The following is a 57444-nucleotide window of genomic DNA, read 5'->3' on the forward strand; positions in this document are numbered from 1 at the left end:
GGATGCGGAGCAGATCAGCGACATCATGGCGGGTCAGCCCCCGCGTGCCCCGAAGCCCACTTCGCAGGCGATCCGGCGCTCGCGGGACGACGACGCACCCGGTGCCGCACCGACGGCGGCAGCGCCCGTCGCCTGACCCGGCCAAGCCTTGACGCACCCCGAATTGGGCCGACGAGAGTCGGCCCGATTCTTTTTCAGGAGAATAGGAAATGGCGGTTCTCAAGTGCGGCCGGTTCGATATCGATCTCGAACGGCCGCGCATCATGGCCATCATCAACACCACGCCGGACTCGTTCAGCGGCGATGGCCTCGGGCACGACATCGATGGCGCCCTGCGGCGCTGCGAGAACGCAGTCGCTGCCGGCGCGCATATCCTCGATATCGGCGGCGAATCGAGTCGTCCCGGGTCCGACTCCGTTTCGGAGCAGGAGGAGCTCGATCGGGTTGTGCCGCTTGTCGAGCGGCTGGCCGACTGGCCGGTTCCTGTGTCCATCGACACGGTAAAACCCGCGGTGATGCGCGCGTCTCTGGCTGCTGGAGCGTCCCTGATCAACGATATCAACGGATTTCGCGCGCCCGGGGCAATCGAGGTGGTGAGCGGATCGGATGCTGCGCTGTGCGTCATGCACATGCAGGGCGAACCCCGCAGCATGCAGGCCGCTCCGCACTACGACGACGTGGTGGGCGACGTGATCGATTTTCTCGATCGGCAGGTGCGCGCGCTCGAGGGTCGGGGGGTCGCAAGGGAACGAATCCTGCTCGATCCCGGCTTTGGTTTCGGAAAGACGCTGGAGCACAATCTCGCGCTGATGCGCGCGCTCGACCGCTTCCTCGAGACGGGATATCCGCTGCTCATCGGGGTGTCACGCAAGTCGATGTTGGGCGCCATCACCGGACGTGCCGTTGGCGACCGGACCACTGCGAGTGTCGCCGCCGCCCTGATTGCCATCGATCGCGGGGCGCGCATTGTCCGCGTTCATGATGTGGCGCAGACACGCGATGCGGTGGCCGTCTGGGAGGCGGTACGGTTCGAAACGTCCTGATCCGCAGTTGTCGCCGTGACCGTTTCGAATGCGATAATTCGCGTTTTGTAATTGGAAGCAGTCATGGCGCGCAAATATTTCGGTACCGACGGGGTCCGCGGCAAGGTGGGGGACTCCGTGATCACGCCCGACTTCGTGATGCGGCTCGGCTATGCTGCGGGCGTGACCATCGTCGGGCGGGAGAGTCTGCCGCGCGGTGAGCGGCCGGCGGTGCTGATCGGCAAGGACACCCGTATTTCCGGCTACATGCTCGAGGCCGCTCTGGAGGCGGGCTTTGCTGCTGCCGGAGTCGACGTGTTGCTCGCTGGGCCAGTTCCGACCCCCGCCGTGGCGTACCTCACGCGCGCCTTGCGTTTGCAGGCCGGGGTCGTGATCTCCGCTTCGCACAACCCGTATTTCGATAACGGCATCAAATTCTTTTCGGCTGACGGAAGCAAGTTGCCCGATGCGGTCGAGATGGAGATCGAAGCGCGCGTGGACCTGCCGATGGGCTGCGCGGAGTCGGCGAGGCTCGGGAAGGCCAGACGCATCGATGATGCCGCAGGCCGGTACGTGGAATTCTGCAAGAGCACTTTTCCGAACGAGCTCGACCTGCGCGAACTGAGGATCGTGCTCGATTGCGCCAACGGTGCGGCCTATCACATCGCGCCGAGCGTGTTCCACGAACTCGGGGCCGAAGTGGTTTCCGTCGGCGTCGAGCCCAACGGACTCAACATCAACGAGCGCTGTGGCGCTACCTCGCCCGAGCATCTGCGTTCCGCGGTTCTCGCCAACAAGGCGGATCTGGGTATCGCGCTCGACGGCGATGGGGACCGTGTGATGATGGCGGACGCGCGCGGTGAACTCTACGACGGCGACAAGTTGCTGTACGTGATCGCATCTGCACAGAAGGGGCGGGGACGTCTCGATGGAGTCGTGGGTACCCTGATGAGCAATCTCGGCTTCGAACACGCGGTCGGGAGGCTTGGGGTACCCTTCGCCCGAGCAAAGGTGGGTGACCGCTACGTACTCGAGACGCTTCAGGAGAAGGGCTGGAAGCTCGGCGGAGAGAACTCGGGCCACATCATCTGTCTCGACCGCCACACCACTGGCGACGGCATCATCTCCGCTCTCCAGGTACTCGCCGCCCTGCAGCAGACGGGAAAGAGCCTTGCTGAAGCTTGCGCGGATCTCGTTTTCTACCCGCAGAAACTGATCAACGTGAAGCTTCCTGCCGGATTCGACTGGCAGGCGCATAAGGGTATCGCCTCGGTGGCCAGGGACGCCGAGGCACGGCTGGGAAGCCGTGGTCGCGTGCTGCTTCGTCCGTCAGGCACTGAACCGCTGCTTCGGGTCATGGTGGAAGGGCAGGACGGCGATGAGGTCGAGCGCCTTGCGCGAGAGATCGCGGATTGCATCGAGAGGGCAACTACCGGCGACTGTTAATCCCTGTATATGAACTGTCACATTCCTGAAATGTGCCGCAACTAAAGTGTGCGCACTTCGGAATGCATCCGCGTGGCAGATGCGATTTACCGGGCTTGCAGGCTTCGGTTGGTGCATCCGGTTCGGACAATGACAGAGTTCATTCAGTGGAGATTCACTATGTCGGGTTTCAAGCAGACTGCTCTCGCTGCCGCCGTCCTTCTTCTGGGGGCGCAGGCAGCGCATGCCCAGTCCCTGGTCAAGATCGACGGTTCGAGCACGGTGTTCCCGGTCACCGAGGCAGTCGCCGAGGACTTCCAGTCCTCAAAGAAAGGTGAAGTGAAGGTTACGGTCGGTATCTCCGGTACCGGCGGCGGTTTCAAGAAGTTCTGCCGCGGCGAAATCGACATTGCCGACGCCTCGCGCCCCATCCTGAAGAAGGAAATGGAAGCCTGCACGCAAGCCGGCATCAAGTACATCGAACTGCCGGTCGCATTCGATGCCCTGACCGTCGTCGCGAACCCCAAGAATGCCTTCATCAAGCAACTGTCGGTCGAGCAGCTGAAGAAGATGTGGGAGCCGGGTGCGCAGGGCACCATCACCCGCTGGAAGCAGGTCGACCCGTCCTTCCCCGATGCGCCGCTCAAACTGTTCGGTGCAGGGTCGGATTCGGGAACCTTCGATTACTTCACGGAAGCGATCGTCGGGAAGGCGAAGGCCTCGCGCGGCGACTATACGGCCTCGGAGGACGACAACGTGCTGGTGCAGGGCGTGTCCCGCGACGTCAATGCCATCGGCTACTTTGGCTATGCCTATTACGCCGAAAACCAGGGCAAGCTGAAGGCCGTGCCGATCGTGAATAAGGAAGGCAAGCCAGTTCAGCCCGGTGCGGCAGCGGTGCTCGACGGTTCGTACAATCCGCTGTCGCGCCCGATCTTCATCTACGTCGCGGAAAAGTCCCTGGAAAAGGCCGAAGTCCGCGATTTCGTGACCTACTATCTGAAAAATGCGAGCAAGCTCGCGACCGAGGTGAAGTACGTTCCGCTCCCCGCCAAGGCGTATGAAATCGCTCTGGACCATGTCAACAAGAAGAAGCTCGGTACGGTCTTTGGTGGCGAGGCTGAAGTTGGTGTGACGATCGATGCGCTGCTGGCTCGCGAAGCCAAGCTCTGATCGTATCTGAAGGTTGTGGTGCTCGGGCGTTACGCCCGGGCACCCTTTTGTCGTTTGTAGGCGTCCAATGCAAGAAAACAATTCCAGCGGTGCCGCCACGCTCGTGCCCTACGGTCCGCTTTCCGTCAGCGACCGGCTTGCGAAGAAGGCGCTGCGCAACTTCAAGGAGCGGGTAATCGAGCTCCTGCTTCTGGGGGCTGCGTTCGTCTCGGTTCTTACGACGGTCGGCATCATCTGGGTGCTGGTAAGCGAATCGGTGAATTTTTTCCGTAACGTGTCGATCTGGTCCTTCCTTACGGACACGATGTGGACGCCGCTGTTCGCCGAGCCGCGCTACGGGATCCTGCCATTGCTGGCGGGTACGCTGACTACCTCCGCCGTGGCTCTTGTCGTGGCAATCCCGTTGGGAACCACCATCGCGATCTATCTTTCCGAATTCGCCCGCCCGTCGGTTCGCGAGGTGGTAAAGCCTTTCCTTGAACTGCTCGGCGGCATTCCCACCATCGTGTACGGGTACTTTGCCCTGATGGTCGTTATTCCGATGCTCCAACTGCTCATGCCGGAACTGTCCGGATTCAACATGCTTGGCGCCGGCATCGTCATGGGTATCGCCATCATCCCGTACGTGAGCTCCCTTGCGGAAGACGCCATGCGCGCGGTCCCCATGAGCATGCGCGAAGGATCGTATGCGATGGGCGCGACCCGACTGCAGACGGCCTTTCGTGTTGTTTTCCCGGCGGCCTTGTCGGGAATCCTGTCTGCATACATCCTGGGCATTTCGCGAGCCGTGGGCGAAACCATGATCGTGGCCGTCGCGGCAGGCATGCAGCCCAATTTCACCGTGAATCCGCTCGAGCCGGCACAGACGATCTCCGCCTACATCGTGCAGGTCGCGTTGGGCGATCTCCCGCATGGCTCCATCGGCTACCAGTCGATTTTCGCGGCCGGCTTGAGCCTGATGCTGATGACGCTTGCACTGAACCTTGTCGGGCATGTCGTGCGGCGTCGATACCGCGAGGCATATTGAGAAGATCCGCATGAAAGCAGAAGACATCCCCCTGATCAGAAGGATCATCCGGCGCAACAAGCGCATCGAGCTGCTGTTTGTGGTTGCCGGCTTCGTTGCGCTGCTGATGGGCGTACTGACCTTCGTGGCCCTGTTTGCGCAGATGGCCTGGGCGGGCTGGGAGCGCATCACGCCCGACTTTTTCACCAACTTCCCGTCGCGCCGCGCCGCACAGGCGGGGATCCTGTCGGCGTGGGTGGGGTCGCTGCTGGTCATGCTCGTCACCGCAATTTCAGCCGTCCCGCTGGGCGTGGCCGCGGGCGTCTACCTCGAAGAGTACGCACCGAAGAACCTGCTCACGGACATCATTGAGATCAACGTGACCAATCTCGCCGGTGTGCCGTCGATCGTGTATGGCCTGCTTGCGCTCGGGGTGTTCGTGTACACCTTCGGTTTCGGACAGAGCATCCTCTCGGCCGGCCTGACCCTCGGGCTCCTCATTCTCCCTGTTGTCATTGTCGCGACGCGCGAATCGATCCGCTCCATTCCGCTGCACATTCGTGAGGCGGCGTACGGGTTGGGGGCGACGCGCTGGCAGGTGACCCGCGACCACATCGTGCCCTATTCGCTGCCGGGTATCATGACTGGCGTGATCATCGGTATGTCGCGGGCGATCGGCGAGACGGCTCCCATCATCACGATCGGAGCGCTGACCTTCATCGCATTCCTCCCCGATGCGCCCGTCGGTCCGGAGTTCCCCTGGGTGAACTTCGAGTGGTTGAAGTCAGGCTTTACCGTGATGCCGATCCAGATGTTCAATTGGACTTCGCGTCCCGAAGAGGCTTTCCAGCAGAATGCTGCGGCAGCCGGTTTTATTCTCGTCCTGATGACATTGGCGATGAATGCGGTATCTATCTGGATTCGTTACCACGTGCGCAAGGACATCAAATGGTAAGCGTTGCTACGATGCAAATGAGCGAACAACCCGTCGCAGGGACCGCGGTGCAGGCCGGCACTGCCTCTGGCGAGGCGCGGAACCCGAACTCCTCCGAGACAACGGCACGGACCGGCGCCGGTGTGCCCGTGAAGGCTTCCGTGGAGAATTTCAGTTTCTACTACGGCGATTTCAAGGCGCTCAAGTCGATCTCCATGCCCGTGCATGAGAAGCGCGTAACTGCCTTGATCGGTCCGTCCGGCTGCGGCAAATCCACGCTCTTGCGGACGTTCAACCGCATGCACGATCTCTATCCGGGCAATCGATACGACGGGACGATCCGCTTGCATCCGGACAATACCAATCTGCTGGATCCGGCCGTCGATCCCATCGAAGTGCGCATGCGCATCGGCATGGTTTTCCAGAAGCCCAATCCGTTCCCGAAGTCGATCTACGAGAACGTTGCCTACGGTCTGCGTATCCGGGGTGAGCGCAATCGTTCGGTGATCGACGACCGGGTGCGGGAAGCGCTGCGCGGTGCGGCCCTGTGGTCCGAAGTCGAACACCGCTTGCACGACCCGGCTACTGCCTTGTCGGGTGGCCAGCAGCAGCGACTGTGCATCGCGCGTTGTCTCGCCACCCAACCCGAAGTGCTGCTCTTCGACGAGCCGACCTCGGCGCTTGATCCGATCGCGACGGCCAGCATCGAAGAGTTGATACACGAATTGCGGGACAAGGTCACTATCCTCATCGTCACCCATAACATGCAGCAGGCTGCCCGTGTATCCGATTACACGGCCTACATGTATCTCGGCGAACTGATGGAGTTCGGCGAAACAAACCAGATTTTCGTCAATCCGAAGCGCAAGGAAACCGAAGATTACATCACCGGCCGGTTCGGCTGAGTCCGCGGGCCGGACTTCGTCCTGCTTTCACCGCTCTGCCGAGCCGGCAGGTGCGGGCGGCATGGAGATCGTCGGACGCATGCCAGCAACGGGCGCCGCCGTTTCAGCTGCGCCCGTTGTTCAATAGTCTCCTGTCGCCTCAGCCTTCCTTTACCAAGCGATGGCCTGAAGATACAATCCGAAAATTTCGCTGAGGCGCGGTGCATGGAACGAAAGCTAGTCGTCGGTAACTGGAAGATGAACGGCGATCGTGCGCGCAACAGTGCTCTGCTGGACCAACTTGTGGGGGCCGTGCCTGCGGCCGTCGACTGCGCCGTCTGCGTGCCGTTCCCATACCTCCCTCAGGTCGGGGAAAGCCTGGTTGGCAGTGACGTTGCGCTCGGCGCCCAGGACGTGAGCGAGTTTCCCGAAGGCGCCTACACGGGCGATGTCAGCGTCGCGATGCTCGCTGACTGGGGGGTTCGTTTTGTTATCGTCGGCCATTCCGAGCGGCGGGCGCTGCATGGCGAGTCGGATTCGACGGTTGCTCGCAAGGCTGCCGCGGCGCTCGACGGGGGGCTCGTGCCCATCGCCTGCTTCGGTGAGACGCTCGTCGAGCGTGAGTCCGGGGTAACCGAACAGGTGCTCTTGCGCCAACTTGATGCGCTTGCTGCTAACCTGTCGCCCGAGGCACTGCAAGGTATCGTACTGGCCTATGAGCCTGTGTGGGCGATCGGCACCGGCCGCGCTGCGACTGAAGAGCAGGTTCAGACGGTGCTGGCACTCGTCAGGCGATGGCTGGCAGACCATGTTCCCGCTCCCGAGCGGGTCCGCATCCTTTACGGTGGCAGTGTCAAGCCGGAGACTGCGGGCGGGCTGTTCAGCTTGCCGGATGCTGATGGAGGCTTGATCGGTGGGGCTTCGCTCGATGCGCAGTCCTTTCTGGAAATCTGCCAAGCGGCGGGAAGTGCCGCGCAGGGCAACTGAGATTCAAAACAGGGTCATATTATGAGTAATTACTTATTTTCGATCGTCCTGACGATTCATGTTCTGGTGGGGCTTGGCATCATCGCGCTCGTACTGATGCAGCATGGAAAAGGGGCTGACGCGGGGGCCGCATTCGGCAGTGGCGCGTCGGGCAGCGTGTTCGGATCTTCCGGCTCGGCGAATTTTCTTAGCCGCACCACGGGAATACTCGCCGCTGTGTTTTTTCTCACCAGCCTCGGGCTTAGCTATCTCGGTAACGGCAAGGCTGTGAAGCCCTTCAGTGTTATGCAGGATGCTGCCGTGATCGTTCCTGCGCCTGCTGGGGATGCTGCGCCGGCTGGTGCCGCGGGCGACTCGAAGGCACAGTCGATCCCGAAATAAGTTCCCCTTGGGGCTATGCGGGATACGGGAAAGGTCGTATAATTTTTGCGCTGTAACAAACGTGCCGACGTGGTGAAATTGGTAGACACGCCATCTTGAGGGGGTGGTGGCGAAAGCCGTGTGAGTTCGAGTCTCACCGTCGGCACCAGAATACTGAATCGCCCGCGAAAGCGGGCGTTTTCATGCAATAGGTTAATTAAAAAAACTAAAACAATCTGTATTTAAAACGGGGTGTCACGCAATGCTGGAAAACTACTTTCCTGTTCTGATGTTCATCCTCGTGGGGCTTGGTTTTGGCCTGGTTCCTGTCATTCTTGGGCGGCTCGTTGCCCCCTATCGCCCCGGCAGCGAGAAGCTGTCCCCTTATGAGTGTGGCTTCGAGGCATTCGAAGATGCGCGCATGAAGTTCGATGTGCGCTACTACCTCATTGCGATCCTTTTCATTCTTTTCGATCTCGAAATCGCCTTCCTGTTTCCGTGGGCGACGGTGTTCCAGGAATTCATTGCGGCTGGTCAGGTCGCGTGGTTCGTATTCGGTTCGGTTATGATTTTCATTGCCGTGCTGGTCATCGGTTATGTCGTCGAGTGGAAAAACGGTGCGCTCGACTGGGAGTGATGCATGAGTATTGAGGGCGTCTTTCGCGAGGGGTTTGTAACCACTTCGCTCGATGCGGTAATCAACTGGACTCGCACGGGGTCTCTCTGGCCGATGACCTTTGGCCTTGCCTGTTGTGCGGTCGAAATGATTCATGCAGGTTGTTCTCGTTACGACCTTGACCGCTTCGGTGTGGTGTTCCGGCCTAGTCCGCGGCAATCGGACTTGATGATCGTTGCGGGGACTCTCTGCAACAAGATGGCGCCGGCTCTGCGCAAGGTGTACGAGCAAATGGCTGAGCCTCGCTGGGTTATTTCGATGGGGTCGTGCGCCAATGGTGGTGGTTATTACCACTATTCCTACTCGGTCGTGCGTGGTTGTGATCGCATCGTGCCGGTGGATGTGTACGTTCCCGGTTGTCCGCCGACGGCTGAAGCGCTGCTCTACGGCATCATTCAGCTCCAAAACAAGATCAAGCGCACGAATACCATCGCGCGCTGATGGATGGTTCATCTATGAGTCCCAAGCTTGAGCGTCTGAGTCAGGCCTTGCAAGAGGTCCTGGGTGACAGGGTGCGGTCCCTCGTGGTCGATCGTGGTGAGGTGACCATCGAAGTTGCGCCGGAAGATTATCTCGGTGTGGCTCAGAGTCTGCGTGATCACGCAGACCTGTGCTTCGAGGAACTGGTCGATGTGTCCGGTCTCGATTATTCGGCCTACGGGAACGGTGTATGGAGCGGCAAGCGTTTCGCGGCTGCCGTTCATCTTCTTTCGGTTGAGAAGAACTGGCGTCTGCGCGTGAAAGTCTTCGCCGATAGCGACGACTTTCCGGTGCTCGATTCGGTTGTGGATATCTGGCCGAGCGCCAACTGGTACGAGCGCGAGACCTTCGACCTGTTCGGAATCATGTTCTCGGGTCATCCAGACCTGCGCCGGATCCTGACGGACTACGGTTTTGTCGGTCATCCGTTCCGCAAGGACTTTCCTGTCACCGGGTACGTCGAAATGCGCTACGACGCCGAGCAGGGGCGGGTGGTGTATCAACCCGTCTCGATCGAGCCGCGCGAAAACACGCCGCGCATTGTGCGCGAAGAGAATTACGGGGATGTCGGCCATGGCTGAGATTCGCAATTACACGATCAACTTTGGCCCTCAGCATCCGTCCGCGCACGGTGTGCTGCGTCTGGTTCTTGAGCTGGACGGTGAAGTGGTCGAGCGCGCCGATCCGCATATCGGGCTGCTGCACCGGGGAACGGAGAAGCTCGCCGAGACCCGGACGTGGATCCAGTCGGTGCCCTACATGGATCGCCTGGACTACGTGTCCATGATGTGCAACGAGCATGCATACTGCATGGCGATCGAGCGCTTGCTCGGAATCGAGGTGCCGATTCGAGCGCAATACATCCGTGTGATGTTCGACGAGGTCACGCGCATCCTGAATCATCTGCTCGGCATCGGTACGCACGCGCTCGATATCGGCGCGATGACGATGGTGCTGTACACCTTCCGTGAGCGTGAAGACCTCATGGACGTGTACGAGGCGGTGTCCGGTGCGCGGATGCATGCTGCGTATTACCGTCCCGGCGGCGTCTATCGTGATCTGCCCGACCGCATGCCCCAGTATGAGGTCAACAAGTTCAAGAACGCCAACACGGTTCGCCAGTTGAACGAGAGCCGTCAGGGGTCCTTGCTCGACTTCCTCGAAGACTTCACCAATCGGTTCGGGGGGTACTGCGACGATTACGAGACGCTGCTAACCGATAATCGGATCTGGAAACAGCGGACTGTCGGCATCGGCGTGGTGACGCCCGAACAGGCCAAGGCTTGGGGCTTCACCGGTGCGATGCTGCGCGGCTCGGGCGTGCCCTGGGATTTGCGCAAGAAGCAACCGTACGAAGTCTACGATCGGGTCGAATTCGATATCCCCGTCGGGAAGACAGGCGACTGTTACGACCGCTACCTCGTCCGGATGGAGGAGATGCGGCAGTCCAATCGCATCGTCAAACAGTGCATCGACTGGTTGCGCAAGAACCCCGGCCCCGTGATTGCCGATAACCACAAGGTCGCACCGCCTTCGCGTGAGCGCATGAAGGCGAACATGGAAGAGCTGATCCACCATTTCAAGCTCTTCACCGAGGGTATGCACGTTCCCGCGGGTGAGGTTTACGCCGCGGTCGAGCATCCGAAGGGCGAGTTCGGCGTGTACGCGGTGTCCGACGGCGCGAACAAGCCCTACCGCCTGAAGATGCGTGCGCCTGGCTTTGCGCACCTCGCTGCGATGGATGAAATAGCGCGTGGTCACATGATTGCCGACGTCGTCGCGATCATCGGCACCATGGATGTCGTGTTCGGCGAAATCGACCGCTGAACGCTTGGTCTTGAAACGTCGGCTGGCAACCCGGGAAGACGAGTACGAAATGCTGAGTCAGGAATCGCTACAACAGATCGATCGCGAGATCGCGAAATATCCACCGGATCAGAAGCAGTCCGCCGTGATGGCGGCGCTGCGCATCGCGCAGGTAGAAAAGGGCTGGCTGCCGAAGGAACTCATCGAGTTCGTCGCCAGCTACCTTGGCATGCCCGCGATTGCGGCCTACGAGGTGGCGAGCTTCTACAACATGTACGACCTCGAGCCGGTGGGGCGCCACAAGATCACCGTATGTACGAACCTCCCCTGTGCGCTGTCGGGAGGCGTTCATGCGGCTGATTACCTCAAGAAAAAACTCGGAATCGACTTCAACGAGACGACCCCGGACGGGAAGTTCACGCTGAAGGAAGGCGAGTGCATGGGCGCTTGCGGGGATGCCCCCGTGCTGCTGGTGAATAATCATCACATGTGCAGCTGGATGACGACGGAAAAGATCGATCAGATCCTCGCGGAGCTGGAGGACAAATGAGCGGAAGCGGACTGATTCTCGCCGGCGTCGACGGCGATCGTACCTGGGCGCTGCAGGACTACGTTGCACGCGGTGGCTATTCCGCTCTGCGCAAGGTCATCAGCGAAAAAATCGCGCCCGAAACGATCATCGCGGAACTCAAGGCCTCCTCGCTGCGCGGTCGCGGCGGCGCAGGCTTCCCGACCGGGTTGAAGTGGAGCTTCATGCCGCGCTCCTTCCCGGGCGCCAAGTATCTCGCGTGCAACTCGGACGAAGGTGAGCCCGGCACGTTCAAGGACAGGGACATCCTGCGCTACAACCCGCATACGGTTATCGAAGGGATGACCATCGCTGCGTATGCGATGGGTTGCGAGCGTGGGTACAACTACATTCACGGTGAAATCTTCGAAGTCTACGAACGCTTCGAAGCCGCGCTCGCCGAGGCCCGTTCGGCCGGCCTGCTCGGACAGAACATTCTCGGTTCGGATTTCTCGTTCGAGCTGTTTGCCCATCACGGCTATGGCGCCTACATCTGTGGCGAGGAAACGGCGCTGCTGGAGTCTATCGAAGGCAAGAAGGGGCAGCCGCGCTTCAAGCCGCCTTTCCCGGCAAGCTACGGTCTGTACGGGAAGCCGACGACGATCAACAACACGGAGACCTTCGCCTCCGTGCCGTTCATCCTCAACATGGGCGGTGAGGGCTTCCTCAACCTGGGCAAGCCGAACAACGGCGGAACCAAGCTGTTCTCGGTATCCGGGCATGTGAATCGTCCCGGAAATTACGAAGTTGCGATGGGTACGCCGTTCGCAGAACTGCTCGAGATGGCAGGCGGGATGCGCGCCGGGCGCAAGCTCAAGGCGGTGATCCCCGGTGGTTCGTCCGCGCCCGTCCTTCCGGGTAGCGTGATGATGGACTGCACGATGGACTATGACTCGATCTCCAAAGCGGGGTCGATGCTCGGTTCCGGCGCCGTCATCGTGATGGACGAGACGACGTGCATGGTCAAGGCGCTCGAGCGTCTGTCCTACTTCTATTTCGAGGAATCCTGCGGGCAGTGCACCCCCTGCCGTGAAGGTACGGGCTGGCTCTACCGCGTGGTCCATCGCATCGAAAACGGACTCGGCCGGAAGGAGGATCTCGATCTTCTCAATTCGGTGACCGGCAACATCATGGGCCGCACGATCTGCGCCCTCGGTGACGCCGCATCGATGCCGGTGCAGAGCTTCGTCAAGCACTTCGGTTCCGAATTCGAGTACCACATCGAAAACAAGAAATGTCTAGTGCCGCCTGAAGTCCAGTATGAAGGCAGCCAAATCTACGTGAGACCGTGATGCTAGAGATTGAAATCGACGGCAAGCAGGTGACGGTCGAGGATGGCAGCACCATCATGGATGCTGCCACCAAGATCGGTGCTTTCGTTCCGCACTTCTGTTACCACAAGAAGCTCTCGATCGCCGCGAGCTGCCGCATGTGCCTCGTGCAGGTCGAGAAGGCGCCCAAGCCGCTTCCCGCGTGTGCCACTCCCGTGACAAACGGGATGAAAGTGTGGACTCGCTCCGAGCAGGCGGTGAAGGCCCAGAAGGGCGTGATGGAGTTCCTGCTGATCAACCACCCGCTGGATTGCCCGATTTGCGACCAGGGCGGCGAGTGCCAGCTGCAGGATCTGGCGGTCGGCTACGGCGGCAGCCAATCGCGTTACGAGGAAGAGAAGCGCGTCGTTCTGAACAAGAACCTCGGTCCGCTCGTTTCGACCGACATGACGCGTTGCATCAACTGCACGCGCTGCGTACGGTTCACGACGGAAATCGCCGGGCAGATGGAACTGGGCCAGGCCTTCCGCGGCGAACACGCCGAGATCATGCCTTTCGTCGAAAAGACGGTGGACTCCGAGCTATCCGGCAACATCATCGATCTCTGTCCCGTCGGTGCGCTGACCTCGAAGCCGTTCCGCTTCTCGGCCCGTACTTGGGAGCTCGCGCGCCGCCGTTCGGTGAGCCCCCACGATTCGCTCGGCTCCAACCTGATCGTTCAGGTGAAGCACGATGTCGTCAAGCGCGTGCTGCCCTTCGAAAACGAGGACATCAACGAATGCTGGCTGTCCGACAAGGACCGCTTCTCGTACGAAGGCCTTAACGGCGAAGATCGTCTGACCGTCCCGATGCTCAAGCAGGACGGCGTGTGGAAGGACGCGGACTGGCAGACGGCGCTCGAGTTCGCGGCAAATGGCCTGCGCAAGACCGCCAAGCAGAACGGCCCGGATTCCATCGGTGCGCTGGCTTCGCCGCATGCGACGGTTGAAGAGCTGTATCTCCTGCAGAAATTCACCCGTGCCATCGGTTCCGACAGCGTCGATTTCCGCCTGCGTCAGAGCGATTTTCGCGCAGACGGCTTCCGCGAAGGTGCTCCGTGGCTGGGCATGCCCATCAACGAGGTCGCGGACCTCAATCGCCTGCTCGTGATCGGCAGCTTCCTGCGCAAGGACACGCCGCTGCTCGCCCAGCGCGTACGGCAGGCGGCCAAGCGCGGCCTGCATGTCAGCGCCGTCAACGCGAGTGCTGAGGAGTGGCAGCTGCCGGTCAAGAACCGTGTGCTGGCGGCTCCTTCCTCCATCGTCCCCGTGCTCCTGCAGGTCGTTGCTGCCCTTGCGGCCGAGAAGGGTGCAACGGTTGCGGAACATCTTTCCGCGGCGATGCCGTCGTCGGTGTCCGATGATGCGCGTTCGATCGCCCAGAGTCTGGCATCCGGCCGCAAGGTCGCCGTCTGGCTCGGCAACCTTGCCGTGCAGAGTGAATACGCATCGGAGATTCAGCAGCTCGCGGAAGAAATCGCGCGCCTGACCGACGGCGTCTTCGGGGTGATCGGAGAGGCGGCAAACAGCGTAGGCGGCTATCTTGCCAAGGCAATTCCGCTGGTCGGTGGCCTTAACGCCCGGCAGATGCTCGAGCAGCCCCGCAAGGCCTATCTCCTGCTGAACGCCGAACCGGATCTCGATTTCGCGAATCCGGCGCTGGCGCAGAGCGTGCTGGAGGCCGCGCCGCTCGTGATCGCCTTGTCGGCATTCAAGTCTGCATCCTTGCTTGCTGCAGCGGACGTGCTGCTGCCGATTGCTCCGTTCACCGAGACGTCGGGAACCTTCGTCAACTGCGAAGGGCGTGCGCAGAACTTCAATGCCGTCGCTCGTCCGGTGGGTGATACGCGTCCGGGCTGGAAGGTTCTCCGGGTTCTTGGAAATCTCTTCGACTTCGAGGGGTTCGACCAGAACGACTCGGAGGCGGTCGCAGCCGAGGCTCTTGCGGAGGGCAATCGTCCGGATCTCGGCAATCGTCTGTACGGTCTCGAATTCAAGTTCGCCGGACAGGCTGTCGCGGGATTCGAGCGAGTCAGCGATGTGCCCATCTACGCGGCCGATACGCTGGTACGACGCGCAACGTCGTTGCAGAAGACGCGTGATGCGAAAGCTCCGCTGGCGCGGGCGAGTGCGGCGACCCTTGCCGCAGTCGGCGTCGAGTCGGGTGCGCGCGTGCGCTTGAGGCAAGGGCAGGGCTTGGCTGAGGTCCAGATCGTCGCGGACGATTCGGTCGCAGCGAACTGCGTGCGTGTTGCCGCAGCCAACGCGGCAACTGCCGCTCTCGGCGCCATGTGCGGCGAGATCAGCGTGGAGCGTGTCTGATGGAAGCGTTGCTGGAACCCGTGTCGCAGTTTTTCGGGCCTGCGTGGCCTGTCGTCTGGACGCTGGCGAAGATCGTTGCGATCATCGCGCCGCTCATGCTAGGCGTCGCGTACCTGACGCTTGCCGAACGCAAGGTCATCGGCTACATGCAGGTCCGCATCGGTCCGAACCGCGTCGGCCCGAAGGGGCTGCTGCAGCCGATCGCCGATGGCATGAAGCTCCTGTTCAAGGAGATCATCGTTCCGTCTGGAGCGAGCAAGGGTCTTTTCATCCTGGGTCCGATTCTCGCAATCGCGCCGTCGCTGGCGGCTTGGTCAGTAGTGCCCTTCAATGACGGCATGGTGCTCGCAAACGTCAACGCGGGTCTGTTACTGCTCCTGGCGATCACTTCGATGGAAGTCTACGGCGTCATCATTGCCGGCTGGGCGTCGAACTCGAAGTACCCGTTCCTCGGTTCCATGCGCGCTGCGGCGCAGATGGTGTCGTACGAGGTCGCGATGGGTTTCGCGCTGATCTGTGTGCTGCTGATTTCCTCGAGCCTCAATCTGAGCGACATCGTCCATTCGCAAGGGCAAGGCAAGTTCCATGAGATGGGGCTGTCGTTCTTGTCGTGGAACTGGCTCCCGCTTCTGCCGATGTTCATCGTCTTCCTGATTTCCGGTATCGCGGAAACCAACCGCGCGCCGTTCGACGTGGTCGAGGGCGAGTCCGAGGTGGTTGCGGGGCACATGGTCGAGTACTCCGGGATGGCCTTCGCTCTGTTCTTCCTGGCCGAATACGCGAACATGTTCCTCGTGTCGGTGATGACGGCGCTGCTCTTCATGGGCGGCTGGCTGTCGCCGATCGGCGGGATTCCCGACGGTTTCCACTGGCTCGCCCTGAAGACCGCGTTCTTCCTGTTCGTGTTCCTGTGGGTACGTGCGACATTCCCGCGCTTCCGCTACGACCACATCATGCGGTTGGGTTGGAAGGTGTTTATTCCGATCACCCTGGTTTGGGTGATCGTAGTGGCGGTGTGGATGATGTCGCCGCTGTCTATCTGGAAGTGAGAGGCTGAAGATGGGTGCGAAGGATTACATCGGTAGCCTGTTCCTAACGGAACTGATCAAGGGATTGGCGCTTACTGGGCGTCACCTGTTCGCGCGCAAGATCACGGTGCAATTTCCGGAGGAGAAAACTCCGCAAAGCCCGCGTTTCCGTGGCCTGCATGCCCTGCGTCGCTATCCCAACGGTGAGGAGCGCTGCATTGCGTGCAAGCTGTGTGAGGCGATCTGCCCCGCAATGGCGATCACCATCGAGTCCGATCAGCGCGATGACGGTTCTCGTCGCACGACGCGATACGACATCGATCTGACGAAGTGCATCTTCTGCGGCTTCTGCGAAGAGGCCTGTCCGGTGGATGCGATCGTCGAGACGCGCGTGCTCGAGTACCACGGCGAGCAGAGGGGCGACCTGTATTACACGAAGCAGATGCTGCTCGCCGTCGGCGACCGGCACGAAGCCCAGATCGCCGCCGACCGGGAAGCCGACTCGAAGTACCGCTAAGGGAGGGCGCCCGCGGGCGCCGCAAAGGACATGGATTTCAAGACCCTCGTTTTCTACATCCTGTCGGCGATCATGGTGTTCGCCGCGCTTCGGGTGATCACGTCACGGAACCCTGTGCATGCCGCACTGTTCCTCGTGCTCTCCTTCGTGACCGCTGGTGGCATCTGGCTGCTGCTGGCCGCGGAGTTCCTCGCAATCGTCCTGGTGATGGTGTACGTCGGGGCGGTCATGGTGCTTTTCCTGTTCGTGGTCATGATGCTCGACATCAACCTCGATCGGTTGCGGGAGGGCTTCTGGAGCTACCTGCCGGTTGGCGCGCTGATCGGAATTCTGCTGGCCGTCGAAATGGCGCTGGTGCTTGGTGGCAGGTACTTCGGTCTCGAGGCGATGCCCGAGCCGCCTGCGGTGCAGGCCGGCTACAGCAATACGCGCGAACTGGGGCGGCTCCTGTATACCGATTACGTGTATCCGTTCGAGCTTGCCTCGCTGCTGTTGCTCGTGGCGATGGTCGTTGCCGTGTCGCTTACCCTGCGTAAGCGCAAGGGGCTGCGTCGGGTGAATCCGTCGGATCAGGTGGCCGTCAAGCGTGGCGATCGCGTCGAACTCGTTTCGATGTCCGCCGAGAAAGAATAAGAACTGCGGCAGTTTCGCGGGAACTGGTGCAATCAAGGGGTTATAGATGCTTTCGCTTTCCCACTATCTGATTCTGGGCGCGATCCTGTTCGCGATCAGCGTGGTCGGGATCTTCCTGAACCGGAAGAACCTGATCGTGCTGCTGATGGCGATCGAGCTGATGCTGCTCGCGGTGAATCTGAACTTCGTCGCCTTCTCGCACTATCTGGGCGATCTGGCCGGACAGATTTTTGTTTTCTTCATCCTCACCGTGGCGGCGGCGGAGTCTGCGATCGGTCTCGCGATTCTGGTCGTGCTGTTCCGCAACCTGCGGACGATCCACGTTGATGATCTGGACAGCCTCAAGGGTTAAGGAAGCGGCTCGATGACGGACATGCAAAAGCTCTATCTCCTGGTACCGCTAGCCCCTCTCGTGGGGGCGATTCTGGCGGGTCTGTTCGGCAAGGCCATCGGCCGTGCCGGTGCGCATATCGTGACGATCCTCGGTGTTGCGGTAGCGTTGGCCGCCTCGGTGGTGATCTTCCAGGATGTTCAGGCCGGCAATACGTTCAATGGCACGGTCTACACGTGGATGAAGAGCGGGAACCTGACCTTCGAAGTCGGTTTCCTGATCGACTCCCTCACGGTCATGATGATGCTCGTGGTCACCTTCGTGTCGCTCATGGTGCACATCTACACCATCGGCTACATGCACGATGATCCCGGCTACCAGCGCTTCTTCAGCTACATCTCGCTGTTCACCTTCTCGATGCTGATGCTGGTGATGTCGAACAACTTCCTCCAGCTGTTCTTCGGCTGGGAAGCTGTGGGCCTGGTGTCCTACCTCCTGATCGGATTTTGGTACGAGCGGCCGACGGCGATCTACGCGAACCTGAAGGCCTTCCTCGTCAACCGTGTCGGTGACTTCGGCTTCCTTCTGGGCATCGGCCTGATTGCTGCGTACGCCGGCAGTCTCGATTACGCTGAAGTGTTCGCGAAGGGGAGCGAGCTCGCGGCGCAGGACATGGCCGCTACGGGCTGGCCGCTGATCACAGCGATCTGCATCTGCCTGTTCATCGGCGCGATGGGCAAGTCGGCACAGGTCCCGCTGCATGTCTGGCTGCCTGACTCGATGGAAGGTCCGACGCCGATCTCGGCGCTGATTCATGCGGCCACGATGGTGACGGCCGGTATTTTCATGGTGGCGCGTATGTCGCCGCTGTTCGAACTGTCCGATGTGGCGTTGTCCTTTGTTCTCGTCATCGGTGCAACGACGGCCCTCTTCATGGGCTTCCTCGGCATCGTGCAGAATGACGTCAAGCGGGTGGTTGCGTACTCGACCCTTTCGCAGCTCGGTTACATGACTGTCGCGCTGGGTGTCTCGGCCTACTCGGCGGCCGTGTTCCACCTGATGACGCACGCGTTCTTCAAGGCGCTCCTGTTCCTCGGGGCCGGTTCGGTGATCATCGGCATGCATCACGATCAGGACATGCGCAACATGGGCGGCCTGTGGAAGTACATGCCGATCACGTGGATCACCTCGCTCCTCGGTTCTCTGGCACTGATCGGTTTCCCGTTTTTCGCGGGCTTCTACTCCAAGGACTCGATCATCGAAGCGGTGCATGCGTCGCACATCCCGGGGGCGGGCTATGCGCTGTTCTGCGTGCTGGCGGGTGTCTTCGTGACCGCGTTCTACTCCTTCCGCATGTATTTCCTGGTCTTCCACGGCAAGGAGCGGTTCGGCAAGAACCATGCTCACCACGACCACCAGGGTGACCACGACGACGAAGAGGTGTCGGCGGATCACCATCACGGTCTCGCCCCCGGCCAGAAGCCGCATGAGTCGCCGTGGGTGGTGACGCTGCCGCTGGTACTGCTCGCGGTGCCGTCCGTGATTATCGGTTTCTTCACGATTGAACCGATGCTCTTCGGTGACTGGTTCAAGGGCGTGATCCACGTCGGCAGCAACCACGTCGGTCTTTCCGAGCTGGCGGAGCACTTCCACGGTCCGGTCGCGATGGCTCTGCACGGACTGCAGACCGCTCCGTTCTGGCTGGCGATGGGTGGCGTCGTGCTCGCGTGGTTCTTCTACATGGTTCGTCCCGACATCCCGGCCGCTATCCAGCGTACGTTCCGCCCGGTGCATGCGTTGCTCGAGAACAAGTATTTCTTCGATCGTTTCAACGAGATCGTGTTTGCGGGAGGTTCGCGACTGATCGGTAAGGGGCTCTGGAAGGTCGGCGATCAGGCGATCATCGATGGCGTGGCGGTCAATGGCACGGCGAGACTGGTGGGCTGGGTCGCACAGATCAGCCGTCTGTTCCAGACGGGCCACCTGTACCAGTACGCCTTCGCAATGATCATCGGGGTCTTCATTCTCCTCACCTTCTGGTTCAACCTGGTTTGAGCCAAAAGGCCGGTCTGTGAATAACGATAAACACGCGTCAGTTTTCGGCGCATTGAACGGAAAGTAACGATGACGGGTATGCCATTCCTCAGCCTAGCGATCTGGATACCGATCCTGGGTGGGTTGCTCGTGCTAGCAACCGGTTCGGACCGTAATGCGCCGCTGGCGCGGTCCCTTTCCATGCTGGTTGCATTGGTCGGATGCGCGGTGACGATCCCGCTGTTCACTCAGTTCGATGCAGGCAGCAGTTCGATGCAGTTCGGTGAGTTCCTGCCGTGGATTCCGCGCTTCAACATCAACTACCACCTCGGGGTGGACGGCATTTCGGTGCTGTTCGTGCTGCTGAACTCGTTCATCACGATCATCGTCGTGATGGCGGGCTGGCAGGTGATCCAGGAGAAAGTCGCCCAGTACATGGCCGCGTTCCTGATCATGTCGGGGCTGATGAACGGGATCTTCTCCGCGCTCGACGGCATCCTGTTCTACGTGTTTTTCGAGGCCTCGCTGATTCCCCTTTACCTGGTCATCGGCATCTGGGGCGGAGCGAACCGCGTCTATGCCGCGATCAAGTTCTTCCTCTACACGCTGCTCGGTTCGCTGCTGATGCTGATCGCCCTGCTGTACCTCTTCATGGAGGCCGGCGGCAGTTTCAGCATTCTCGACTGGCACAAGCTGCCGCTGGCGATGCCCGCGCAGACGCTGATCTTCTGGGCCTTCCTGATCGCGTTCGCGGTCAAGGTGCCGATGTGGCCGGTGCATACTTGGCTGCCCGACGCCCACGTCGAGGCGCCGACCGGAGGCTCGGTGGTGCTGGCGGCGATCGCGCTGAAGCTGGGTGCCTACGGTTTCCTGCGGTTCTCGCTGCCGATCGTGCCTGACGCTTCGCAGGCCATGGCGCCAATGATGATCGCGCTCTCGCTGATCGCCGTGATCTATATCGGTTTCGTCGCGCTGGTCCAGACGGACATGAAGAAGCTGGTTGCGTATTCGTCGATTTCGCACATGGGTTTCGTGACCCTCGGTTTCTTCATGTTCAATGTCGTGGGGCTTGAAGGGGCACTGGTGCAGATGATTTCGCACGGCTTCGTTTCGGGCGCCATGTTCCTTTGCATCGGGGTGCTCTACGACCGCATGCATACGCGCAATATCGCCGACTATGGCGGTGTCGTGAAGACGATGCCCAAGTTTGCCGCGTTCTTCATGTTGTTTGCGATGGCGAACGCCGGTCTTCCCGGCACCAGTGGTTTCATCGGCGAGTTCATGGTTGTGCTGGGCGCGGTCCAGTTCAACTTCTGGGTTGCCTTCGCTGCTGCCACGACCCTGATCCTTGGTGCGGCCTATACGCTCTGGATGTACAAGCGCGTCGTCTTTGGCGTTGTCGGCAACAGCCATGTCGCCGAACTCGAGGACATCGGCGGGCGCGAGTTCGCGTTCCTCGGCATCCTTGCGCTGTGTGTGCTGGCGATGGGCTTGTATCCCTTCCCCTTCACGGAAGTGATGCATGCGTCGGTTAATGAACTCCTGCGGCATGTTGCCGTGAGCAAGCTCTGAGCGAGCGGGCGAGACACTTTTTCGGACTGGTCAGAAGATGAATTTCGTCGTTCCCGACTTCTACCCCGCAGCGGCAGAGATTCTCGTTGCCGTGATGGCGCTGGTGATCATGTTGGCTTCCACGTTTGCACGACGCGTGGCCAGCGATCTCGCATACGGGCTCACACAACTCACGCTGGTGTTTGCTGCGCTGGTCAGCGTGCTCGTGAGTCCCAACCTCCTCGCAGCCGTTGCGGCGGTGATTTCCGAAGTGCCGCTGTTCGGCGTTCGTCTCGCCGAGGTGCTGATGAGCCTGGCGGAGGGCTATGCGGCGAACGAGGTTGTCGCGACCTTCAACGGAATGTTCATCGGCGACATGTTGGGTGGTCTGCTCAAGGTGTTCTCGCTGCTGGCGGTTGCGGTCGCGCTGCTTTACGGGCGGGGTTACCTCGCCGACCGCAAGATCGATCGGCCGGAGTACTACCTGCTGTCGCTCCTGATGAGCCTTGGCATGATGGTGATGATCAGCGCGAATCACATGCTGTCGCTGTACATGGGCCTCGAGATGATGTCGCTGTCCCTGTACGGTATGGTTGCGTTCGATCGCGAGTCGTCGCGTGCGACCGAAGCGGCGATGAAGTACTTCGTGCTCGGTGCGCTGGCCTCGGGGCTCCTGCTCTATGGCATGTCGATGATCTACGGTGCCACGGGTAGCCTCGAGCTGTCGGGCATTGCACAGTCGATCTATCATCAGGCTGCGAACAAGACGGTCCTCGTGTTCGGTCTGGTGTTCATCGTCGCGGGTCTCGCATTCAAGCTTGGAGTGGTTCCGTTCCACATGTGGGTGCCCGACGTCTATCAGGGCGCCCCGACGGCCGTGACGCTGATGATTTCGTCGGCGCCCAAGCTGGCTGCGTTTGCGATGGCCATGCGCCTACTGGTCTACGGCCTGTTCGAACTGGCCGACCAGTGGCAGACGATGCTGATGTTTCTCTCGGTGCTTTCGATCGTACTCGGCAACCTGGCTGCGATTGCCCAATCGAACATCAAGCGAATGCTGGCCTACTCCGGTATCTCGCACATGGGATTCGTGCTGCTCGGTCTCCTCGCAGGGGTGGTCGACGGTGACCGCAATTTCGCACTTAACGCCTACAGCTCGGCGATGTTCTATGCGGTGTCCTACGTCATCATGAGCCTCGCATCGTTCGGCATGGTGATCCTGCTGTCGCGTGCCGGCTTCGAGGCGGAGACCATCGAGGACTTCAAGGGCCTGAACAAGCGCAACTCCTGGTTCGCTGCGCTGATGATGATTGTGATGTTCTCGATGGCGGGTATCCCGTTCTTCATCGGTTTCTTCGCGAAGCTTTCTGTGCTGCAGGCTGTCGTCGCTGCGGGTCACGTCTGGCTGGCAGTCTTGGCGGTGATGATGTCGGTGATCGGCGCGTTCTACTATCTGCGCGTCGTGAAAGTCATGTACTTCGACGAGCCCACGGACAGCGCGCCGATCAGGGCACAGGGCGAGGTGCGCTTCCTGTTGTCGGCGAATGGTCTCGCGATCGCAGTGCTCGGCCTGCTGCCCCAGGGCCTGATGTCGCTCTGCGCCTATGCGCTCCTCGCATCCCTCTGAGCAGGATCCGCTCGAGGAGCGTGAGCTCGAATCCTTCCCGGTCTACGACGGTGTCCTGCTGAAGGTCCGTCGGGACCGGGTTGCGCTTCCAGACGGCAGCGTATCGGTCCGGGAATACATTACCCACCCGGGTGCTGTCGTTGTCGTTGCGGTTCTGCCTGACGGTCGCCTGGTGTTTGAACGGCAGTTCCGTTATCCCCTGCGTCGTGCTTTTCTCGAGTTGCCCGCCGGCAAGATCGATGCTGGTGAGGACCTGCTCGCCTGCGCTCGGCGCGAGTTGCGTGAGGAGACGGGCTACGAGGCGGGCGAATGGCAGTACCTGGGGGTGATGCATCCCTGTATCGGCTATTCCGATGAGCGCATCGAGATGTTCCTCGCACGCGATCTTACGCACGTGGGCGATGCACTCGACGACGGCGAATTCCTCGAAATCCTGACGTTCTCGGCCGATGAAGCAGTTCGTGCGGTGATGGAAGGTGCGATTACCGACGCCAAGACGATTACGGCGTTGTTTCGTGCCCTAACCGAACTGGGGCTGGAAATTTCAGCGCGACCCGCATAGTGCCCGTTCGGGGCCGGGCGACACCGCCGGGTTCGGGGACGGACCTTCGGTAAGCAGGCAGGGTGGGGCAGTTCGGCTGCCCGCAAAAAGAACGCGAACCATCCGGTTCGCGTTTTGCGTTGGGGCGTCCGAATGGACGCCCCGTCATCGGTCAACCGCAGGTGCCGACCGCGCCGCAGGCGGTGCAGAAGTCGCAGCCGTCCTTGCGGATCACCGCGTGGTTGCCGCATTCGGTGCACAGCCCGCCCTGCATGACCTTCGGGTCGCTGTTCTCGCGCGGCGCTTCGAGAATGCCCATCTCGCGCACCGGGTAGCCTTGCTCGTCAAGCACACCGAGCATGGCGTAGCGGTGGATGATGAGTTGCGCCATGTAGGCCACGGTGCTCGGGTAGTTCTGCTGGCGGCGGGTGCCCGGGACGAAGGCCATGAAGTCGCCGAGCGGTTCGGGGTAGTTGAGCAGCTTGCGCAGCTTCATGCCGACCCATGCAGGATCCATGACGCGCATGTCGAGCGACAGGATGCGGGTAAGTCCGTCGAGGGCGCGCGGATAGTTGCCGGACAGCCAAACCGAATACGGGCGCGTGACACCGTCAGGAAGGGTGATTTCCTTCAGGCCGAGGACGAAGTCTTCGCTGGTTGCGGGGTTGGAGATATCGACGGTCCAGGACAGCGTGCCGTCGGTGCCGGTCTTGGGCTCCTGCAGGCTGAAGAGGGTGTCGAGCACCGGTGTCGGCGTGTCATTCACCTCGAGCGCGCCCAGCTTCTCGCAGCGGTAACGCACGACCTGGGCGAAAGCCGAGACCACACCCGGGAACATGGTCTTCTCGCCATGGGGCGGGAAGGGCATTTCGAAGGACTTCTCGCCGATCGTACGCGCCAGGGTCTCGAGCTTGAGCTTGAGCCAGCCGCGGTCGTTCGCGCGCATGTCCATCGACAGGGTCTTGGCGACGGCGCCGAGGCCGCGTGGCTGGTCTGCGCCGTTGACCCACACTTCGAACGGGAAGGAGCCGCCGTTGTTGCCGACCTGGCCGACGAAGAGGGCGAAGTCGCCGGTCGGGGTGCCGAGCATGTAGGTCCACGCCATGTTGCCGTCCGGCAACTCGGGGCGGCCGGGCCAGCGCAGGCTGGAGAGGACGGGAGCAGGCAGGCTGTTGATCGACAGGCGCTTGTTCGGGCCCGAAAGCTCGACGTCCTGCGGCTGCTTCTGTTCGGACGATGGGGTCACGGAGAGCACGGAGCCGAGTACGGAATTGGGACGGTAGGTCGCAAGCCCCTTGAGACCGGCCTTCCACGCTGAGAGGTAGAGGTCCTCGAACTCGGTGTAGGGGTAGTCCTCGGGGACGTTTACGGTCTTGGAGATCGAGGTGTCGATGAACGGAGCGACCACGGCCACCATGTCCTTGTGCGCCTGCGCGGAGATCTCGAGCGCGGTGACGAAGTAGGAGGGGAGGCTGGCGACGTTGCCGCCCAGGTGCTTGTACAGGCGCCATGCGTAGTCTTCGACGGCGTATTCCTTGTAGGTGCCGTCGGCCATGCGCTTGCGGCGCGTGTAGGTGTAGGAAAAGGGCGGTTCGATGCCGTTCGAGGCGTTGTCCGCGAAGGCGAGCGAGATCGTGCCGGTCGGGGCGATCGACAGCAGGTGCGAGTTGCGCAGACCGTGCTTGCGGATCTTGTCCTTGACCTCGTTCGGGAGGCGCGAAGCGAAGTTGCCGCCCGACAGGTACATGTCCGCGTTGAACAGCGGGAAGGCGCCGCGTTCCTTGGCGAGTTCGACCGAGGCGAGGTAGGCGCGGTCGCGCATGTACTCGGAGAGTTTTGCGGCGACGGCGCGGGCCTCGGGGCTGTCGTAGCGTTGGCCGAGCATGATCAGCGCGTCGCCAAGGCCGGTGAAGCCGAGGCCGACGCGGCGCTTCGACTGCGCCTCGTTCTCCTGCTGTTCGAGCGGCCAGTGCGTTACGTCGAGGACGTTGTCGAGCATGCGGATCGCGACGTCGACGACCTTGCCGAAGGCCGCGTAATCGAAATCGGCCTTGTCGGTGAAGGGGTTCTTGACGAAGGGCGTGAGGTTGATCGAGCCGAGGTCGCAGCAACCGTAGGGGGGCAGGGGCTGCTCGGCGCAGGGGTTGGTCGCCTCGATGGTTTCGCAGTAGTACAGGTTGTTGTCCTGGTTCATGCGGTCGAGGAAGAGGATGCCCGGCTCGGCGTGGTCGTAGGTCGAGCGCATGATCTGGTCCCACAGCTCGCGCGCGCGCAGCTTGCGGTACACCCACAGGCCGTCGTCGCGCTGGTAGGCGCCCGCAGCCTTGAGGTCGTCGATCGGTTCGGCCTTGTGTGAGAGCTCGACATCGGTGTCGGTGTCGACGGCCTTCATGAAGGCATCGGTGACGCCCACGGAGATGTTGAAGTTCGTCAGGTCGCCGTGGTCCTTGGCGTGGATGAACTCCTCGATGTCGGGGTGATCGCAGCGCAGCACGCCCATCTGGGCGCCGCGGCGCGCACCGGCGGATTCGACCGTCTCGCACGAGCGGTCGAAGACGCGCATGTAGGACACGGGGCCGGAGGCGTTCGAGAGGGTGCCCTTCACGAGGGCGCCCTTCGGACGGATGCTCGAGAAGTCGTAGCCGACGCCGCCGCCGCGGCGCATCGTCTCGGCGGCCTGGGCGAGGGCGGTGTAAATGCCGGGGCGGCCATCGACGGCTTCCGAGACGGAGTCGCCGACCGGCTGGACGAAGCAGTTGATCAGGGTTGCCTGGAGCTTGGTGCCGGCGGCGCTGTTGATGCGGCCAGCGGGCACGAAGCCTTTTTCCTGCGCCTCGAGGAATTTCGCTTCCCAGTGGGCGCGCTTTTCTTCGGCCTCGACGGCAGCGAGGGCCCGCGCCACCCGCGCGCGGACTTCGGAGACCGTCTGCTCGTTGTCCTTGGCGTATTTTTCGAGGAGAACTTCGCCCGAGATTTCCTGCGGGGCGAGCGTCGATGCGTCGGCCTTGCCTTTGGCCTGCGAATTGATCGTCGTGCTCATGGTCTTTTCGAGTCCGTGTGTGAGTCCGTTGGATGAGGTGTGCTTCGGCGTGAAGAATAGCTCGCGGAGTTCGATTTTGCAAAAAAATAAAAACGTTAAATATCATGATGTTAATACTTGTAGCGGTATGTCAAGAGCGGCGTTGTCACTATATCTAGTAGTCCTTTTGGGTGACCTTCGGCGCTGAAAGTCGCGCCCCCAAAGGGTTTCGGCACGGTGTCGGGATGCGTCGCGGAATGCTCGTCCTACCGATGCGGCGGAAATATTTGATTCCCGCGTCGACGACGCGCTGCAGCATCACTTGCTGCTAAAATTCTTGCATAGAGCATGCTCAGGAGTTGCCCATGCAGGATGCCGAGCGGATAGCAGCGCGGGCTGTCGAGCGCCATCGACGAGAGCCCTCGCAACTGTTGCAGATTCTCATCGAAACGCAGGACGGCATCGGCCACCTGCCGGTGGAGTCGCTGACGCGGATTGCCGAACTGCTCGACTTGCCGCGCTCACGTGTTGAGGGGGTGGCCGGGTTCTACAGCTTCCTGTACGCGGAGCCCGTCGGTCGGTACCGCATCCTCTTCTCCGACAACATCATCGACCGGATGCTGGGCAGCCGGGAACTGATGGAGCGTCTCTGCCGCCGGCTGGATGTGGCGCCGGGACAGGTTTCGGCAGGCGGGGAGGCGAGCGTAGACACGACGTCGTGCACGGGCATGGGCGACCAGGGGCCTGCGATCCTGGTCAATGGGTTGGCCGTGACGCGGCTCGACGAGGCGCGCGTCGAGCGCATCGCATCGCTGGTCGCTGCGGGCACGCCATTGGCCGAGTGGCCCGCGGAGTATTTCCACGTCGATGACAACATCCGCCGGCGCGGGGTGCTGCTCGGAGAGGATTTCGTCCCGGGCGCGGCGCTGCAGGCGGCGATGGTGCGCGGGCGGCACGGCTGGCTCGAGGAAGTGCGCATGTCCGGGCTGCGCGGGCGGGGCGGGGCGGGCTTCTCGACGGCGGTGAAATGGATGGCCTGCAGCGAGGCGGCGGGGGCCGACAAGGTGGTCGTGTGCAACGCTGACGAAGGCGAGCCGGGCACCTTCAAGGATCGCGTGCTGCTCGCGAGTCAGGCTGAGCGCGTATTCGAAGGGATGACCCTGGCGGCGTGGGCTACGGGCGCGCGGCAAGGCTTGCTGTACCTGCGGGGAGAGTATCGCTACCTGCTGAAGCACCTGCGGGCGGTGCTGGCCGTGCGGCGTGCGGCGGGGCTGCTGGGGGCGCGGATCCTCGGCGAAGGGGGATTCGATTTCGACATCGACATCCATCTGGGCGCCGGAGCCTACGTGTGCGGCGAGGAGACGGCCTTGCTCGAATCGCTCGAAGGCAAGCGCGGCACGCCGCGGATCAGGCCGCCGTTCCCCGTCACGCATGGCTATCTCGGACGACCGACGGTGGTGAACAACGTCGAGACGCTGGCGAAGACGACGCTGATCGCGCTGCAGGGCGGTGCGGCGTTCGCGGCGACGGGGACTGCGCAGTCGACGGGCACGAAATTGCTTTCGATCTCGGGAGACTGTGCGTATCCCGGGGTGTATGAGTATCCCTTCGGCGTGACGATAGCGCACGTGCTCGAGGACTGCGGCGCGCACGATCCCCAGGTCGTGCAGGTGGGCGGTGCGTCGGGCGTGACGATTGCAGGCCACGAGTTCCACCGCCGCATCGCGTTCGAGGACGTTCCGACGGCTGGTGCCTTCATGGTGTTCGACGGACGCCGCGACCCGTTCGAGATGGCGCGCAATTTCGTGCATTTTTTTGCGCACGAGAGCTGCGGGTTCTGTACGCCGTGCCGTGTCGGAACGGCCCTGCTCAAGGGTTACATGGACAAGCTCGCGAGCGGGAAGGGGGCGAAGATGGATCTGGCCGACATCGAGTGGCTGGACCGTCTGCTCAAGAATGCGAGCCATTGCGGGCTCGGGTCGAGCGCGCCCAATCCGGTGATCGATACGCTGGTCAAGTTCCGGCCGGCCTACGAACGGCGACTCGTTTCGCTCGACTTCAAGCCGGCGTTCGACCTCGATGCGGCGCTGGAGACGGCGCGCCGCATGACCGGCCGTGATGATCCGGCCGCGCACCTGGACTGGCGGGAGGAGGTTTAGCGATGGGAGGGAAATTCCTGTTCGACGGGCAGCCGGTGCCGTTCGAGGATGGTCAGACGATACTTCAGGCCGCACGCGCGGCCGGTCACTACATTCCGCACCTGTGCTGGCACCCGGATTTCCCGCCACACGGCTCGTGCAAGCTGTGCATCGTGAAGGTCGGCGGGCGCCACGTTTCGTCGTGCGCGTTGCCCGCGCGGGACGGGATGGAGGTGGAGAGCGACACGCCGGAGATCAACGGCGAGCGGAGGGCGCTGCTGCAGATGCTGTTCGTGGAGGGCAACCATTTCTGCCCGTCGTGCGAGAAGAGCGGCAACTGCCAGCTGCAGGCGCTGGCTTACGAGCTGGACATGAGCAGTGCGCGCTTTGCGCATTTCTACCCCGATCGGCCGGTCGATGCGTCGCATCCGGATGTGCTGCTGGATTTCAACCGCTGCATCTTCTGCGAGCTGTGCGTGCGGGCGTCGCGCGACGTGGATCACAAGGGTGTGTTCGCGCTGACCGACCGCGGCATCCGCAAGCATCTGGTCGTGAATGCGGAGTCGGGGCGGCTGGCCGATACGGATTTCGCGGTGGGCGACCGGGCTGCGGACATCTGTCCCGTCGGCGTGATCCTGCGCAAGCGGGTGGGCTTCGCGGTGCCGATCGGCGAGCGCAAGTACGACGAAGCGTCGATCAGCACGGTTGCAATGGAGAAGGGCGAATGAGCGACAGCATCGGTATGCCTCGTGTGCGTGTTGCGACGACCTCGCTGGCGGGGTGTTTCGGCTGCCACATGTCCTTGCTGGACATGGACGAGCGCCTGCTCGAGCTGGCCAAGGTTGTGGAATTCGATCGTTCGCCGCTGACCGACATCAAGCATTGCGGGCCCTGCGACATCGGCCTGATCGAGGGGGGCGTGTGCAATGCCGAGAACGTGCATGTGCTGCGCGAGTTCCGCCGCAACTGCAAGACGCTCGTCGCGGTCGGGGCCTGCGCGATCAATGGCGGTCTGCCGGCGCAGCGCAACCATCTCGATCTCGGCGACTGCCTTCAGCAGGTGTACGTTAAGCGCGACGGCATCGAAGAAGGTGGCGTGCCGGATGACCCCGAACTGCCGCTGCTCCTCGACCGTGTTCACCCGATCCACGAGGTGGTGCGGGTCGATTACTTCATCCCGGGATGTCCGCCGTCGGGCGACGCGATCTGGAAGTTCCTGACCGACCTGATCGGCGGTCGCACGCCGCGCCTGGCGCATCCCTTGTTACGTTTCGATTGAGGCCACGCATGGATTCGTCGCTTGAAACGGCTGCCGACAGGGAGCAATTGCGCCGGGTCGTGATCGACCCGGTGTCGCGGGTCGAAGGGCACGGCAAGGTGACGCTGCTCCTCGACGATGACGACCACGTCCGCGAGGCGCGTCTGCACATCGTGGAGTTCCGCGGCTTCGAGGTATTCATCCAGGGGCGCCCGTACTGGGAGGTCCCGGTGATGGTGCAGCGTCTGTGTGGCATCTGCCCCGTGAGCCATCACCTTGCGGCGTCGAAGGCGATGGACCGGGTGCTGGGCGTTCCGGTTACGCGCTCGGCGGAAAAGCTGCGCCGCCTGATGCATTACGGGCAGATCCTGCAATCGCATGCCCTGCATTTCTTCCACCTGTCGTCGCCGGACCTGCTGTTCGGCTTCGAATCCGAAGTCGGCAAGCGCAACATCGTCGGTGTCGCGGGGGCTTACCCGGAGGTGGCGCGGCAGGGGGTGTTGCTGCGGAAGTTCGGGCAGGAGGTGATCCGTGCGACGGCCGGCAAGCGCATCCACGGTACCGGCTCGGTTCCCGGCGGGATGAACCGGCACCTCGGGGTGGAGGACCGGGACGCGCTGCGGGCGGAGATCGACCTCATGGTGGAGTGGAGCCGCGCGGCGGTCGAGCTGGTGAAGCGGCTGCATCGGGCCGATCCCGCCCTGTACGACGAGTTCGGACGGTTCCGCGCCAACGTGATGAGCCTGGTGCGAGCCGACGGGGCGATGGACCTGTATCACGGGGCGCTGCGCTTCCGCGATGCGGACGGCAAGATCCTGGTCGACAAGGTGCCGGACCAGTCGTATCGCAGTCTCATCCGGGAGCAGGTCAAGCCCTGGAGCTACATGAAGTTCCCGTACCTGGAGCAGTTGGGGCCGGACGAGGGGTGGTATCAGGTGGGCCCGCTGGCGCGGGTGCAGAACTGCGATTTCATTCCGACGCCGCTGGCCGAGGCCGAACGCCGTGAGTTTATCGATCACGGCAGGGGCGAACCGGTCAGGGCGACGCTGGCCTATCACTGGGCGCGGATGATCGAGCTGCTGCATGCGGCGGAAGTGATCCGCGATCTGTTGGGGGATGGCGACCTGCTCGAGGGGGCGCTGCTGGCAGAGGGCGTGCGCGGGAATGAGGGGGTCGGCATCATCGAGGCGCCGCGCGGGACGCTGATCCACCACTATCAGGTCGGTGACGACGACCTCGTCACGATGTGCAACCTGATCGTGTCTACGACGCACAACAACCAGGCGATGAATACCGCAGTGCGGGAAGTCGCGCACCGTTACCTGGATGGGCGGAAGCTGACCGAGGGCTTGCTCAATCACATCGAGGTCGCGATCCGCGCTTACGATCCGTGCCTGTCCTGTGCGACGCATGCGCTGGGCAAGATGCCGCTGGTGCTGGAACTTGCGGACGCCGGCGGGGAGGTCGTGGATCGGGTGGTGCGTGACTGACTCCGGCCGGTTCGTCGTTTTCGTTACCGGCAACGAATCGCGCGGGGACGATGCGGCCGGACCCTTGTTATTGCAGCGGCTGGAGGGTGATCTGCCGGTGGGTGCGCGGGTCGTGTGCGAGTTTCAGCTTCAGGTCGAGCATGCGCTGGAGCTGCGCGGCGCGGACCTGGTGCTGTTCATCGACGCGGCCTGCGGATTGGAGGTGCCTTTCGAGTTCGCGGAAGCGGTCGGTAAAGGGCCTGTGTCGAGTTTTTCCCATGCGCTGTCGCCTGGGGCGGTGCTGGACGTGTTCCGGCGCATCGAGGGGGCGGAGCCGCCTCCGGCTTTCGTTCTGGGGTTACGCGCCACCCGCTTCGAGTTGGGCGAGGGCTTGTCGGAGCTCGCCGCGGACGCGGTGGAGGCGGCCCTTCCATTTACCCTGGCGTTGCTCGAGGCGCTGCATCCGGACTGCTGGCGCAAGCTGGCTCAGGCGCGTGAGTTTTCGTCGCCGAGGGTGGGGAAGAAGAGCGCGGTATAGCCCGCAAGGTCGAGTTCCGCGCTTTCGCGGATGTGGCGCAGGCTGGCCGGCTCCATTTCGAGCAGGGTCCAGATCATGGGGTCGATGCGTTCAGCGGCTGCGGTGCTCGATTCGTTTTCCTGGTCGGCCGCGGCAATGCGCGCGGCCACGTGCACCATCGCTGCCTCGTAGACATAGTCGCCACCGAGGCGTGGTGTGGTCTGTGCACCGATGATGTCGACGAAGCTCGTCGGCAGGCGCCAGTGCGCCATCAGGGCGGCTGCGACCTCGGCGTGGTCGCAACCGACGATGCGACGTTCCGCTTCATGGAGCGGTTCGCGGTTGGCGGCTGCGACGGTGCGCGCTTCGTGCGCGAGTTCCGGGATCGTCTGGTACATCACGAGATGACCGATGTCGGACAGCAGTCCGATGACGAATAAGCGCTCGACGCCGATCATGCCCTGGTTGCGGCCGATTTCGCGTGCAGCGAGCCCGCGCATGACGCTTCCACGCCAGAAGCGCGGAATGTCGAGGTGGCGGGGGGCGAACAGGGAAAAGGCACCGCTCACCGATATGGCAAGGACGAGGTCGTGCACCTGCTGGAGGCCGAGGACCGTCACGGCGCGCGAGATGGTGTCGATCTTTCCGCCATAGCCGTAGAAGGCGCTGTTGGCGAGGCGCAGCAGGCTGGAGGCGATTGCGGGGTCGGCGCTGATGGCGTGGGCTACGCCGGCGACCGAACCCGTCGGCGCATCGAGTTCATCGCGAATGCGCAGATAGACGGTCGGCAACGAGGCAAGCGTGATGACGTTGGCGACGAGTTCCTGGGCGGAATGCATGACGGTGGTCCAAGGGGCTTATTCAAGGGGCTTGTTCAAGGGGCTTGTTCAAGGGGCGCCGGTCGGTGGCGGGGCGTCGCCGGTGGGGGCGACGAGGTCGCGGTAGGCGTGCCAGCTTGCATGGCCGACGAGGGGCATCAATACCACCAGCCCGAGATGGAAGCTGAGGAATCCGATTATAGTCAATATGACTATAATGGAGGCCCATACGATCATCGCGCCTGGATTGCGGGCGAGCGCTCCGATGCTTGCGAGCATCGAGGTTATGGCGTCCTGGTTGCGGTCGAGCATGAGGGGGACGGAGATCACGCTCGCAGCGAACACGATGCACGCGAACAGCAGCCCGACGCTGAAATAGACGAGCAGGAACTCGAGATTTTCAAGCGTCACCAGCTGGTTGAGAAAGCCGCTGAGGTTGGGGAGCTCGTTGGTGTAGAAGAGGGCGAAGATGACCAGCGACGCGCGTGCCCAGACGAGGAAGACCACGCCGAGGACGACCGCGAAGATGCCGATGTTGCCGGCGTTGCGCCGCCATACGGTGAGGGTCGGCAGCAGGGCGCAGTCCTGTCCTTCTTCGCGCCTGCGGCTGATCTCGTACAGCCCCATCGCGAGGAAGGGGCCGAGTAGCAGGAATCCGGATGTCATTGCGGCGGTGTATTCGTAGGCGTGCTCGAACACCATCGTGACAAGCAGGCCCATCGCTGCGAAACAGAAGCCGTAGAACAGGCTGGGAATCGGACAGGCGCGGAAATCGTCTATTCCGCGCCCTATCCAGCGCAGGGGGGCGCCCGCATCGACTTCGCGGACGGTCGGAAAGACTGGTTCTTCAGCTGCCGTACCCGTATCGTTCTGCTGCGACATGGCTCTCTCCTGTTGGGGGTCTTGTCGTGCGGCAGCGAACGGGGCTTCCCTGTTATGTTTTTTCAGGTGCTGGTCAGGAAGCCTCGCATGGCATCGCCCACCGCATCGGGCGCTTCGGCCATCATCGCATGACCGGCGTCTTTGATCACTATCATACGCGCGCCGCCGGGAACCTTGGCGAGCGCTTCCTGCAAGGGCTTGACGGCCTTGCGGGGCGTCATCTGGTCGCGTTCGCCGCACAGCATCGCGCAGGGAATGGCGATGCGCGCGGCGGCTTCGAGGCCGCCCTGGTAAGCGTTGCACGCAGAGAGGTCGTTTGCGAGCACGCCTTCGCGCTGGCGTTCCATCAGGCGCTGGTTGAGGCCGGTGAGGAAAACGCCGGGAACGGGGCTCGCGCCGAGTTGCGAGGCGGGCGTGTAGGACCACTGGTTGATCATTGCGTGCGCGGCATTGCGCTCGTGCGCGGCGGCTTCGAGGAGCGGTGGCGCGACGGGCATGGGCGCGACGCTGCCGATCAGGATGAGCCGGGTGATGCGCGCGGGTGCCTGTGTGGCCGTCTGCAGGGCGACGAGCGAACCCATGCTGTGGCCGGCGAGAGCGGCGTGGACGACCCCCGCGGCGTCGAGCAGGGCTTCGACCCAGTCCGCCAGGGCCTCGATGGTGGGCAGCGGGGTGCCCGGCGTGCGTCCGTGGCCGGGCAGATCGGGCGCGAGCACGGCGAAGCCGTGGTGGGCGAGCTGGCGGGCCTGGAAGTTCCACACGCTGTGGTCGTGGCCGGCGCCGTGGATCAGGACGACGACGGGTTGCTGGCGGTCGAAGGGGCGGCCGCCGGTGTAGAGGTAGGTGGACGTGTCGTTGACGCTCAGTTCCATGGCTTAACCCTGCACGACGCGGCTGGCGGCGTAGAGGCCGCGGTTGAGGTCTTCGATGAGGTCGTCGGCACTCTCGAGCCCGACCGACAGGCGCACGGTGCCTTCGCCGATGCCTGCGGCGGCGAGGTCCTGCGCGGACATGCGGAAATGGGTGGTGCTCGCGGGGTGGATGACGAGGGACTTGGCGTCGCCCACGTTGGCGAGGTGGGAGAACACGCGCAGACCCTCGATGAAGGCGCGGCCGGCGGCGCGGCCGCCTTTCAGTTCGAAGGACAGCACCGAGCCGGCGCCGTCGGGGAGCAGGCGGGCGGCGAGCGCGTGGTCGCGATGGCTGGCGAGGCCGGGCCAGGCGACCTGCGCGACGAGGGGATGGGCCGCGAGGTGCTCGGCGACCGTGCGCGCGTTGGCGACGTGGGCGCGCATGCGCAGCGGCAGGGTTTCCATGCCCTGCAGGATCTGGAAGGCGTTCATCGGCGACAGGCAGGCGCCGAAGTCGCGCAAGCCTTCGCGCCGGGCGCGCAGGAGGAAGGCGGCGATGGGCGACTCCTCGGCGAAATCCATGCCGTGGAAGCCGTCGTAGGGTTCGGTGAGTGTCGGGAAGAGGCCGGAAGCTTCCCAGTCGAAGCGCCCGCCGTCGACGAGCAGGCCGCCGACCGCGACGCCGTGGCCGCCGAGGAATTTGGTCGCCGAGTGCAGTACGAGGTCGGCGCCGAGTGCGAGCGGGCGTTGCAGGCAGGGCGTGACGAGGGTCGCGTCGACCAGCAGGGGGATGCGATGGGCGTGCGCGATGTCGGCGACCGCGGGGATGTCGAGCACGTCGAGGCCGGGGTTGCCGAGCGATTCGCCGAAGAACAGGCGCGTCTCGGGGCGGACGGCGGCGCGCCAGGCGTCCGGGTCCTGCGGATCGACGAAGGTGGTCGTGATGCCGAAGCGCGGCAGGGTGTAGGCGAGCAGGTTGTGCGAGCCGCCGTACAGCGCGTGCGAGGCGACGATATGGCCGCCGGTGCCCATCAGGGTCGTGATCGCGAGGTGCAGGGCCGCCTGGCCGCTCGCGACCGCGATGGCACCGACCCCGCCTTCGAGGGCGGCGATGCGCTCCTCGAGCATTGCGTTGGTCGGGTTGGAGATGCGCGTGTAGACGTGGCCCGGACGCTCAAGGTTGAACAGCGCCGCCGCGTGGTCGGTGTCCGGGAAGACGTAGCTGGTCGTGAAGTAGATCGGGGCGGCGCGGGCGCCGAAGGCGGGGTCGGGAGACTGGCCCGCGTGGAGTGCGAGGGTTTCGGGTCCGAAGGTCTTGGGCTGGGTCATCGGCGGTGCCGGTTCATGTCCTCGGCGCGAGCGGAGCTCACGCCAGTTCGTCGGGGTCGAGCATGCGCTGTATCACGGAGATGCGGTCCTTGAGCGCAAGCTTGCGCTTCTTGAGGCGGCGCAGCAGCAGTTCGTCTTCCTGCGGGGAGCCCTGCAGGCGCGTGATGGCGTCGTCAAGGTCGCGGTGCTCGTTGCGGAGCTCCGTGAGGCGGATCTGCAGGCTGGTGACGTGGTCGAATGCTTCCTCTGTCATCGGGTACCTGCTCGGGCTTGGCGTGTGCACGCCGTTGTAGGGACGTCAAGACCGGTAATCTTATGCGCCGCGCGGGGCGATGACAACTCGCTGCGCAGCGTGGCCGAGCCGGGCCTTCAGTCCTGCGGGCTGGCGCGGGTGGGCGGGGAAGTCGCGGCGCGCGGCTTCGAGCTGGGCGCGGTTGGCACTGAAGTAGCGGGCTGCCTTGACTACGCGCGGGAGGTTCCTGACCAGGTGCCAGAGACTCCAGCGGTGTTCCCACACGCGGTGGGCGAAGCGGTGGCGGTAGCCCTTGCTGTCGTAGAAGCGGCGGATGTGCCAGTTGTAGAGGGCGTCCATCTCCTCGCGCGAGGCGAAGCCTTCGGGACGGTAGACGAAGTTGAGGCAGTTCATCAGGCGCCAGTCTTCGCGGAAATCGCCGCTGCTGCCGTCGGCGCATTCATCCCAGATCGGCGCGCCGTACATGGGGCTGAACTTGGTCATGTTCATCTCGTCGAGGTCCAGCGAGAGGATGAAGTCGCTGGTCGCGCGTAGCGTCTGCGGCGTTTCCCCGGGCAGGCCGAAGATGAAGAGGCCTTTGGCGCGCAGCCCGGCGGCGTGGATCTTGCAGACGGTGTCGCGCACGGCGTCGAGCGTGACGCCGGCCTTGTGGCGTTCCATCATCGCGGGGTCGGCCGACTCGATGCCGAGCGAGACCATCAGCGCGCCGGCGCGCTTGAGCTGGTGCAGCATCTCTTCCGAGGTGTGGCCGGTGCGGATCGCGCAGTTGAACTGCATGCCCAGGGGCTTTTCGATGAGCAGGCAGCACAGTTCGTCGACGCGCTTGCGGCTGGCGGTGAACAGGTCGTCGTAGAAATTGATGTGGTGCACGCCGAACCTGTCGCGCAGGTGCTTCATGTGCGCGTAGATGTAGGCGGCGGAGTTGACCTTGTAGAGGCGTTCGAACACGGTGCGGTCGCAGAACGAGCAGGTGTAGGGGCAGCCGCGCGAGGTGATCATCGTGGCGCCGTGGCGTTTGGCGTACGAGAAGAGCGGCAGGTGGTAGCCGGCGGGGAAGCCGGCGAGTTTTTCGTAGGCGGGGAAGGGCAGTTCGTCGAGATCGAGGATGCGCTGCCGGCGCGGGTTGGCGACGACGCGCGGGCCGTCGCGCCACACGAGGTTGTCGATCGCGGCCGGGGGCTTGCCGTCGGCGAGGTCGAGCAGGGGACCTTCGCCTTCGCCGATGCACAGGTAGTCGATCTCGGGGAAGTGCTCGAGCAGCGGCGCGCCGATCGAGGAGGCGTGGACGTTGCCGAGCACGATGCGGATGTCCGGCCGCCGCTGCCGGATGCTTGTCGCCATGTCGATGGCGTCCATGAATGCCGAGGTCGTCGCCGAGAAACCGACGAGTTCGGGGTCGGTGGCGAGGATGGCGTCGACGTTGGCTGCGATGCCGGCCGGCGCGAACGGTCCGAGGCAGTCGTGGACGGCGGTTTCGTGCCCGTGCTTGTCCAGCCAGGCGGCGAGCGACAGGATGCCGATCGGCGCCATGCGGTTGGCCAGCACCGAAAAGTCGGGCTGTCCGGGGACGAAGTTGAAACCGGCGGGGTGAACGAGGGTGACGCGCACGGGGGCGTCAGCCGCAGAGCGCAGCCAGGATCAGCTGGCGGTTTTCGCGGGTGGATTCAAGCAGATGGTCGAGATTCCGCTGGTCGATGCCGGGGATGGCCGAATCGGGGAGGTCGGTACGGTGTTTCAGCCCCATGAGCTTGTCGAAGGGATTCGGGGTGTCGACGGCGTGAGTTGCGACGAAGAGGATCGCCGCGAGGCTGGCGGGGGGCCATGAGCCGGCGCAGGGCGCGCCGTGTTCGAAGGCATCCAGGATTTCTTCCGGCAATTCGAACACTTCGAGTACCGACTGGCTGACGGGTGTATTCCACGTGGTGACGAATTCGGCGAAGCGCGGCAGGTCTTCAGCGAGGGCGGGATAGTCGGCGGCGCGGGCCAGCAGCAGGAACTGCCCGATGTCGGTCATCATGCCAGCGAACATCGCGGTGTCGGGATTCACGGTGCGCAGTTCGCGGGCAATGGCGCAGGACCAGGCGGCGACATCGACCGAGTGCATCCACAGCCCGGAGGCGATGGTGCGCATTTTCGGCGAGCGGTGATCCTGTGCGAGCTGCTCGGCCGCCACCGCGAAGGCAAGGCAGCGCAGTGACGCAAGGCCGATGCGACGCACGGCATCGGCGACGTTGGTGATGGGGGTGGCGTAGGGGTTCAGTGTGACGGCGTTCGCCATGCGCACGGTCTTGGCGCTGAGGACGGGTTCGGTCTTGACCGCCGCCGCGATCTCTTCGAGCGAGGACGCAGGGCTGTCGGCGAGTCGCTTGATGCGCAGCGAGACGTCGAGGGAGGTCGGGAAGCTGAGATGGCCTTCGGCAATTTCGGCCTCGATCTGCTCGCCGAATGCTCGTGCCTGAGATTCGAAATCCTTCATCGCGATCCCGGTTGGATGTTGTTCGTGAAAGTTTACCCTGCCGGGGCTCTGGTCGGGGGGCGTAGCGACGGGGCCCTCGACGGCGAAGGGCGTTTCGAGCGGTTTCGCGAGTTTGCGCCGCGGCGGTTCTTCCTGCCGGCCGGCGGAAACGGGTTTGCCCTCCGCCCGTCGATCGATGTCGCGCTCGTCCTGGCGGCAGTGCCGACTGCGGTTGTGCGGCCGGCATAATGCCGAAAGGATTGTGGGGGTTTGCCGCGGGGTGATCAATAGGTGATTTTGCCCCCCCGCGTGCGTTGCGGCCGCCCGTGCAGCAATCAGAGGCTGTACGCGGCTCCGATCGCCGCGATGCCGGCGCGCGCGATCTGTGCGTCGTCCGAGGACTTGACGCCGGAGACGCCGACGGCACCGATCACCTCGCCGCCGACGACGATCATCTCGCCGCCTTCGAGCGGCGTGACGGGCAGGCCGAGACCGGCGAAGCGGCCGTTGTTGACCATGTCCTCGATGGCCTTGCTGGGCTTGCGCATCATGACGCAGGTACGGGCCTTTTCGGGCGCGACGTAGGCGCTCGACGGGGGCGCGTTGTCCAGGCGCTGCAACCACAGCAGGTGGCCCCCTTCGTCGCAGATCGCGATCGTGACCGCCCAGCCGTTGCGCAGGGCTTCGGCTTCGGCCGTGGCGGCAATCTTGCGCGCGTCGTCGAGGGTCAGGACCTGGCGGGTCTTCATCTTGGGCGTCTCCGTTTGGCAAAAAGGGCGCAATTGTGCAGCGTGCGGCGGGTTTGGAAAAGCCCGTGCCGGAGCCGGCAGCGGGGACGTGGGCACGCGAAGGTCCGGATGCGTGACGAATGCATGGTGTGCCGGTGTGTTTTTGATGCGGATCACGTACTTCTCGGACAAATCCCAATACGCTGACAAAAAACGCATATCCCGATCGCCGAAGGAGATGCGACGGATTTCCGTTGGCCGCCCGACGATGTGGGGACCTGTTCGTGGAGAGGATCGTGAAGCTGATTTTTGCACCTGCAGTGGGTTTGATGAATCGGTGCAGTTACCCGGTGAAGTTCGGGCTGCTGGGCCTGATCATCCTGGTGGCCTTCACCAGCCTGATGCTCACCCTCGCGCGCCAGTTGAATGCGACGATCGAGCGGACGGAGCGCGAGCTTGTCGCTTCGGACCTGTCGCGGCCGATTTCCAGGGTGGTCGAGCTGATGCAGCAGCATCGTGGCCTGTCCTCGGCGGTGCTCGGGGGGCTGGAGAGTGCGACGGCGACGCGCGCCGACAAGGCCGTCGAGGTCGATCGCGCGATCGAGATGCTGGAGGCGGCGCTCCCGCAAGCGCTGCGCAAACGTGACTGGAGTGACATCCGTTCGCGCTGGAACGGATTGGCGCGGGAGGGGCTGAAGCTGAGCCAGCCCGAGAATTTCCAGACGCATACGCGGCTGATCCAGAATCTGCTGGATTTCCAGATTGCGGTCGCGGACGAGTATGGCCTGACCTTCGATCCGCAGCAGGACAGTTACTACCTGATGTCGACGGCGGTGGTCCGCACGCCCTACCTGCTCGAGCGCATCGGCCGGTTGCGCGCCAAGGGGGCAGGGGCGCTCGCGCGCGGCACGATCGACGAAGCGGGCAAGCTCGACGTGAGCGTGCTCGCGAACGACGTGGGCGGGGCGGTGGGCGATCTCGAGTCCAACATCCGCAAGATCGTCACGCAGCGGCCCGATCTCGCGCAGCGGCTGGAGTCGTCGTTCGCGGAAATGAACGGCAAGCTCGCCAACGTCAGCGGCGTGGTGCGCCAGATTCTGGCGGGCGACCTGCAGGGCACTGCGGCGTCGGCGTACTTCGGGATGGCCACCGAGGCGATCTCGGTGGGGTACGGGCAGATGAACGAGATCCTGCTGCCGACGCTGGACGAGCTGCTGCGGCACCGGATCGCCGAGGCCCGGCGCGTGCTGTATTTCAACATCGCCGTGCTGGTGGTCGTGGCCGTCGCGATCGCCTACCTTTCGATCGGGGTGTATCTGTCGATCATGGGCAGCGTGAAGCGGCTCGCCGAAGGCAGCCACCGGCTGGCGTCCGGCGACCTGACGACCGCGATCAAACTGCAGGCTCGTGACGAGCTGCACATGATCGCCGACAGTTTCAACGACATGGCGTCGACGATGTGCCGCCTGATCACGAGCATCCAGAGCAATTCCGGCCAGGTGGCGGAGACGGCGCGCGGCATGGTGGAGTCGGCGCGCCAGATCGACACTTCTTCGCAGCGGCAGAGCGAGGCGGCGTCGAGCATGGCGGCGGCGGTGGAGGAGATGACGGTGGGCATCGACCACATCGCCGGCAACGCAAGCAACGCGAACGAGCTCGCGCGACGTTCGGGCAGGCTGTCGGGCGAAGGGGGCGAGGTCGTCGAGTCGGTGGTCGCCGATATCGGGGAGATCGCGCGCGCGGTGTCCGGGTCGGCCGATACCATTGTCGAGCTGGACCGCAGTTCGGAACGGATTTCGGCGATCGTGAACGTGATCAAGGAGATCGCCGACCAGACGAACCTGCTGGCGCTGAACGCGGCGATCGAGGCGGCCCGCGCGGGTGAGCAGGGGCGCGGCTTTGCGGTGGTGGCGGACGAGGTGCGCAAGCTGGCCGAGCGCACGACGCATTCGACGCAGGAGATCGCGCAGATGGTCGGGGCGATTCAGCGCGATGCGCGCGGTGCAGTAACCAGCATGCAGGGCGGCGTGACGCAGGTGAATACGGGCGTTGCCCGCGCGCAGGAGGCGGGTGTCGCGATGGCGAGCATCCGCGACGAGGCGGGACGGGTCGTGGAAACCGTGGCCGAGATCTCAGATGCGCTGCGCGAGCAGAGTGTGGCGTCGACGGAGATTGCGCGCAACGTGGAAACGATTGCGCGCATGGCCGAGGAGAACAGCGCGATTGCCGTGGAAAGCCACCGGACGGCGGATCGGCTCGAGAGCCTCGCGGAGCAGCTGCTTACGGACGTGAGCCGCTTCAAGGTGGCGTGAGGTGGCCCGAGCGCGTCCGCTCCGCCTATACGTGGGGAGCGGGTGCCGATTGGCGCAGCGTTTCCGAAGGCAGTTCGCCGAACATGGCCCGGTAGTCCGACGCGAAGTGCGACAGGTGCCAGAAGCCCCAGCGCGCGGCGATGTCGGCGATCTGGTGGCTGGCCGGGTCGGCGGATTTCAGTTCGCGGCGCACGCCGTTGAGGCGCAAGGCGCGCAGGAAGCTGACGGGGTTCAGGTTGAGGATGTCCTGGAAGCTGTATTGCAGTGTGCGGCGGGACACGCGCAGCTCGGTGCATAGGTCGGCGACGGTGATCGGTGCGTCGATATGCGCGCGCATGTATTCGCGGGCGCGGTCGACGATGAGCTGGCGCGTGCGGCAGGGCGTCGCGGGCCGCGGCGTATCTTCGCGCGGCGTGATGGCTGCAACGATGCTTGCGTAGATCGCCTGTTCCAGCCCCTTGCGCATCTGCGGGTGGCGCAGCAGGTCGGGCGTGGCTTCGAGGCTGGCGAGCACCGTGAGGAGGAAGGCGCGCAGCGTTGCGGCCTGGTCGGAGGTCGCGGGGATGATCCGTCGCTTGCCGATTTCGGCTTCCACGTCGCGGTGTTCGACGCGGAAGGCGTAGTCGGTGAAGGCTTCGACGTCCGTCGTCACGGCGACGATGTCGTGCAGGCGCGGGGTGCGGTAGTCGAGGTCTTCCCCGCCCTTGAGGGTGATGATGGAGTCGAGCTCGCACGATTCGCCGCAGTACCAGCCGGTGCCGTCGAGTTCGACCGGCACGCCGATCGTGCGCGAGCCTTCCCAGGACGTGCCGATTTCGTGCACGACCTGATTGGTCCGTTCGCGGAAAACCTGCACGTTGTCGAACCAGAATTCGTGGAAGCGCCCGGTGAAGGTGCCGGCGGAAAGCTGGTCGTAGCGCTGTTTCCAGTGTTGCAGGCAGGCTGCGTGGTCGTCTGCGTCGCGTGTGTCGAGATGAACGACGGAATACGCGTCGTCGCCGGCGGTGGGCGCAATGCCTTCGCGTCCGGCGAGGGTGTGAGCATCCATTTTCCGATTGTCTCCTGACCGGAAAGGGCCGTTTGTAGTTATGGCTTTGATTGTTTTTTAAAACTAATACAAAAGTCGCACGCCGAACAGTGAAATCTTCCTAATGAAGCGCGTCGCACGGTTCGTAGGGGTTCGCTGCGGTGGTCTCCGCACGGATTGCCAATTTCGGATAACGGCTCCGGGAAGCTGCTTCCTACAATCGCCTCCATCGGTTGTGCCGCCGCGTGAGGACGCGGCTGGGGCAGCCGGAAAAAAAGCCGAACCGAACGGCACATCACATCAAGTGAGGAGACGACAACATGACTACCAGGACGAGGAGATTCCCTCGCCTTGCGCTCATCTGCATCACGCTTGCCGCAGCGCTGGGCAGCGGGGCAGTGCGGGCGGCGGCGACCGAGGCGGAAGCGGCGACGCTGGGCAAGAGCCTGACGCCGATCGGCGCGGAGGTGGCTGCGAGCAAGGATGGCGCGATTCCGGCGTGGAACGGCGGGATGACGCAGGTGCCTGCGGGCTGGAAGCCGGGCCATCTGGATCCCTTCAAGGACGACAAGCCGCTGTTCTCGATCGACGCGGCCAACCTCGACAAGTACGCGGACAAGCTGTCGGCCGGCCAGATCGCGCTGATCAAGGCGTACAAGGGTTATCGCATGGACGTCTATCCGAGCCGGCGCAGCTGTCCGGTGCCGGATTTCGTGGCCGCACAGACGAAGAAGAACGCGACGGCCGCGAAGCTGGGCGCGGACGGCTGGCAGCTCGAGCAGGTGTTCGGCGCGGGCGTGCCTTTCCCGGTGCCGAAGTCGGGCGCCGAGGTGATGTGGAATTACAAGTTGCGCTACACGGGACTGGGCCGGCGCGCGCAGATCTCGGCGCTGATGCCGGAGAAGGACGGCAGCTACGTCGAGAACAAGCAGTGGGCGTACGAGATGTACCCGTTCAACGACCCGAAGGTGACCGGGCCGGCGGACGTGGGGGGCGTGGAGTCGAAGCTGCTGTACGACGTGCTGACGCCGCCGTCGCGTGCGGGCGAGGGCTACCTGATCCACGCCTACATCGACAAGCCGCAGGATGCGTGGATCTACTTCCCCGGCCAGCGCCGCGTTCGCCGCTCGCCGACTTTCGCCTATGACAACCCCATCGCGGGTTTCGACAACCTGTACTTCGTCGACCAGATCAACATGTTCACGGGCGCGCTGGACCGCTACGACTACAAGCTGGTGGGCAAGAGGGAGATGTACGTGTCGTACAACTCCTATCGGCTGATCGACAAGAAGCAGAAGTTCAAGGACATGCTCGGGCCGGAGTATGTCAAGCGCGACCTGATGCGCTACGAGCCGCATCGCGTGTGGGTGGTGGAAGCGACGGTGAAGGCGGACAAGCGGCATTCCTTCGCGAAGCGGGTGTTCCACTTCGACGAGGATTCGTGGGCGCTGCTGCAGGTCGACATGTACGACGCCAAGGGCAACCTGTGGCGCGTGCAGGAAGGCAGCCTGTGGGCGGCGCCGGAAGTGGGGGCGTGCATGGCGTATGAGACGCAGATGTACGACCTGGTGGCACGCCGCTACGTGGTCGATAACTGGACCGCCGAAGGCGAGGTGCTGGATCTGACCGCCGCGAAGGACGGCCGGATCACCGCCGCGAACTTCACGCAGGACGAAATGCGCCGCCGCGGCGAGCGCTGACCGCCACCCACCCGAGGGAGAAAATCCATGAAAACAATGACGATTTCGCATCGTCGGGGCCCGCTCGCGCCTTCGATCCTGGCAGTTGCGGTTGCGGCGGCCTGCTGGTCGCCGGCAAGCCACGCGTTTCGCTTCGGTTCGGAGGAGGGGGTCTCGGGCAGTTTCGACAGCACGGTGTCGTACGGGGTGATCAGCCGCCTGCAGTCGCCGGGGTGCAAGACCATCGGCAACGACAGCGGGGGCTGCAACAACACGACGAACAACGAGTTGATGAGGAAGCAGGCGGGGAACGGCTACGCCAATGCGGACTTCAACTTCACGAACTTCGACGACGGCAACCTGAACTACAAGAAGAACGACATCGTCTCCGCGGTGCTGAAGGGCACGCACGACCTGTCGCTGAAGTATCCGGGCGGCTGGAGCGCGCTGGCGCGTTTCAACTGGTTCGTCGATACGAAATCGGACGACACGCGGCGCACTTCGGTCGCGGACGAGGCGTCGGGCGAGATGACGCTGCTCGATGCCTGGGTCGCGAAGGAATTCACCGTCGGCGAGCGACGCGGCAAGGTGAAACTCGGCAACCAGGTGATCTCCTGGGGCGAGGACATTTTCATCATCGGCGGCGTGAACCAGATCAACGCGATCGACCTGCAGAAGTTCCACGTGCCGGGCACGCAGCTGAAGGAGATCTTCATTCCCGCGCCGATGCTGTCGGGTTCGCTGGGTCTCACGGAGAAGCTGGGCGCGGAGGCGTATTACCAGTTCGGCTGGAATGGCTTCAAGTTCGACCCGGTGGGAACCTTCTTCTCCGCGGCGGACGTGCTGGGCAAGGGGCGGCGCGTGGCTTACGTGCCGACTAGCATCATCGAGGACTTTGCGGGCCCGGGAGCGTGTGCGGGCCTGCCGAACGGGCGCTGCGGCGACAACCCGGGCATCTCGGATGCCGACGCTGTCGCGGCAGGGATCGCCGTGCCCTATCTGCGCACCGACAAGCCGAAGAACACCGGCCAGTACGGCGTGAACTTCCGCTACAACGCGGAGGAGATCGATGCCGAGTTCGCCTTCACGTACCAGCGCTACCACGACAAGCTGCCCTTCCTGGGTTTCACGGGCAACAGCCTGGGCGCCGTCACCGGCTACTTCATCGCCTACGGCGAGGACAAGGATCTGTACGCGATCTCGGCAAACACGAAGCTCGCGAACGTCGCGGTCGGTGCCGAGCTGTCGTATCGGCCGAAGGACAGCGTAGGCATCGATCCGACCGTGCCCTTCGCCGGGAAGTACAGCATCTACCGCGACGGCGGCAGCAACCCCGGCTTTGTCGAGGAGGAGAAGTACCAGTTCCACCTCACCGGCTTCTACACCTTCTCGCACAACGATCCGCTCGGCGGATTCGCGAAGGCGATGGGGGCGACGGATGGCTTCATCCTGGCCGAGGCGGCGGTCGCGCATTACCCGGGGCTCGATCGCAGCGGTGTGACGCCTTACTTCCTGCCGGACTACTCGCTGCCCGACAAGACCTCGTGGGGCTACGTGGTCGAGGGGGCACTGAACTACCCGAACGTGTGGGGCTCGGGCGTGACGCTGACGCCGCAGGTCGACTGGTACCACGACGTGCGCGGCACGACGCCGAACGGGCTGCCCTTCGTGGAAGGCCGCAGGGCGCTGACGCTGTCGCTGTTCGCGAACTACCGCGACGCCTGGAAGGGCGGGATCCAGTGGGTGACCTTCTACGGTGGTGGCGCGAACAACCTGATGCGTGATCGCGACTTCCTCTCGGCAAGCGTTTCGTACTCGTTCTGATGCAGATGCCGGCGCCGGCGGGGTGTGACTCCGTCGGTGCCAGCCCAATGGATACCCCGACATGATCGAAAAACTGGTGCTGGCGATGCAGCGCGTGTGCTTCAGGCACCGTCTGCCCATCCTGCTTGCGCTGCTCGGCTTCACTGTGGTGATGGCGTTGTTCGCGTCGCGCCTGCACATGAGCGCGGGCTTCGACAAGCAGCTGCCGCAGAACCATGAATACATCCAGACCTTCAACCAGTATCGCGAGGTGCTGTTCGGCGCGAACCGCATCATCGTGACCGTCGAAGCCACCAAGGGCGACATCTGGAACGAGAAGGCACTGACCAAACTTTACGACGTGACGCAGGCGCTGTTCTTCATGAAGGGTGTCGACCGCCGCACGGTGACCTCGCTGTGGACGCCGAACACCCGCGCGGTGCAGATCACTGAGGAGGGCATGAAGGCCGAGGACGTGATCGGCGGCGACGTGACGGTGAAGGCGCTGACGCCGGAGAACATCACCGCGATCCGCGAGCGCACGATCGTCGGCGGTTTCATCGGTTCGCTCGTTGCGAACGATTCGTCGTCGGCGATGGTGGTCGCCGAACTGGCCGACCCCGATCCGCAGACCGGCGCGCGCCTCGACTATGCGGAGTTCAGCCAGCGGCTGGAACGCGAAGTGCGCGAGGCTTTCAGCGATGGCGATGTGCGTATCCGCATCATCGGCTTCGCCAAACAGATGGGCGACATCTCGGAAGGGGCGACGAGCGTGATCGAGTTCTTCGCGCTCGCCTTCCTGCTGACCGGCGCGGCCGTCTATTGGTACACCCGCTCCTGGCTGCTGACCTTCCTGCCGCTGTCGTGCTCGCTGGTGTCAGTGGTGTGGCAGTTCGGCACGATCACGCTGCTGGGCTTCGGCCTTGACCCGCTGGCGATCCTGGTGCCCTTCCTGGTGTTCGCGATCGGCGTGTCGCACGGCATCCAGCAGGTGAATTACATCGCGAAGGAGGTTATCAACGGCGCCGACGGCTACACGGCCGCGAGCCGCAGCTTCACCGGCCTGCTGGTGCCGGGCACGCTGGCGCTGATCACGGCCTTCGTCGGCTTCGCGACGCTGGTGCTGGTGCCGATCCCGATGATCCGCGAGTTGGCAATCACCGCGTCCGTGGGCGTCGCGTACAAGATCGTGACCAACTTGATCATGCTGCCGGTGGTCGCGAGCTATTTCCGCTTCGACGATCGTTTCGTGCTGCGGGCGACGAAAATGGAGGGGTTGCGCAATCGCACGATGGCCTCCCTCGGCATGCATATCGCGAATCCGCGCAATGCGGCGATCGGTACGTTGGTGTGCCTGGTACTGCTGGCGGTGGCGGTGTGGCAGAGCCAGGGGCGGCACGTCGGCCATGTGTTGCCGGGCGCGCCGGAGCTGCACGACGACTCACGCTACAACCGCGACGTCGAGGCCGTGGTCGCGCGCTATGCGCTGGGGCTGGACCTGCTGACGGTGGTGGTGGAATCGCCGGCCGACGGCTGCTACCGCCAGGACATCATGAGCCATGTCGACCGGCTGACGTGGTACCTGGCGAACGTGCCGGGCGTGCTGTCAGCGCAGTCCCTGCCGGCGATGACGAAGCTTGCGGCGTCCGGGGTCAATGAAGGCAATCCGAAGTGGGCCGCGCTCCCCGCCGAAGAGCTCACGCTCGGCGAGGCGGTGCGCCAGGTGCCGGAAGGCATGCGTCTCTTCAACGCGGATTGCACGCTGCTGCCGGTGAACCTGTATCTGGCCGATCACAAGGCTTCGACGATCAAGGAGGTGGTCGCCGCGGTGAAACATTTCCGCGAAATGCAGCCCTTCCCTGGCGTGACGGTGCGACTCGCGAGCGGCAACGCCGGCGTGCAGGCGGCGACCAACGAGGTGGTCGAGCATTCGGAGCTGCCGATGATGCTCTATGTGTACGCGACGATCCTGGTACTGGTGTTCGCGGTGTATCGCGACTGGCGCGCGATGATCGCGTGCTGCCTGCCGCTGACGCTGGCGACCTTCCTCGGCTACTGGTTCATGAAGGCGCTCGACATCGGCCTCACGGTCGCGACGCTGCCGGTGATGGTGCTGGCGGTGGGGATCGGCGTCGATTACGCGTTCTACATCTACAACCGCCTGCAGATGCATCTCGCGCACGGCGAGGACATCGTCACGGCGTTCAAGCAGGCCTTGCGCGAGATCGGTGTGGCGACGGTGTTCACCGCGGTGACGCTGTCGATCGGGGTGGCGACCTGGTCGTTCTCGGCGCTGAAGTTCCAGGCCGACATGGGGATGCTGCTGACCTTCATGTTCATGGTGAACATGATCATGGCGATCACCTTGCTGCCCGCGCTGGCGGTGACGATCGACGTGCTGATCCCGCGCCGCGGCCCGGTCCGTGCGCCGCTGATGGCCCACTGAGGGGGACGCGATGAAGACAGGCAATCGTATCGGGCAGACCTTGCTGGGCCTGTGCCTGGCAGCAAGCGCCGCGGTGTTCGCGGCTGCGCCGGCCGAAGCGGCGAAAGTGCCCGCGCCGGCGATGAAGGCCAGGCTGGCGGCGAAGGTGCCGGTGACGGGGCTGGTGCGCGCGGGCAATGCGCTCGTCGCGGTCGGCGACTACGGCACCATCGTGCGTTCGGCCGACGAGGGCAAGACCTGGCAGCAGGCCGAGGTGCCGGTCAGCGCGCTGCTGACGGCGGTGCATTTCGTCGATGAACGCCTCGGCTGGGCGGTGGGCCACGGCGGGGTGATCCTTGCGACAACCGACGGTGGCGCCAACTGGCAGCTGCAGGCGACGCTGGACGACAAGCCGGTGCTGCTGTCGGTGTATTTCGCCGACGCGCAGCGCGGCTATGCGGTGGGCGCGTACGGCACGGCTTTCCTGACCCTGGACGGCGGACACAAATGGGCGCGCCTGGCAGTCGGCAGCGGCCATGACGCCGACCTGCACCTCAACCACATCTTCGGCACCCGCGACGGGAAGCTCTTCATCGCCGCGGAGACTGGCGCGGCATTCCGCTCGACGGATCGCGGCACGAGCTGGACGAAGCTTGCGACCGGCGTCTCGGGGTCGCTGTGGAGCGGGCTCGAGCGGGCGGATGGCGAGGTCGTGCTGCTGGGGATGAGCGGGCGCGTGATCGCGAGTCGCGACGGCGGTACCACGTGGCAGGTGCGGGAGACCGGCACCGAGCAGTCGCTGACGTCCGGGATCGCGACCGCCAATGGCGGGCTGATCGTCGTCGGCGCGGGGGGAGTCGTGCTGCGCGGTGCCGGCGGCGAGCCGCTGCAGCTCGAGGTGCGCGCGGACCGGCAGAACCTCGCCGCTGTGGTCGCTGCGCCCACCGGCAGCGTCGTCATTGCTGGCCAGTTGGGCGTCGAACGGCTCACCCCCAACAAATAACAGGGACAGGGAGACCTGCGCATGCTTACCAAACTGATGGCGCTGCTGTCTGGCGAAGTCCAGGCGGAAGGCCTTGAAACAGGCCCGTTCGAGCGCCGCCATATCGCCGTTGCCGCGCTGCTGCTCGAAGCGATGTACATCGATCACCGCGCGAGCGAGCGCGAGCAGGCGGCGATCAAGCGCCTGCTGTGCGAGCACTTCGCGCTGCCCGAGGAGGCCGCCCGCAAGCTCGTGGAAGTGGCCGACGAGCGCTTCGCCGAGGTGCTGGACGATTGGGAATTCGCCGAGGCCGTGCGTGCGGGCTTCAACGCGGCCGAACGGCGCGAGGTGCTGACGATGCTGTGGGAGGTCGCCTACGCGGACGGCGATCTCGAACGGCTCGAGGAGCGGCTGGTGTCGCGGCTGGGGCAGCAGCTGGACATCGATGCGGAAGGCGTGGATGCGGCGCGGGCAACCGCGGTCGCGCGCGCCGGCCTGATCGACGACGGCCCCGGCGGCTGAGCCGTCATTCCAAATACAAACCAACCAAGAACAGAGGAGACAGATTCATGGAGCATTACCACGGACAACTGCTGAGCGAAGGCACGCGGCGCTTCCTGGAGCGGCCGCGGCGCATGCTGATCGGCGCCGAGTGGGTGGAGGCGGCGAGCGGCGAGACGCTGGCGGTGGTCGATCCGGCCTGCGGCGAGAAGTTCGCGTCGGTGCCCGCGGGCGGGCCGGAGGACATCGACCGCGCGGTCGCTGCGGCGCGCCGTGCGTTCGAATCGGGCGACTGGCCGAAGATGCGCCCGGTCGACCGCGAGCGCCTGCTGCTGAAGTTCGCCGATCTCGTTGAAGCGCATGCGCAGGAACTGGCCGAGATCGAGTCGCTCGACAACGGCAAATCGGTGGTCATGGCGCGCCACGTCGACGTGGCGCTGGTGGTGGATTTCCTGCGCTACATGGCGGGCTGGGCGACCAAGATCGAAGGTTCGACGATGGACGTGTCGGTGCCCATCGTGCGCGACCGCGAGTTCTTCGGCTTCACGCGGCGCTCCCCAGTCGGCGTGGTCGGCGCAATCATCCCGTGGAACTTCCCGCTGCTGATGGCGGCGTGGAAGGTGGCGCCGGCGCTCGCGACGGGCTGCACGATGGTGCTGAAGCCGGCCGAGGAGACGCCGCTGTCGGCCTTGCGCTTCGCGGAGCTGGCGCTGGAGGCGGGCTATCCGGCGGGCGTGTTGAATGTCGTGACCGGTCTGGGCCACACCGCGGGCGCGGCGCTTGCGTCGCACCACGGTATCGAAAAGATCGCCTTCACCGGCTCGACCGAGATCGGCAAGCTGGTCGGCAAGGCGGCGCTCGACAACATGACGCGCGTGTCGCTGGAGCTCGGCGGCAAGAGCCCGGTGATCGTGCTCGACGACGCGGACGCTGGCGCTGCTGCGGCGGGTGCGGCGCAGGCGATCTTCTTCAACCAGGGGCAGGTGTGCACGGCCGGCTCGCGCCTCTTCGTGCATAAGAGCCGCTTCGACGAGGTCGTCGAAGGCCTGGCGGGGATCGCGGCGGGCATGAAGCTCGGTGCCGGCATCGACCCGACGACGCAGATCGGCCCGCTGGTGTCGGCGACGCAGCAGAAGCGTGTGCTGGGCTACATCGAGAGCGGTTTCGCCGAGGGCGCGCGCGCCGCGACCGGCGGCGCAGCGGGGGAGGGCGCGGGCTACTTCGTGAAGCCGACGGTGCTGGTCGATACGAGCGACGACATGAAGGTGGTGCGCGAGGAGATCTTCGGTCCGGTGGTTGTCGCGATGCCCTACGACGATCTCGACGAGGTCGCGCGGCGTGCGAACGACACCCCCTACGGGCTCGCCGCGAGCATCTGGTCGAACGACCTGTCGCGCGTGCATCGGCTGATCCCGAAGATCCAGGCCGGCACCGTGTGGGTGAACTGCCACAACATCCTCGACAACGCGATGCCTTTCGGCGGTTTCAAGCAGTCCGGCATCGGTCGCGAGATGGGGCGCGCGGTGCTCGATCTGTACACCGAATCCAAGTCCGTGATCATGGCGCTATGAGTGCGGCGCGCCGCCGCGTGGCAGTTGATGGGGCGGCGCATTTCCTCACCGGAGAGTGGAGACAAAAGTGAAGGCGGAGACCACAAGACATACGCGCAGACGTCTGCGCACCGCCGGCGCCGTGGCGCTGGCGCTGGGGATGGTGGGCGTGATGCCCGCCGTGGCGGCGCAGGACCCCGGCCGCGACGTGATCGACAAGAAATGCGCGAGCTGTCACCTCGAAGACGGCAAGCTCACGCGCATCCCGGAGATCCGCAAGTCGCCCGAAGGCTGGGACATGACTGTCGTGCGCATGGGCATCTGGCACAAGGTCGAGCTGAGCGCCGAGGAGCGTCGCGCGGTGGTGAAGTACCTCGCCGACCGGCAGGGCCTCGCACCGGCGGAGGCCGCGCCGTTCCGCTTCCTGACCGAGCGGCGGCCCAACATGCAGGACACGCCGCCCGACGACGAGATGGCGCAGATGTGCGGCCGCTGTCACAGCTACGGGCGCGTCGCGTTGCAGCGGCGCGACGAGGCCGAGTGGCGCAAGCTCATGCACACCCACCTCGGCCAGTTCCCCAGCGCGGAATACTCGGCGCTCGGGCGTGACCGCAACTGGTGGGAGATTGCGCGCGACAAGATGCCGGGCCGGCTGGCGGAGATGTACCCGAAGAACACCGATGCGTGGCGCAACTGGAGCGGTGCGAAGCACAAGCCGGCCGACGGGCGCTGGATCGTTGCCGGCGAGCGTCCGGGGTGGGGTGCCTATACGGGCACGATGACCGCGACGGCGAAGGGCAAGGACCGCTACGAGGTGAGCTACGAGCTGCACTTCGGACCCGGCAACACGGTTCGCGGCAAGGGCGAGTCGCTCGTCTATACCGGCTATGAATGGCGCGGCACGGCTCAGCTCGGCAACGAGCACACGCAGTCGATTTTCGCACTGAGCGAGGACGGCGCGCGCATGAGCGGGCGCTGGTTCCTGCGCAAGTCCGAGGAGATCGGCGCCACGTTCGAGGCGGTGCGGGCCGACAAGGCCGCGAAGAACGTGCCGGTCGCCATCACGCCGCACATGCTGCGGGCAGGCGAGACCGCGACGGTGACGGTTGCGGGCGCCGGGCTCGATGCCAAGCTCGATTTTGGTCCGGGCGTCGAGGTCGTGGAGTGGCTGGGCAAGTCGGCCGAGCAGCTGAAGCTGCGCGTGAAGGTCGCTGCCGACGCGGCGCCCGGTCTGCGCAAGGTCGCGGTGGGCGGGCGCGAGTCGGACAGGACCGTCGCCGTGTATCGCCAGATCGACTCGGTGCGCGTCGAGCCGGCCTTCGGTGTCGCACGCGTCGGCGGCGGCACGAATCCGCCAGTGACCGCGCAATTCGATGCGGTTGCCTTCCTCAACGGCGCCGACGGCCAACCCGGCACCGACGACGATGTGCGCCTTGGCAGCGTGCCGGCGACGTGGTCCACCGAGCCCTTCGACGAGCGCGCCAAGCATGAAGAGGATCTGAAGTTTGCCGGCCACATCGAACCGCACGGCCAGTTCCTGCCGTCCTTTGCCGGCCCCAACCCGGCACGTCGCGGCCTCAACAACGTCGGCAACCTGTCGGTCGTAGCGACGGTCGCGGACGGCGGGCGCTCGCTCAACGGCAAGGGCCAGCTGGTTGTCACCGTGCAGCGCTGGAATCCGACGCCGCTGCGTTGAGGGCAAAGGAGAAAAGACAATGACCACGACATTGCAGGTGCAACCCCACAACTACCGTGCGATCCGCAAGGGCGACCGGCAGGTCCTGCTGCACGTGCCGACGACCTCGATCTTCGAACTGGACCCGGCCGCGTCCGACCTGCTCGGGCTGTTCGAGTCGGCGCCCGCGGTCAGCGCGGACGACATCCAGAGCCGCTTCGACGGACGCTACACGCCCGCCGAACTGTGCGACAGCCTCAGCGACTTCATCGACCTCGGCATCGTCGCGCCGCAGCCCAAGCACTACGAGATCCCGGCCCGCGTCGTCGAGCGCTCGCCCTTGAAGACGCTGGTGCTGACGCTGACGACCGGCTGCAACCTCGGCTGCAGCTACTGTTACCGTGAGGATCTGACTTCGCCGAAGAACTCGTCGGTGATGGACTTCCAGACCGGCTCGCGTTCAATCGACCTGCTGATGGAGGAGGCAAGCGAGCACGAGCGCGTCGGCATCGTCTTCTTCGGCGGCGAACCGCTCACGCGCATCGCGGTGATCCGCGACCTCGTCGAGTACGCCGAAGAGAAGGCCGCCGCGGCCGGCAAGGAGGCCGAGTTCTCGCTGACGACCAACGCGACGCTGCTCACCGACGAGATCATCGACTTCCTCGACGCGCACCGCTTCGGCATCACCATCAGCATCGACGGCGACCAGGCCCAGCACGACCGCCATCGCCGCACGATCGCCGGCGGCGGCACCTACAAGACGGTCGCGATGCGGGTGAAGCGGCTGCTGGAAAAGTACAAGTCGAAGCCCGTCGGTGCGCGCGTCACGCTGGCGACCGGCAACCTCGACGTCGCCGGCATCTACAAGCATCTGCACGACGAGCTGGGCTTCTTCGAAGTCGGTTTCGCCCCTGCGACCGCCGGGCCGGATTCGCCGGTCGGACTGTCGCGCGAGGAGCTCGACATCGTCTTCGAGGCCTTCAAGGCGCTCGGCCGGGAGTACATCAGCGAGGCCAAGCGCGGCCGCCGCCACGGCTTCGGCAACATGCAGCAGCTGATGACCGACCTGTGGATGGGCACGAGGAAGGTGCTGCCCTGCGGCGCCGGCGTCGGCCTGCTGGCGGTCGGCACCAGCGGCAAGATCTCGCTGTGCCACCGCTTCACCGGTTCCGAACTCGAGACCTTCGGCGACGTCGAGAACGGCATCGCACGCGAGTCGCTGTCGGCTTTCATGACGCGCGCGCAGGCCCCGCACGGCGCCTGCCAGGTCTGTCCGGCACGCAGCCTGTGCGCCGGCGGCTGCTACCACGAGTCGTATTCGCAGAGCGGCGACCCCTTCCAGCCGACCTTCGAGTACTGCGACCAGATCCGCGAATGGACGGCCTTCGGCCTCGAAGCCTTTGGCGAGATCGCGCTCGCCAATCCGGCGTTCTTCAACGCCGCCATCGAACAAAGGAGTGCCCTGCAATGAAACGACTGCGAGCCCTGAACCACAAGGCGCACCTGATCGAACAGGCGGCCACCGACGGCCACCGCGAGGAAGTGCAATTGATGAGCAGCGTCGTCGGCTGCACGACAACCTTCGACCCCGGTTGGGAAGTCGACGCCTTCGGCGGACTGGCGAGCCTGTGCCAGCCGATGGAAGCCGACCTCTACGGCTGCACCGACCCCTGCTGGTGGCCGGCCCAGCTCGCGGACAGCCTCAACACCGCGCGCGACTGGACCGACGGCAAGAACTCGGCGCTGCGCGACTGGCGCGAACTGCAGACTCTTTTCCCGGGAGACTGAGCGATGAGGATGCTGCCCATGAAGAAGGCTCTTGTGGCGCTGTGCTGCGCCGCGGCCTCGCTGCCCGCGCTCGCGGCCGAGTACCTGCTGACGGTCACGCGGCCGAACAACCTGCACGTCGTCGACCCCGCCAAGCGCGAGATCGTCCGCACGATCACTTTGCCGGGCGACGGCATACCCGGCGCGATCGCGGTGCCGAAGGACGGCAAAATCGCCTACGTGCTGACGAACCGCATGGAGAGCGTGGTCGGCGTCGAGATCGACACCGGCAAACCGGTGTTCCGCGCCGATTTCTCGACGCCGCAGCGTCGCGTGAAGGGCTTCTTCGCGGTCGCCGTGAGTGAGGACGGCAAGGAGCTCTACGTCCACCAGGCGCCAGTGCAGCTCGGCCGCGCCGAGTACAAGGTCGAGGACACCTACATCGCGGTGTTCGACACCGCCGACGGCATGCACGCCAAGCCGCGCCGCACTTTCCCCGCGCCACGCCGCATCAGCCTGATGGCCGCCACCGGAAATCCCGACCACATCATCGCGCTTGGCTGGGACATGTACCTCTTCAATACGAAGACTGGCAAGCTCGAAAAGACCTTCCCGGTCCGCCACTGGAATCGCCCCGGCATCGGCGAACCGGACGTGCTCGCGATGTGGGGCACCTTCGAGCAGGCGCGGGCCCTTTCGACGCCGTATTTCGTCGCCAAGACCGATGCCGCGCCCGACTCGGCCGAGGCCTTCAAGGCCGGCATCGCCGTGTTCGACCTCGACAGCGAGACGCTGAAGGTCAAGGAGTTCGAGAACGCGACGACGGCGATGTTCTCGTCCGTGATCAACCCGGCCGCACGCAACGAAGCCTTCCTGGTCATGAACCAGCTCACGAAGGTCGACGTCGACACGGGTCAGTTGCTGAAGCGCAAGGACCTCGAACAGACCTTCTACGCGATCAACATCTCGGGTGACGGCAAGGAGCTCTACATCGGCGGTGCGCTCGACAAGATCGCGATCTACGATGCCGCGAGCTTCGACAAGAAGGGCGAGATCACGATGCCCGGTGGGGCGGACCAGTCGATCGGCTGGATGCGCGTGGTGAAGCGCTGAGGGCGGGGCGGTGATCGGGCTGCGCTCGGATCGCTCCCTGCACCTGCAGGCATTCGCCTGGGCGCTACCTTTGCTGCGCGAACGTGCGGGCACGGTCGCGGGCGTCGTCGTGCTGTCGTGCATCGGGTCGGCGGCGGCGCTGCTGCCCCCCTACCTGACGCAGCGCCTCGTCGACGAGGGCATCGTCCGCGGCCGGGTCGATCTCGTGCTCCAGCTCTGCGTCGTCTTCCTCATCCTGATGATCGGCGGCGTACTCGTCGAGACGCTCTCGCGCCTCAGCTACCTGAAGCTCTCGGCGCACATCCTCTTCGGTCTGCGCGAGCAGGTGTGGCGCCACCTGCAGACGCTCGCGCCGACCTACTATGCCCGCACGCGCGGCGGCGAGATCCTCTCGCGGCTCGACGGCGACGTTGCAGAAGTGCAGCGCTTCGCACTCGACGCGCCGATGGCGCTGCTGAATGGCGTCTTTTCGCTGGCCGTCGCGCTGGGGCTGATGCTGTCGCTCAGCCCGCAGCTCACCGCGCTCGTCTTCGCGCTCGTCCCGCTTCAGGTCGCTGCGCTGATCTTCTCGCGCCCCTGGCTCGAACGGAGCACGCAAGCGATGCGCAAGGAGAGCGCCGCGATGTCGAGCTTCTTCGTCGAATCCCTGCGCGCGATGAAGTTCATCCAGGCGACGAACGCCGCGCGCCGCCAGGAAGCCGGCCTGCGCGCCCACCACGGCGACTACTTCGCCGCGCTGCGCCGCTCGCAGATCGCCTCGCTCGGTGCCGGCGGCCTGCAGCGCGTGCTGTCCGGTCTCGGCGTGCTGCTGGTGTTCGCGGTCGGCGGCTCGCTCGCCGCGGCGGGGGACTTGTCGGTCGGCGTCGTCGTCGCCTTTATCGCGTACACGACTCGCGCTGCAGGCCCCTTGCAGACGCTCGCCGGCGTGTTCATGGGATGGCAGCGCGCGAAGGTCAGCCTGCAGCGTATCCGCGAGCTCGCCGCCGAGCGGCCGACCGTGCAGTCCCCGGCGCAGCCCGTGCAGCTCGCCGAGCCCGTGCGCGGCGAGCTGCGCCTCGATGCCGTGCGCTTCGGCTACGCTGCCGAGGCCGTGCTCGACGGCGCGACGCTCGACATCCCGGCCGGCGCCAAGCTCGCCCTCGTCGGCGCGTCCGGCGCCGGCAAATCCACGCTGATCGACCTGCTGCAGCGCCATTACGACCCCCAGGCCGGGCGGCTGCTGCTGGACGGCGTGCGCCTCGACCTGCTGGACCTCGCCGAACTGCGCCGCCAGATCGTCGTCGTCGACCAGGAGCCGGTGCTGACGCCCGGCAGCATCCGCGACAACCTGCGTTTCGTCGCGCCGGATGCCGACGAAGCAGCGCTGCTGCGCTCGCTGGACCTCGCCGGCCTCGCCAGGCTCGCGCACACGGGCGGCCTCGACAAGCCGGTCGGCGCGATGGCGGCGGCCTTGTCGCGCGGCGAGCGTCTGCGCCTCGCCCTGGCACGCGCGATCCTGCAGGATCCGGCGGTGCTGATCCTCGACGAGACCACGTCCGGGCTGGACCTCCCGGTCGCGCAGGCGATCATCGCAGCCGTCGACCGCGTGTTCGCCGGCCGCACCCGCATCCTCATCACGCACAACCTCGCGTCCGTCGGTGTCGTCGATCGCGTCGTCGAGCTGCGCGACGGCGGCCTCG

General features: G+C 64.2%; 51 protein-coding genes and 1 tRNA gene (2 of these 52 only partly in view). 42 read left to right on the forward strand and 10 right to left on the reverse strand.

Features of this window, described 5'->3' with window-relative positions:
* The 25 genes from ftsH to F464_RS0123075 all read left to right on the forward strand — a co-directional run.
* Window positions 1-136 carry the 3' portion of an ATP-dependent zinc metalloprotease FtsH gene (gene ftsH, locus F464_RS0122955; RefSeq protein WP_018992208.1) on the forward strand. Its footprint begins 1760 nt before the window's first position, so the window shows 136 of its 1896 coding nt (coding positions 1761-1896); its start codon lies beyond the left edge, outside the window; it ends in the stop codon at window positions 134-136.
* A gap of 73 nt (window positions 137-209) precedes the next feature.
* Window positions 210-1043, forward strand: a complete 834-nt coding sequence (folP, locus tag F464_RS0122960) for a dihydropteroate synthase (protein ID WP_018992209.1) — start codon at window positions 210-212, stop codon at window positions 1041-1043.
* A 63-nt stretch (window positions 1044-1106) separates the two neighbouring features.
* Complete coding sequence (gene glmM, locus F464_RS0122965) at window positions 1107-2468, forward strand: phosphoglucosamine mutase (protein ID WP_018992210.1); 1362 nt, start codon at window positions 1107-1109, stop codon at window positions 2466-2468.
* 159 nt (window positions 2469-2627) lie between these two features.
* Window positions 2628-3620 carry a PstS family phosphate ABC transporter substrate-binding protein gene (locus tag F464_RS0122970; RefSeq protein ID WP_018992211.1) on the forward strand — a complete coding sequence of 331 codons (993 nt, stop codon included), beginning with the start codon at window positions 2628-2630 and terminating at the stop codon, window positions 3618-3620.
* 67 nt (window positions 3621-3687) lie between these two features.
* On the forward strand, window positions 3688-4647 hold the full coding sequence (gene pstC / locus F464_RS0122975) for a phosphate ABC transporter permease subunit PstC (protein ID WP_018992212.1): 960 nt from the start codon (window positions 3688-3690) through the stop codon (window positions 4645-4647).
* A gap of 10 nt (window positions 4648-4657) precedes the next feature.
* A complete protein-coding gene (gene pstA / locus F464_RS0122980; RefSeq protein ID WP_018992213.1) occupies window positions 4658-5581 on the forward strand; it encodes a phosphate ABC transporter permease PstA in 924 nt (307 codons plus the stop codon).
* A gap of 17 nt (window positions 5582-5598) precedes the next feature.
* Window positions 5599-6465, forward strand: a complete 867-nt coding sequence (gene pstB / locus F464_RS0122985) for a phosphate ABC transporter ATP-binding protein PstB (RefSeq protein WP_018992214.1) — start codon at window positions 5599-5601, stop codon at window positions 6463-6465.
* A 204-nt stretch (window positions 6466-6669) separates the two neighbouring features.
* Window positions 6670-7431, forward strand: a complete 762-nt coding sequence (gene tpiA / locus F464_RS0122990; protein ID WP_018992215.1) for a triose-phosphate isomerase — start codon at window positions 6670-6672, stop codon at window positions 7429-7431.
* A 21-nt stretch (window positions 7432-7452) separates the two neighbouring features.
* Window positions 7453-7812 (forward strand): preprotein translocase subunit SecG, encoded by a 360-nt coding sequence (gene secG / locus F464_RS0122995; RefSeq protein WP_018992216.1) that lies wholly within the window; start codon window positions 7453-7455, stop codon window positions 7810-7812.
* A 63-nt stretch (window positions 7813-7875) separates the two neighbouring features.
* Window positions 7876-7960 (forward strand) — tRNA-Leu (locus F464_RS0123000).
* 93 nt (window positions 7961-8053) lie between these two features.
* The gene (ndhC, locus tag F464_RS0123005; protein ID WP_026296254.1) at window positions 8054-8428 is read left to right on the forward strand and encodes an NADH-quinone oxidoreductase subunit A; all 375 of its coding nucleotides are present in this window, start codon (window positions 8054-8056) and stop codon (window positions 8426-8428) included.
* A 3-nt stretch (window positions 8429-8431) separates the two neighbouring features.
* On the forward strand, window positions 8432-8908 hold the full coding sequence (locus tag F464_RS0123010; RefSeq protein ID WP_018992218.1) for a NuoB/complex I 20 kDa subunit family protein: 477 nt from the start codon (window positions 8432-8434) through the stop codon (window positions 8906-8908).
* A 14-nt stretch (window positions 8909-8922) separates the two neighbouring features.
* Entirely contained in the window at window positions 8923-9528 is a 606-nt protein-coding gene (locus tag F464_RS0123015) for an NADH-quinone oxidoreductase subunit C (RefSeq protein ID WP_026296255.1), read from the forward strand.
* On the forward strand, window positions 9521-10774 hold the full coding sequence (locus F464_RS0123020) for an NADH-quinone oxidoreductase subunit D (protein WP_018992220.1): 1254 nt from the start codon (window positions 9521-9523) through the stop codon (window positions 10772-10774). Before F464_RS0123015 ends, F464_RS0123020 begins: the two co-directional genes overlap by 8 nt.
* A 49-nt stretch (window positions 10775-10823) precedes the next feature.
* Window positions 10824-11303: an NADH-quinone oxidoreductase subunit NuoE gene (gene nuoE, locus F464_RS0123025; protein WP_018992221.1), complete on the forward strand. Its 480-nt coding sequence runs from the start codon at window positions 10824-10826 to the stop codon at window positions 11301-11303.
* On the forward strand, window positions 11300-12613 hold the full coding sequence (gene nuoF / locus F464_RS0123030; protein ID WP_018992222.1) for an NADH-quinone oxidoreductase subunit NuoF: 1314 nt from the start codon (window positions 11300-11302) through the stop codon (window positions 12611-12613). Before nuoE ends, nuoF begins: the two co-directional genes overlap by 4 nt.
* Window positions 12613-14952, forward strand: a complete 2340-nt coding sequence (nuoG, locus tag F464_RS0123035; RefSeq protein WP_018992223.1) for an NADH-quinone oxidoreductase subunit NuoG — start codon at window positions 12613-12615, stop codon at window positions 14950-14952. Before nuoF ends, nuoG begins: the two co-directional genes overlap by 1 nt.
* Window positions 14952-16001, forward strand: a complete 1050-nt coding sequence (gene nuoH, locus F464_RS0123040; protein ID WP_018992224.1) for an NADH-quinone oxidoreductase subunit NuoH — start codon at window positions 14952-14954, stop codon at window positions 15999-16001. Before nuoG ends, nuoH begins: the two co-directional genes overlap by 1 nt.
* Window positions 16002-16011: 10 nt before the next feature.
* Entirely contained in the window at window positions 16012-16497 is a 486-nt protein-coding gene (gene nuoI / locus F464_RS0123045; protein WP_018992225.1) for an NADH-quinone oxidoreductase subunit NuoI, read from the forward strand.
* A 30-nt stretch (window positions 16498-16527) separates the two neighbouring features.
* A complete protein-coding gene (locus F464_RS0123050) occupies window positions 16528-17130 on the forward strand; it encodes an NADH-quinone oxidoreductase subunit J (protein ID WP_018992226.1) in 603 nt (200 codons plus the stop codon).
* A gap of 46 nt (window positions 17131-17176) precedes the next feature.
* The gene (gene nuoK / locus F464_RS0123055; protein WP_018992227.1) at window positions 17177-17482 is read left to right on the forward strand and encodes an NADH-quinone oxidoreductase subunit NuoK; all 306 of its coding nucleotides are present in this window, start codon (window positions 17177-17179) and stop codon (window positions 17480-17482) included.
* A gap of 12 nt (window positions 17483-17494) precedes the next feature.
* Window positions 17495-19516 (forward strand): NADH-quinone oxidoreductase subunit L, encoded by a 2022-nt coding sequence (nuoL, locus tag F464_RS0123060; protein WP_018992228.1) that lies wholly within the window; start codon window positions 17495-17497, stop codon window positions 19514-19516.
* 69 nt (window positions 19517-19585) lie between these two features.
* Window positions 19586-21067, forward strand: a complete 1482-nt coding sequence (locus F464_RS0123065) for an NADH-quinone oxidoreductase subunit M (RefSeq protein WP_026296256.1) — start codon at window positions 19586-19588, stop codon at window positions 21065-21067.
* A 37-nt stretch (window positions 21068-21104) separates the two neighbouring features.
* Window positions 21105-22673 (forward strand): NADH-quinone oxidoreductase subunit NuoN, encoded by a 1569-nt coding sequence (nuoN, locus tag F464_RS0123070; protein WP_018992230.1) that lies wholly within the window; start codon window positions 21105-21107, stop codon window positions 22671-22673.
* Window positions 22651-23235, forward strand: coding sequence for an NUDIX domain-containing protein (locus tag F464_RS0123075; RefSeq protein WP_018992231.1), 585 nt, complete (start codon window positions 22651-22653; stop codon window positions 23233-23235). The genes nuoN and F464_RS0123075 overlap by 23 nt, the downstream gene beginning before the upstream one ends.
* A 151-nt stretch (window positions 23236-23386) precedes the next feature.
* Here F464_RS0123075 and F464_RS0123080 read toward each other — a convergent pair whose 3' ends face one another.
* Window positions 23387-26254: an adenosylcobalamin-dependent ribonucleoside-diphosphate reductase gene (locus tag F464_RS0123080; RefSeq protein WP_018992232.1), complete on the reverse strand. Its 2868-nt coding sequence runs from the start codon at window positions 26252-26254 to the stop codon at window positions 23387-23389.
* A gap of 344 nt (window positions 26255-26598) precedes the next feature.
* On the opposite strand from F464_RS0123080, the gene F464_RS0123085 reads away from it, so the two are divergent.
* Genes F464_RS0123085 through F464_RS29365 form a run of 5 tightly spaced genes read left to right on the forward strand, consistent with a single transcriptional unit; the run spans window position 26599 to window position 31636 of the window.
* The gene (locus F464_RS0123085) at window positions 26599-28392 is read left to right on the forward strand and encodes an NAD(P)H-dependent oxidoreductase subunit E (RefSeq protein ID WP_026296258.1); all 1794 of its coding nucleotides are present in this window, start codon (window positions 26599-26601) and stop codon (window positions 28390-28392) included.
* Between the two features lie 2 nt (window positions 28393-28394).
* On the forward strand, window positions 28395-29099 hold the full coding sequence (locus F464_RS0123090; RefSeq protein ID WP_018992234.1) for a 2Fe-2S iron-sulfur cluster-binding protein: 705 nt from the start codon (window positions 28395-28397) through the stop codon (window positions 29097-29099).
* Window positions 29096-29650 carry an NADH-quinone oxidoreductase subunit B family protein gene (locus F464_RS0123095; protein ID WP_018992235.1) on the forward strand — a complete coding sequence of 185 codons (555 nt, stop codon included), beginning with the start codon at window positions 29096-29098 and terminating at the stop codon, window positions 29648-29650. Before F464_RS0123090 ends, F464_RS0123095 begins: the two co-directional genes overlap by 4 nt.
* 8 nt (window positions 29651-29658) lie before the next feature.
* The gene (locus F464_RS0123100; RefSeq protein ID WP_018992236.1) at window positions 29659-31119 is read left to right on the forward strand and encodes a Ni/Fe hydrogenase subunit alpha; all 1461 of its coding nucleotides are present in this window, start codon (window positions 29659-29661) and stop codon (window positions 31117-31119) included.
* Complete coding sequence (locus tag F464_RS29365) at window positions 31112-31636, forward strand: hydrogenase maturation protease (RefSeq protein ID WP_018992237.1); 525 nt, start codon at window positions 31112-31114, stop codon at window positions 31634-31636. The genes F464_RS0123100 and F464_RS29365 overlap by 8 nt, the downstream gene beginning before the upstream one ends.
* On the opposite strand, the gene F464_RS0123110 is transcribed toward F464_RS29365, so the two are convergent.
* The 8 genes from F464_RS0123110 to F464_RS0123150 form a co-directional block, all read right to left on the reverse strand.
* The gene (locus F464_RS0123110) at window positions 31585-32454 is read right to left on the reverse strand and encodes an HDOD domain-containing protein (protein WP_018992238.1); all 870 of its coding nucleotides are present in this window, start codon (window positions 32452-32454) and stop codon (window positions 31585-31587) included. The two genes, F464_RS29365 and F464_RS0123110, sit on opposite strands and share 52 nt — an antisense overlap.
* 48 nt (window positions 32455-32502) lie before the next feature.
* Window positions 32503-33315: a DUF2189 domain-containing protein gene (locus F464_RS0123115; RefSeq protein WP_018992239.1), complete on the reverse strand. Its 813-nt coding sequence runs from the start codon at window positions 33313-33315 to the stop codon at window positions 32503-32505.
* Between the two features lie 62 nt (window positions 33316-33377).
* Complete coding sequence (locus F464_RS0123120; RefSeq protein WP_018992240.1) at window positions 33378-34187, reverse strand: alpha/beta fold hydrolase; 810 nt, start codon at window positions 34185-34187, stop codon at window positions 33378-33380.
* A gap of 3 nt (window positions 34188-34190) precedes the next feature.
* Window positions 34191-35495, reverse strand: coding sequence for an O-acetylhomoserine aminocarboxypropyltransferase (locus F464_RS0123125; protein ID WP_018992241.1), 1305 nt, complete (start codon window positions 35493-35495; stop codon window positions 34191-34193).
* Between the two features lie 37 nt (window positions 35496-35532).
* Window positions 35533-35748, reverse strand: coding sequence for a DUF465 domain-containing protein (locus tag F464_RS0123130; protein WP_018992242.1), 216 nt, complete (start codon window positions 35746-35748; stop codon window positions 35533-35535).
* 60 nt (window positions 35749-35808) lie between these two features.
* Window positions 35809-37356, reverse strand: coding sequence for a B12-binding domain-containing radical SAM protein (locus F464_RS0123135; RefSeq protein WP_018992243.1), 1548 nt, complete (start codon window positions 37354-37356; stop codon window positions 35809-35811).
* A 7-nt stretch (window positions 37357-37363) separates the two neighbouring features.
* Window positions 37364-38224 (reverse strand): HDOD domain-containing protein, encoded by an 861-nt coding sequence (locus F464_RS0123140; protein ID WP_018992244.1) that lies wholly within the window; start codon window positions 38222-38224, stop codon window positions 37364-37366.
* Window positions 38225-38538: 314 nt separating this feature from the next.
* Complete coding sequence (locus F464_RS0123150; RefSeq protein WP_018992246.1) at window positions 38539-38952, reverse strand: GlcG/HbpS family heme-binding protein; 414 nt, start codon at window positions 38950-38952, stop codon at window positions 38539-38541.
* A gap of 275 nt (window positions 38953-39227) precedes the next feature.
* Between F464_RS0123150 and F464_RS0123155 the strand changes: the two genes are divergently transcribed.
* Window positions 39228-41243, forward strand: coding sequence for a methyl-accepting chemotaxis protein (locus tag F464_RS0123155; protein WP_018992247.1), 2016 nt, complete (start codon window positions 39228-39230; stop codon window positions 41241-41243).
* A 25-nt stretch (window positions 41244-41268) separates the two neighbouring features.
* Here F464_RS0123155 and F464_RS0123160 read toward each other — a convergent pair whose 3' ends face one another.
* Window positions 41269-42291, reverse strand: coding sequence for a helix-turn-helix domain-containing protein (locus tag F464_RS0123160; RefSeq protein WP_018992248.1), 1023 nt, complete (start codon window positions 42289-42291; stop codon window positions 41269-41271).
* A 299-nt stretch (window positions 42292-42590) separates the two neighbouring features.
* On the opposite strand from F464_RS0123160, the gene F464_RS0123165 reads away from it, so the two are divergent.
* The 11 genes from F464_RS0123165 to F464_RS0123215 form a co-directional block, all read left to right on the forward strand.
* Window positions 42591-43970 carry a DUF1329 domain-containing protein gene (locus tag F464_RS0123165; protein ID WP_026296260.1) on the forward strand — a complete coding sequence of 460 codons (1380 nt, stop codon included), beginning with the start codon at window positions 42591-42593 and terminating at the stop codon, window positions 43968-43970.
* A 27-nt stretch (window positions 43971-43997) separates the two neighbouring features.
* Window positions 43998-45773, forward strand: a complete 1776-nt coding sequence (locus F464_RS0123170) for a DUF1302 domain-containing protein (RefSeq protein WP_018992250.1) — start codon at window positions 43998-44000, stop codon at window positions 45771-45773.
* Between the two features lie 61 nt (window positions 45774-45834).
* Complete coding sequence (locus F464_RS0123175) at window positions 45835-48198, forward strand: efflux RND transporter permease subunit (RefSeq protein ID WP_018992251.1); 2364 nt, start codon at window positions 45835-45837, stop codon at window positions 48196-48198.
* A gap of 10 nt (window positions 48199-48208) precedes the next feature.
* Window positions 48209-49180, forward strand: coding sequence for a WD40/YVTN/BNR-like repeat-containing protein (locus tag F464_RS0123180; RefSeq protein ID WP_018992252.1), 972 nt, complete (start codon window positions 48209-48211; stop codon window positions 49178-49180).
* Between the two features lie 21 nt (window positions 49181-49201).
* The gene (locus F464_RS0123185) at window positions 49202-49681 is read left to right on the forward strand and encodes a tellurite resistance TerB family protein (protein ID WP_018992253.1); all 480 of its coding nucleotides are present in this window, start codon (window positions 49202-49204) and stop codon (window positions 49679-49681) included.
* Between the two features lie 47 nt (window positions 49682-49728).
* Window positions 49729-51231: an aldehyde dehydrogenase family protein gene (locus F464_RS0123190; RefSeq protein ID WP_018992254.1), complete on the forward strand. Its 1503-nt coding sequence runs from the start codon at window positions 49729-49731 to the stop codon at window positions 51229-51231.
* A gap of 67 nt (window positions 51232-51298) precedes the next feature.
* On the forward strand, window positions 51299-52906 hold the full coding sequence (peaA, locus tag F464_RS0123195; protein ID WP_018992255.1) for a quinohemoprotein amine dehydrogenase subunit alpha: 1608 nt from the start codon (window positions 51299-51301) through the stop codon (window positions 52904-52906).
* Between the two features lie 19 nt (window positions 52907-52925).
* Window positions 52926-54356 (forward strand): quinohemoprotein amine dehydrogenase maturation protein, encoded by a 1431-nt coding sequence (gene peaB, locus F464_RS0123200; RefSeq protein WP_018992256.1) that lies wholly within the window; start codon window positions 52926-52928, stop codon window positions 54354-54356.
* The gene (qhpC, locus tag F464_RS0123205; RefSeq protein ID WP_015436625.1) at window positions 54353-54673 is read left to right on the forward strand and encodes a quinohemoprotein amine dehydrogenase subunit gamma; all 321 of its coding nucleotides are present in this window, start codon (window positions 54353-54355) and stop codon (window positions 54671-54673) included. The genes peaB and qhpC overlap by 4 nt, the downstream gene beginning before the upstream one ends.
* A gap of 18 nt (window positions 54674-54691) precedes the next feature.
* Window positions 54692-55765 (forward strand): quinohemoprotein amine dehydrogenase subunit beta, encoded by a 1074-nt coding sequence (gene peaD / locus F464_RS0123210; protein ID WP_232429019.1) that lies wholly within the window; start codon window positions 54692-54694, stop codon window positions 55763-55765.
* A 10-nt stretch (window positions 55766-55775) separates the two neighbouring features.
* Window positions 55776-57444, forward strand: partial view of an ABC transporter ATP-binding protein gene (locus F464_RS0123215; protein WP_018992258.1) — the 5' portion only. It continues 53 nt past the right edge of the window; the window shows 1669 of its 1722 coding nt (coding positions 1-1669); it begins with the start codon at window positions 55776-55778; its stop codon lies beyond the right edge, outside the window.

Origin of the sequence: Aromatoleum toluclasticum ATCC 700605, from assembly GCF_000378245.1 — a bacterium.
In the GTDB taxonomy this organism is placed as follows: domain Bacteria; phylum Pseudomonadota; class Gammaproteobacteria; order Burkholderiales; family Rhodocyclaceae; genus Aromatoleum; species Aromatoleum toluclasticum.

Bases quoted from the DNA above. Each gene is read 5' to 3' on its own strand.
- F464_RS0123095 (WP_018992235.1), top strand. From the start codon at position 29,096: ATGAGCGACAGCATCGGTATGCCTCGTGTGCGTGTTGCGACGACCTCG.
- F464_RS0123170 (WP_018992250.1), top strand. From the start codon at position 43,998: ATGAAAACAATGACGATTTCGCATCGTCGGGGCCCGCTCGCGCCTTCG.
- nuoH (WP_018992224.1), top strand. From the start codon at position 14,952: ATGGAAGCGTTGCTGGAACCCGTGTCGCAGTTTTTCGGGCCTGCGTGG.
- F464_RS0123075 (WP_018992231.1), top strand. From the start codon at position 22,651: ATGCGCTCCTCGCATCCCTCTGAGCAGGATCCGCTCGAGGAGCGTGAG.
- glmM (WP_018992210.1), top strand. From the start codon at position 1,107: ATGGCGCGCAAATATTTCGGTACCGACGGGGTCCGCGGCAAGGTGGGG.
- F464_RS0123175 (WP_018992251.1), top strand. From the start codon at position 45,835: ATGATCGAAAAACTGGTGCTGGCGATGCAGCGCGTGTGCTTCAGGCAC.
- F464_RS0123110 (WP_018992238.1), bottom strand. From the start codon at position 32,454: ATGCATTCCGCCCAGGAACTCGTCGCCAACGTCATCACGCTTGCCTCG.
- nuoE (WP_018992221.1), top strand. From the start codon at position 10,824: ATGCTGAGTCAGGAATCGCTACAACAGATCGATCGCGAGATCGCGAAA.
- F464_RS0123120 (WP_018992240.1), bottom strand. From the start codon at position 34,187: ATGGAACTGAGCGTCAACGACACGTCCACCTACCTCTACACCGGCGGC.
- peaB (WP_018992256.1), top strand. From the start codon at position 52,926: ATGACCACGACATTGCAGGTGCAACCCCACAACTACCGTGCGATCCGC.
- F464_RS0123090 (WP_018992234.1), top strand. From the start codon at position 28,395: ATGGGAGGGAAATTCCTGTTCGACGGGCAGCCGGTGCCGTTCGAGGAT.
- F464_RS0123180 (WP_018992252.1), top strand. From the start codon at position 48,209: ATGAAGACAGGCAATCGTATCGGGCAGACCTTGCTGGGCCTGTGCCTG.
- folP (WP_018992209.1), top strand. From the start codon at position 210: ATGGCGGTTCTCAAGTGCGGCCGGTTCGATATCGATCTCGAACGGCCG.
- F464_RS0123185 (WP_018992253.1), top strand. From the start codon at position 49,202: ATGCTTACCAAACTGATGGCGCTGCTGTCTGGCGAAGTCCAGGCGGAA.
- nuoN (WP_018992230.1), top strand. From the start codon at position 21,105: ATGAATTTCGTCGTTCCCGACTTCTACCCCGCAGCGGCAGAGATTCTC.
- nuoG (WP_018992223.1), top strand. From the start codon at position 12,613: ATGCTAGAGATTGAAATCGACGGCAAGCAGGTGACGGTCGAGGATGGC.
- F464_RS0123065 (WP_026296256.1), top strand. From the start codon at position 19,586: ATGACGGGTATGCCATTCCTCAGCCTAGCGATCTGGATACCGATCCTG.
- F464_RS0123160 (WP_018992248.1), bottom strand. From the start codon at position 42,291: ATGGATGCTCACACCCTCGCCGGACGCGAAGGCATTGCGCCCACCGCC.
- qhpC (WP_015436625.1), top strand. From the start codon at position 54,353: ATGAAACGACTGCGAGCCCTGAACCACAAGGCGCACCTGATCGAACAG.
- F464_RS0123190 (WP_018992254.1), top strand. From the start codon at position 49,729: ATGGAGCATTACCACGGACAACTGCTGAGCGAAGGCACGCGGCGCTTC.
- F464_RS0123015 (WP_026296255.1), top strand. From the start codon at position 8,923: ATGAGTCCCAAGCTTGAGCGTCTGAGTCAGGCCTTGCAAGAGGTCCTG.
- nuoK (WP_018992227.1), top strand. From the start codon at position 17,177: ATGCTTTCGCTTTCCCACTATCTGATTCTGGGCGCGATCCTGTTCGCG.
- ndhC (WP_026296254.1), top strand. From the start codon at position 8,054: ATGCTGGAAAACTACTTTCCTGTTCTGATGTTCATCCTCGTGGGGCTT.
- nuoI (WP_018992225.1), top strand. From the start codon at position 16,012: ATGGGTGCGAAGGATTACATCGGTAGCCTGTTCCTAACGGAACTGATC.
- F464_RS0123050 (WP_018992226.1), top strand. From the start codon at position 16,528: ATGGATTTCAAGACCCTCGTTTTCTACATCCTGTCGGCGATCATGGTG.
- F464_RS0123010 (WP_018992218.1), top strand. From the start codon at position 8,432: ATGAGTATTGAGGGCGTCTTTCGCGAGGGGTTTGTAACCACTTCGCTC.
- F464_RS0122970 (WP_018992211.1), top strand. From the start codon at position 2,628: ATGTCGGGTTTCAAGCAGACTGCTCTCGCTGCCGCCGTCCTTCTTCTG.
- F464_RS0123100 (WP_018992236.1), top strand. From the start codon at position 29,659: ATGGATTCGTCGCTTGAAACGGCTGCCGACAGGGAGCAATTGCGCCGG.
- pstB (WP_018992214.1), top strand. From the start codon at position 5,599: ATGAGCGAACAACCCGTCGCAGGGACCGCGGTGCAGGCCGGCACTGCC.
- secG (WP_018992216.1), top strand. From the start codon at position 7,453: ATGAGTAATTACTTATTTTCGATCGTCCTGACGATTCATGTTCTGGTG.
- F464_RS0123130 (WP_018992242.1), bottom strand. From the start codon at position 35,748: ATGACAGAGGAAGCATTCGACCACGTCACCAGCCTGCAGATCCGCCTC.
- F464_RS0123165 (WP_026296260.1), top strand. From the start codon at position 42,591: ATGACTACCAGGACGAGGAGATTCCCTCGCCTTGCGCTCATCTGCATC.
- F464_RS0123150 (WP_018992246.1), bottom strand. From the start codon at position 38,952: ATGAAGACCCGCCAGGTCCTGACCCTCGACGACGCGCGCAAGATTGCC.
- F464_RS0123115 (WP_018992239.1), bottom strand. From the start codon at position 33,315: ATGTCGCAGCAGAACGATACGGGTACGGCAGCTGAAGAACCAGTCTTT.
- pstC (WP_018992212.1), top strand. From the start codon at position 3,688: ATGCAAGAAAACAATTCCAGCGGTGCCGCCACGCTCGTGCCCTACGGT.
- F464_RS0123085 (WP_026296258.1), top strand. From the start codon at position 26,599: ATGCAGGATGCCGAGCGGATAGCAGCGCGGGCTGTCGAGCGCCATCGA.
- nuoF (WP_018992222.1), top strand. From the start codon at position 11,300: ATGAGCGGAAGCGGACTGATTCTCGCCGGCGTCGACGGCGATCGTACC.
- F464_RS0123125 (WP_018992241.1), bottom strand. From the start codon at position 35,495: ATGACCCAGCCCAAGACCTTCGGACCCGAAACCCTCGCACTCCACGCG.
- F464_RS0123020 (WP_018992220.1), top strand. From the start codon at position 9,521: ATGGCTGAGATTCGCAATTACACGATCAACTTTGGCCCTCAGCATCCG.
- F464_RS0123080 (WP_018992232.1), bottom strand. From the start codon at position 26,254: ATGAGCACGACGATCAATTCGCAGGCCAAAGGCAAGGCCGACGCATCG.
- pstA (WP_018992213.1), top strand. From the start codon at position 4,658: ATGAAAGCAGAAGACATCCCCCTGATCAGAAGGATCATCCGGCGCAAC.
- peaD (WP_232429019.1), top strand. From the start codon at position 54,692: ATGAAGAAGGCTCTTGTGGCGCTGTGCTGCGCCGCGGCCTCGCTGCCC.
- F464_RS0123140 (WP_018992244.1), bottom strand. From the start codon at position 38,224: ATGAAGGATTTCGAATCTCAGGCACGAGCATTCGGCGAGCAGATCGAG.
- nuoL (WP_018992228.1), top strand. From the start codon at position 17,495: ATGACGGACATGCAAAAGCTCTATCTCCTGGTACCGCTAGCCCCTCTC.
- tpiA (WP_018992215.1), top strand. From the start codon at position 6,670: ATGGAACGAAAGCTAGTCGTCGGTAACTGGAAGATGAACGGCGATCGT.